This window comes from Moraxella sp. K127 (assembly GCF_015223095.1).
GTDB lineage: Bacteria > Pseudomonadota > Gammaproteobacteria > Pseudomonadales > Moraxellaceae > Moraxella.
Genome location: NZ_JADFBZ010000016.1, coordinates 1 through 49331 on the forward strand (window position 1 = coordinate 1; position 49331 = coordinate 49331).

The following is a 49331-nucleotide window of genomic DNA, read 5'->3' on the forward strand; positions in this document are numbered from 1 at the left end:
ATGCCACGCCCCACAGTCTTTTTTGGTGTGTATTTGATAAATGAGATGTTATTTACCAGACTTACCAAACTTTTTGCCAAATGTCTTATTGGTAAAATCAACCGCTTTATTTAGATAAGGACGAGCCTGCTCAAAATACGGCTTGGCTTGTTTGACATAATCAGCATAAGGTTCAGGCAAGCTCGCCCCTTGTTTGGCAACACCTGCAAACCACAGCACGAGCTTATAGTCACCCGAGATAACCACATCACCATCTTGGACGGCACTCATAAAACTTGCGATGTCGCCTTTGGTGAGTAGTCGCACGCCCGTCATGGAGTCTTTAAAATCAATGGTCAAATCGGCATGTCTGGCAGTCCCCAATGCCTGCCCAAAATGCCCATCAACAAAGCGGTAGTAGCGTGCCACGTCATCGCCACTTTTAAATTGAATGGCAAGTTCTTTGTCTTTGACTAGGTTGTGATAAGTTTCGTTATCGCCCTTGGATAGGGATGACAGTCGCAGTCCCAAGCCATATAGCAGGGCGTCCAAAGGGTCGGTTTTTACGTCAATGATGGGTAAAGTTGGCATGATGTTCTCAAAATAGCAAAAAATAATACTCTAACGCAAATCCGAGCGTTTATAAAGTGTTTTTTGGTAACTTGTCTTTGATGTATCGCTCGGGGTGTCGCTCGGGCTTATCGTTTATCAAAGCGATGACCCATGGCATACAGCACGCCTTCTAGTCCTGTGATATTGACTGATGCATCGGCTTTGACACGCACGATGGGTTTGGCTTTATAGGCGATGCCAATGTCGCTAATCGCCATCATGGGCAAATCATTTGCCCCATCGCCCACGCACACCACTTCTTCCATGTCTATCGCCATCTTATCAGCGACATGAGCGACAATGCGAGCTTTGGCTTTGCCATCAATGATGTATTTGTCCACTTTGCCGGTGAGCTTGCCATCGGCAGACAGTAGGGAGTTGGCGTGATATTCGTCCATGCCCAGACTCTGTGCCACATATTTGGCAAACGGGGTAAAGCCCCCCGATATCAGCACCGTGCGACAGCCTTTGCTTTTTAGGGCTTTGATGGTGGCAAATGCCCCGTCTGAGAAGCTGATGTGGTTTTTGATGATTTCATCAACAACCGAAACATCCACGCCTTCTAAGAGTGCCACACGTTTGGCAAAACTTTCATTAAAATCCACCTCGCCATGCATGGCAGACTCAGTGATCCTGTCCACTTTGTCCGCCACACCTGCCATGCGTGCCAGCTCAACGATGACTTCTTGGTGAATGAGCGTTGAGTCCATGTCAAAACAGACGAGCTTATGACGACGAAGCACTTGGGCGATGGACAGAATATGCACATCAATATAGCCTTTTTTGAGCTGTGCCATCTGCTCATCTGTCAGCTCGGACACTTGCCCTGTTTCATCCACTTGGAATTGGTAGTTGGGCTTGGGTTTTAAGGTTTTTCTTAGATAAGCGGTCAGCTGTTCGTCAATGATATGGGCGACCGCCTCACGCTTGTCGGCACTCATCTCTTTGTGGTCAGTTGGGATGAGCAGATAACGATACACTGCCACGTCCGAGAGATGCTCATGTGTGCCTATCAGGTGTGCGTTGGCGACTGCCGTCTCATCATCAAAAACCGCCACCGCTTGCCAACCCCTTTGCTCACTGCTCCATGCTTGCACCACCTCATCCATCTGCCGACCGCTGTCCGTCAGCTCATCAACTGCTGTCTTTGCCACGACCAAGATGATGGCAAACACAGGCAACTGTTTTAGAGCCTGAATACTGCCTGTTGTACCCTCAGGCAAAAGATGTGCCACACGGTCAATGGCATTTTGCCATGCCTTAGAATCTTTGGGAAGTGCATAAGTATTCATCGTTAGTACTCGTTATTGTTGATGTTGCGTTTTATTGTAACATTTTTAGCTAGGCAATGAAAAGTTAAAAATGGCATGAGTGTTAATTACTCAGATTTTATAACAATTTGGTCAATATTATGTAAAATTTTATCCAAATCATGCCGGCATGAGTTTAAGTGCTTAAAATTTCACAAAAAAAATGATAAAATCTACACCCTATTTGTCCACATGCCCAATGAACGATTCATCATGACCTATCCTGCCCCCCGTCACGGCTTATTTGCTGTTTTTATTTTGGTAAGTTTAACCCTAAATTTGCTGTTTTTTGTCATCAGTAACGAGCGACAGCAAAAAGAGCGTTATGAGCGTAGCATACAGGCGGAAGCGGTGGCGATTGCCGAAGAGTTGTCTGCACCGCTTAGCATTAACGACCGCATTAGCATGAGCGTGGTGGCAAATCGCTACATTCGGGGCGATGACGTGGCATTTGTGGGGGTGTATGATGTGAATGACAATCTGCTCGTGCCTGTGGGTAAAGAGACACAGGGGCATGCGGTCAAAGAAGTGGTGACAGGCAGTCAAAGCGTACTGGGCTATGTGACGGTACAGACGCATGAGATTAATCGAGCCAAGATTATCTCTGATAACTGGATGTATCTGGTGGGGGTGGCGTTTTTACATGCACTGCTATTGCTCATTTATGGCTATGTGGCACGCCCGACCGACGCCATTCGCATTGAGATTTCCCATGACGTGCGTAACCGCCTGCTTGCCAAGGGACTGCTGTATGATGTCAATCAAAAGAACCACGCCCACAGCAGTGGCGACCCCATCAGCACCCAAACAGGCTCATCTGGCACACCTCACGCCAAGCATGACACGCCCCCTGCCCAATCTGAGCCGTCACATCAAACGCAAAGCGAGCATACTTATGTCATCCAAGCCCGCTTTGACGACCCCAATGACCTGCTTGCCACGGTGGGCAATCAGACCAAAAACGTCTATTTTTCACTGTGTCATCAGCTACTGAGTAAGGCGACCACAGAACTGCTTGCCTTGCCAGTGTTTCATGGGGTCAGCGTAGAGAGTATTTCGCCCTTTGATGACCAAGGCTGTCGTATCGTGCTGTCAGGTAAGGATAAATATAGCAAATCCGCCCTAGCATCCATCCTGCTGGCACGGCTGGCACTCATGCTTAATCAAACCATCTATGACAAGCACCGTGAACTCAAACGCTTTGCCCTACCCATGCGTACTTATGTTAGCGACATCGCCCGTCAAGATGAAGTGGTGGGCGTGGGGATAAAACACCGTAAAACGCCATTGGTACTACTGCCAAACCGTGTCGTCACGGGTCTGTCGCCCCATGGTAATTTTCTAAAACTTGCCGATCCGATTAGTGTTGCCGAGCGTGAATGCCGTCATCTAAGACATGTGAGTATCTCTCATGCCGAGACATTGGAGCGAGTGCGAGACAAAGTATTGCTGTCTGGCTAATGGATAAAAATGGGGGATGGTAGGGCGTGCCTGCCTTTTGTATTTGCAATGAAAAATGCCTGTTTAAAAAAGCAGGGAAATCGCACGTTTTTCAAGGAAAAAGCGAAGTTTGATAGTCGTTCTATCAAACGAGCTTTTGACGATGAAAAACAATCCGACCACTTAATTTAAAAAATTGAGTTAAAATCTTGAAAATTTACCCGATTAAGTGGTCGGATAGCCATTTTTCATGCAAAAACGATTAGTTTTTTCTAAAATATTTCTATATTGTAAATAGTGCTATAAAGGTTCAGCACGCCCTAATATTTTTAAAAATTACTTGACAAAAGATGATTTTACCTTTATAAGGATTTTGAAATTGGGTCAGTTTGTTTTTGCTAAATTAGTTTAAAAATAAAAACAAATTTACTCATCTTGCCCATTATTTATTTACCCCAACCCATTTATCCAAAAGGAGTTATCATGAGCGGTCTTGATGATGATTTTGATGATGATAATTTTGAAGAAGATGCCGATGCCCAACTGGCAGACGACACCAAAGCCAAGCCCTTAGAAAAACGCCTTAAAATCGACGCCATGCTCGAAGAGCAACGCCTAAATAAACTCATGCGTGCCTTAGAAGATGACGATGATTTTGCCGAATTTGATGATTTGGACGATGATGATTTTGATGCCTAAACTTACCTTAGGCTAAGTTGTTGTTGTCATCTGTCTGTCATCTAATCATGTTACTTTTAGCCATGCTATTTTAATCCAAACCCCAAGAGTACACCCATGACCCGTGATGAATTAATAACGCTACTATACAGCGAAGAGACGAACCCTTATGGCTTTGACCCTGTTGCCACGCATGGGTTTTTGACCGCCAGTATTGTCGGCAAGCCGTTGCCAAATTGGCTGTCTGTCTATTTTGATGGGCATGAAAATGACGTGAGTGTTGATGTCAAAACCGCCCTGACGGCATGGCGAGATGAGATTTATCAAACCCTAAAAGACGAAGAGCCTGTTGAGCTACCCTTTGATGCCGATGACGACGAAGAAGACTTTGGCGAAGACTCAGATGTGGTGGCGTGGTGTATCGGCTTTATTGAGGCGATGTATGGCGACGAGTCTGTGGACTGGTTTGATGATGCCGACACCGAAAAAGATGTGGCGGAGCTGACCTTGCCGATGGTCATCTTATCAGGCATGGATGAAGAGAGTGAAGAACTTGGCATGATGAGAGGCGACATTGACATGATGGTACAGCTTGCCAACAGCCTAGAAGGCAATGTCACTGAGCTGTTTTTGTTGTTCCATACCAATGACTGATGGTTAGGGCGTGCCTGCCCTTTATAACACTATTTACAATATAGAAATATTTTAGAAAAAACTAATCGTTTTTGCATGAAAAATGGCTATCCGACCACTTAATCGGGTAAATTTTCAAGATTTTAACTCAATTTTTTAAATTAAGTGGTCGGATTGTTTTTCATCGTCAAAAGCTCGTTTGATAGAACGACTATCAAACTTCGCTTTTTCCTTGAAAAACGTGCGATTTCCCTGCTTTTTTAAACAGGCATTTTTCATTGCAAATACAAAAGGCAGGCACGCCCTAGCCATACCAATTTTTATCATTTTTGATAATTTTTATAAAAATTAGTCATAATTATGCCAAACTTTGTGACAAAATGATTAAAAATACGTTATAATGGAAGTGTAAAACCATTTTGCACTTCTTTTTTGTTAACAATAGGTAATCCCCAATGTTAAAACACATTCTTTTAGCGACCAGCGTACTGGCGTTGTCTGCCACAGCGTCTGCCAACTTAACTTTTAAAGCAGGTCTAGGTTATCTTGATCCAACCGCGGAAAAAGACATTGCCACAGGTCTTCCAAATGCTAAAGTAAGTAGCGAAATGGCAGTATTGCCTTCTTTTGACTATCGCTTTGCCAACAGCCCATTTTCAGCAGAGTTGCTATTAGCCAGCCCATTTGAGCACACTGTCAGCGTTGGTGCCAATGATGCCAACAGAAGTGATGTGGCTAAATTCAAGCACTTGCCACCAACTTTAACCTTTAAATACAATACTCCAGAAGTTAATGGCTTTGGTGCTAACATTGGTCTTGGTGCCACTGTACTTGTTCCTTATGAAGAAGAACTTCTTGGTAGCAATGCTAAACTAGAAGCAGACACTGTGGTCGCCCCTGCCGCTCAAATCGGTGTGACCTACTCTAAGCCATCATCACCATGGGGTCTGTTTGCTGACGTACGTTATGTAGACCTAAAAACTGATTTGGAAGTTGATGGTGCCAAAATCGGTGAGCTAGAAGTAAACCCTGTGGTCTATGCCCTAGGTGTTAGCCATAAATTCTAATCTGTATATCAGTTAGACATCAAATCCCTGACCGTTGGTTGGGGATTTTTGTTTATAAAAATCTTTACAAGTGTTTTTAAATGAGTTATGCTAGGTCATCAGTCTTAGGATTGATAATTTTAGGATTGATGATTTTTTTGTTTTCATTTGTAAGGACACACCATGCACGACCACATTCACGGCTATGAAGCCAGCCCCCACGCCTATCCTTTTCCACTCATCATCAAACAGCTGTTAAACCGAGCCAAAACCGTCTCGCTTGACCAAGAGATTTTTTATGCTGACAAAGCCCGATTTACTTATCGGGAGTTTTTGGGGCGGATACAGCGTTTTGCCAATGTTTTGACCGATTTGGGGCTAAAACGAGGCGATGTCGTGGCGGTCATGGACTGGGACAGTCATCGCTACCTAGAAGCGTATTTTGCCATTCCCATGCTTGGGCTAATTTTGCAAACGGTCAATATCCGCCTATCGCCAGAAAAAATCCTATACACCCTAAACCACGCCAAACCCAAGGCGTTACTGTTAAATTCTGAATTTATGCCGATGATTGGTAATCATGTCCATGACGTGCCAAGCGTTGAGAAAATCATTTGGCTTGACGACCACGCCACGCCTGCCCCTGATTTTGTGGTAGGTGAATACGAAGAGCTACTAAGCCGTGCTGATGACACATTTGAATTTGAAGATTTTGATGAGAACACCATTGCCACGACTTTTTATACGTCTGGCACGACAGGCGACCCCAAGGGCGTATTTTTTAGCCACCGCCAAATCGTCCTGCACGCCATGGCGGTGACAATGGGGGCAAGCCTAAACCCCGATGAAGTCGGACTGAGATACTCGGACGTGTATATGCCGATTACGCCGATGTTTCATGTCAATGGCTGGGGCATTCCCTATGTGGCGACCATGATTGGGTTAAAACAAATCTATCCGAGCCGTTATGTACCAAGCCTGTTGGTGGATTTGGCAATCAAACACAAGGTTAGCTTTACCCACTGCGTGCCGACCATTTTGCAAATGATGTTAAAAGAAGCAAGCGAGCGTGATATTGCCTTTGACGGCTTAAAGATGATTATCGGTGGCTCCCGTCTGACCGAAGGGCTTGCCAAATCCGCCCTAGTCCATGGCATACAGGTTTATACCGCCTATGGCATGAGTGAGACTTGCCCTGTGATTACGGTGGCAACTTTTGACAAAAAAGAGCCTTTAACGCCTGAGAACTCACTTGCCACTCGGGTGAGTACGGGCGTGCCTGTGCCACTGGTGGATTTGCAAATCTGGAATGAACACGGGCAAATCCTACCCCAAGACGGCAAAACGGCAGGCGAGGTGGTGGTGCGTACACCATGGCTGACCCAGAGTTATTTTAAAAACCAAGACGCAGGCGATGGGCTGTGGACGGGTGGCTATCTGCACACCCAAGACATTGCCCACATGGACGATAAAGGCGTGGTGCGAGTTACCGACCGCCTAAAAGATGTCATCAAATCAGGGGGCGAGTGGGTGTCGTCATTGGAGATTGAGACGATTTTGTCGTTGCACCCGTCTGTGGCAGACATTGCCGTCATCGGTGTGCCTGATGACAAATGGGGCGAGCGACCTTTGGCACTGGTGGTCAAAAAGCCAAATCATGACGACATTACGCCTGATGATATTTTGGCATTGGCACACCAAGCCTATGAACGTGAGATTATCCCCAAATACGGCATACCCAACGAGCTACGTTTTGTCGCCGACATTCCCAAAACCAGCGTGGGCAAGCACGACAAAAAGGTAATTCGTATGCTTGTGGCGGATGGTGAGTTGTAATTGACTGCCATAGGTTTATCGGGCTGACTTTGCACCCTAAAATTGGCGTTATCAAAGGACGTGCTCAGCACGTCCCTACGTCTACATGACATAAATTTGTGGTAATTTTAAAATTCTTTGACTGTATAACAAACGCAGGGCAGGCGGTTAAGACAACTGGCGATATCTGACCTGCTCTGCCCATAGCTTACGGCTGTTTAGGGGTTTGTAGTCAAGCAGGTAGTCTATCATCGCTCGATGTACTTGTCCGAGTAGTGCCAAGGCAGTGGGGCTTGGCTGATGATGGTCTGACTCACTGACCGCCCTAATCACCGCCCCTGATGTGCCAGTGCCATCGGTGCTGACAAAGCCCCGTGTGGGGATAAAGTCATAATATGCCTGCACGTCAATCGCCCGTCCTGTCTCATCTGCACCCCAGTCAATGCCCACGCCTAGCTCATCAAACAACGCTCTCTCAAACTGCCGTAGTGTTTGTTTCATCTTGTTCATATTGCTCATCTCATGAGCGGTGCTGTTGTCTGCTTTGTCATCGCCCATGTCATGATGGCTGATGGTTTGGAGTCGTGTCACGCTGTCATGATAGTGTTGCCATAGGGCAGGGCAGGGGTTTTCGGGGGCGATGAGTCGGCAGATGAGTTCATTAAGATAGAGCAGGGCGTATTGATTTTGCCCCAAAGGGCGTGGGGGCGATGTGGTCGTGATGTGAATTTGGGTGAAGTTTTTTAGGGCGTTTTGCCCACTGGCAAACAGCTCAATGACCGCAAAGGACGGCATACCACGCACGCCCACGCCATGCACCACGCCATGTTCGGCACTAAAAAACTGATAAATCGCCCGTTTTTCTTGGTAGGCTCGGGCGTGTAGCAGATAGCCGGTCAGTGGCTCGTTTTTCATGATGGGTCGCTTGATATAAAAATAAGTTAGCGATAACTCAGTGCTTCCGCCAAATGAGCCGTCCCCACGCTCTCTGCCCCTGCCAAATCAGCAATGGTACGAGCCACTCTTAGTACCCGATGATAGCTACGAGCAGACAGATTGAGCCGTGATTGGGCGGTCGCTAGGAGCTGTTTTTCTGCCGTGCCAAGCGGTATGTGCGTGTCAATCTCGCTCGGGGTCAGCTCGCTGTTGGCTTTGCCTTGACGGTCTAGGGCGATTTGACGGGCTTTGGCAACTCGCTCACGCACCACGGCGGACGGCTCACCCTGCGGAGCGTTTTGTAGGTCGTCTATCGGCATGGCAGGGACATGGATATGCAAGTCAATGCGGTCAAGCAAAGGGCCTGAGATTTTGTCTTGATAACGGCGGACTTGGTCGGGCGTACAGCGACAACGATTGGACGGGTCGCCATGATAGCCACACGGACACGGATTCATCGCTCCGATAAGCTGAAAATTGGCAGGGTAGGCGACTTGGGCGTTGGCTCGGCTGATGATGATTTCTTTGGACTCCAACGGCTGTCGCATGACTTCTAAGGTTTTGCGGTCAAATTCGGGCAATTCGTCCAAAAAAAGCACGCCCTTGTGGGCAAGGCTAATCTCCCCAGGTTTGGGACGTGAACCACCACCCGACAACGCCACCGCACTCATGGTATGATGACAAGAGCGAAACGGACGCACACCAAAGTCATAAGGCAGTCCTGCCACCGAATACACGCTTGCCACCTCCAACGCCTCATCATCGGTCAAGAGCGGTAAAATGCTCGGCAAACGGCTTGCCATTAAGGTTTTGCCCGAACCGGGCGAACCTTTAAACAGCATAGAATGCCCGCCTGTGGCACAAATCTCCAACGCTCTACGGGCGTGGTGCTGCCCTTTAACATCGGACAAATCGAGCGGATAAGTCGCCACCGTTTTGAGGGTTGATATGGCAGTTGGGGTGAGCCTATCGTCCGCATTACCGCCATTGATAGCGTTTAGATGACGGCAGACTTGGGCAAGACTCTCCGCCCCCAACACGCAAATATCCGCCACCTGTACCGCTTCGGACGCATTGGCACTTGGCAACATCAGCGTTCGCCCACCACTTTTTAGGGTGCGAGCCACCGACAGCGAGCCTGTTACCCCACGCAAATCGCCATTTAGAGCAAGCTCGCCCACAAATTCAAAATTATCCAACACCGTCTCATCAATCTGTCCGCTTGCCGTCAAAATCCCAATGGCAATGGGCAAATCAAGCCTAGCCCCGTCCTTGGGTAGGTCAGCAGGGGCAAGGTTAATCGTGATACGGCGATTGGGAAAGTCAAAGCCACTGTTGATAATCGCCGAGCGGACACGGTCTTTGCTTTCACGCACAGACGCTTCGGGCAAGCCGACCATGGTTAGAGCAGGCAAGCCTTGGGAGATGTGGACTTCCACCGTAACAGGCGGTGCGGTCAGACCGATGACAGAACGGGTGTGGATTTGGGCGAAGGACATGGGTTTATAATCTTAAATTTTAGGATTGGTAATGGTTGGTGTGGTTAATAGATAATGCTTGCAAATAAATTTGTAGGGAAAATTACAATTTACCTTTTATTAAAATTTATCAAATTTTAATCATTGGGCGAATTGCAATTCGCCCCTACAATCCCTAAAACATCAGTTAAACCACGGTTATTCATATTCATAAAGCTCAAAGGTCTCATCTCTTTTATCAAAAGGGATTAGCTCATCAATTAACGCATCAAATTCGTCATTATTTAATAAAACCCAATCACCATGATTGTTTTTGACAGGTTCTTTTTGATACACGTCATTTAAACGCTCAATTTGGACAGGTGTTAAATAAGGACTGTGCGTGCGTAATTGAGCCAGTAAATATTCTTTGATGTTTGGGCTATCCTGCCCCACCAAAGCCACTTCAAGCATTTTATATACCATAAATTCTTGCAGATTTTTTGCCACATATTCGCTTTCACAGTCATGGCAAATTCTGACAATCTGTGGCTCGCTGTGCTTGTCGTGTTCATAATAAAAGGCATAACAGTCGCCGTTGCCACACTGGGCAAACATCACCAAGCGGTTTTCGTACTCTGGTTTTAGATAATGCCCCTCATCATCATCTTGGCTTGGCAGATGGTCTTTGGTACAGGCAATCATCTCATCAGGCGAATACAGCTCATATTCATAAGACACGAGTAAAAAAGGCGGATTTTGCACAAGTTTTGGGAATACATCTTGATACCAATTTGGCACGCCAGTTTGCATATCCAGCATATCATCTTTGGCAAGCTGTTTGTATAAACTTGGCAAAGTAACTTCATAAGTCTTTTCTAAATAATCCATGTATTGTAGATAATTCATGATGTTTCCTTGTGGTTTAAGCCATGAATTAAACAATCGCCTTTTGATAAACATCGGACAATTCGGTTAAATTGACCGCATATTGCACGTTTTGATAAGTCTTACCAATCTCGCTTTGTAGTACGCTCATCACACGCCCAACCAAATCCGCCTTTATCTCATCACTGCGACCTGCCATAATCGCCAAATGTGCCACGACAAAATGCTCACCGTCATCAAATGCCAGTCCGATAAGACTGTCTGTCGCATGATACACACGGCTTTTGATGTCTTTGGACTTGGCAAATTGACCGCTTTCAAATAGGGCAGTATTTATTTTTAACAATAAGTCGGCTTCATCGGCGATTTTTAGGTTTTTGGATAATTCTAGGGTAAGATGGGGCATAAAACTTCCCTTTTAGGTTAATCAGGTTTGACACAAATCAGCACACGAATGCTGTCAGGCACGAGCGATAGATTTGCCAATGCCGTCAGGCCCTGCTCTTTCATCTCAATGAGCTGTGCAATTTCATCATCTCGCACGTTGGGATTGATGGCTTGTAAGCGTTGCAATCGTCCTATCTCTTTGTCCAGATGGTCGGCAAATTGGCTTTGGGCGGATGTACTGATGGCGGACAGCTCATCGGTTGCCTTGGTTTTGGCTAGGGCGGTGATGTTGCCGATGACTTCATGTCTTGCCTTGACGACTTGACGGGCTTTGGCTTTGTCCAGTCTGTCAATGATGGGCAGAAGTTTGTCGGGGGTTGCCACTTTGGTTAGGTCGTTGCCATTTTCGGCAAGTAGCACACGGATGATTTGCCCTGAGAGATAGGCAGATAGGTTTAGGTGCTTGGGGGCGATGGCTTCGACTCGAAAGTGGTTTTCGATGAGCATCAGACCCTGTGGCATGGCGGATGACTTTAACAGCACCACGCTGGTGTTGCCAAAGGTGCCTGACTTGATGGACTCCAACACGCCCGTCATGAGCGGATGTTCTAAGGTCATGTACGCCATGTCTTCACGGGTCAGGGCTTGGGTGCGGTCAAAGGTTAGGGTCATGCCGTCTTCGTCAATGGGTAGTCCTGAGATGTCCTGCACTTCGGTGCTGTCAATGGGATGAATGACCCACGAATCATCACGGCTAATGCTATAATCGACGTTGAGTGCGTCCAGATAGCGGTCGAGAAATACTGGCAGTATCTGCGTGTTGTCCAGCTCATGCATGGCTTGCACGATACGTCCTGCCACGCTAGGACGGCATGAGTTGTATTCTAACAGACGGTCTCGCCCTGCTTGTAGCTCGTCTTCGAGCTGTATACGCAGGGCGGTTGCGTCCGCCACCAGTTCGGCAAACTCATCGGGCGTGCCTTGTCCTTCTAGGAGCGGTTTTAGGTCGGCGATAAAATGCTCTTGCACCGTTTGGGCGGTTGGACTGATGTGGTTAAAGATGTTTAGGGCGTGGTCGTACCAATGATACAGGCGTTCTTGGGCGGTGCCAACGACAAAGGGGACGTGCAGGCGGATTTGGGCGATTTGTCCGATACGGTCAAGTCGTCCGATACGTTGCTCTAAGGTGTCAGGGTTGGCGGGCAGGTCAAACAGCACCAAATCTTGGGCGAATTGAAAATTACGCCCTTCTGAGCCAATCTCACTACACAGCAGTATCTGGGCTCCATGTGTGTCGGCAAAGTAGGCAGACGCTTGGTCACGCTCCAACAGGCTCATCTGCTCGGTAAAGACGGCAGTCTTAATGCCAGCGTGTAGACGTAGCACCGCTTCTAGGCTCTCAATGGTTGCCCCCGAGCGAGCGATGAGCAGGACTTTGTTGTGTTTTAAGTCGTTTTTTAACAGCTCAATAAGCCACGGCACTCGGGGGTCAGCTTCTAGCCACGAGCCGTCGGGAAAACTCTCTTCGCCCCACAGCTGTTCACGCAGTTTGCCATGAGTATAAGGGGTATTTTGCCACGCTGTCGGTAGGGGCAGTGGATAGGCGATACTGGTACGTCCATAAAAGCCCTGTACGCTGTCTCGGGTGTTTCTAAACAATACACGCCCTGTGCCGTGACGGTCTAGTAGCTCGTTAATGATGTGTTGGCGGAGCTTGTCATTGGTGTTAATATCAGTAATCTCACTGACATCAAAGCCGAGCAGTCCTGCCACTGCCGTGATTTGTTTGTCGGTCAAATCTTTACCGTCTATCAGCAAAGTTGCCACCATTGCCACGTCCGCAAAGGCATCTTGGGACGCGATAAAATCATCCAAATCATCAAAGCGGTGTGGGTCAAGCAGTCGCAGGCGGGCAAAATGGCTCTCCACGCCAAGCTGTTCTGGTGTGGCAGTCAGCAGTAACACCCCTGCGATGTGCTGAGCAAAATCCGCCACCAGCTCGTATTTGTCATTACCGCCTTGTTCGCTGCCCCAATGTAGATGATGGGCCTCATCCACCACAAGCAAATCAAAGCCCGACGCATACGCTTGTTCATATAAATCATGATGGTCAAGCAATAAATCAATGCTGGCGATGATGAGCTGTTCGGTGCCAAAGACGTTTTCATCAGGGTTATGCTCTTTGATGGACGCTGTCCGCACTAGGTCAAAAATGGCAAAATCTAAGTTAAATCGGCGTTTTAGCTCTATCATCCACTGATACTGCAAGCTGTCAGGGACAAGGATAAGCACTCGATTTGCCCGTCCTGTGATGAGCTGTTGATGAACGATAAGCCCTGCTTCTATCGTCTTGCCCAGTCCCACTTCATCCGCCAACAGCACCCGAGGGGCTAGGCGTTTGCCAACTTCGTGGGCGATGTAGAGCTGATGGTTGATGATGTCCACTCTTGCCCCGATGAGTCCACGCAAGGGGTGACGGGTGAGCATGGCGTTGAGTTTCAAGGCGTCTTGGCGGACTTCATAATGCTCATTATGCTCAATGCGTCCTGCCAACAGTCGCTCCAAGGGCTTGGCGAGCGTGATGTTTGCCGATAGGCGAGTTTCCATGAGACTTTTGCCACAGGTCAAGTGATAACGCATGACATCGGCTATCTCTTCACAGCTTGCCACCACGAACTCTTGCCCGTCTTGGTCAAAAATGGTGTCGCCACTGCCAAAGACCACCCGTGACAGTTGAGCGGACGCTTTGGCATATACTCGTTTTTCTTCGCTTTGGGGGAATAAGATGTGAACACAGCGGTCGTCCACTTCGATGACCACGCCCAACCCCAAATTACTTTCAGAGTCGGATAAATAACGCTGACCAATGGCAAATACGCTCATAAAAATTTAACGCTCGGTAAAGATGTGATGAATTTATGTTTATGGGGGCAATCCCTATTTTATAAAGGCAAATTGATTATTTTAAGGCAAATGGGTGGGATTTTGCAATAAAAATTTGTTGTGGGTGGTGGTAGGGCAAAACAGGGTGAATAATAGTTGTCCTATTTTAAGGCGTGGTTTGATGGGGTTAAGTGTGACAGGGTTAAAATAGGGCGTGTTGAACATTGATAACATTTTATTTAAATTCGGTAGAGTTTTAAAGCCTTGATTGATTTTTGCATGAAAAATGGCTAAATCTTGTTTTTCATCGTCAAAATCCTTGTTGATATTTCAATATCAACTGCGGACTTTTCCTTGAAAAACTTGCGATTTTTCTCATTTTTCATTGCAAATACCAATATTCAACACGCCCTAGAAAGATTTTATTTGGCAAGGCAAAATTAAAATAAAAACTACCTAGGACAAATCAAATGCCTTATCCAAATTTATCCAAATCAAACGCCAGTCCGTCAAAATCACTATATTTGCCATCATCTTTTACTGTCCGATTACGGCTTTTTAATCCCTTCAAGTAACCCCAAAAACCCCTTCACATACGCCACATCCCTACTGCTCTCACGCACCCCTGCATAAAGCTGACAATACACCCCCACCCCGAGCGGACGTGTTACCACCCAGCCTTTTTTCTCATATTCGCTCGCCACCCAGTCGGGCAGTGCTGACACACCCCGCTCGCTTGCCACCAGCTGAATGAGCATGGCGGTAAGCTCGGTCGTGCGAATATGTTTGGGGGTAACGCCATTTGGCTCTAAAAATTTGGCAATGACATCAAGGCGAGTCTGCTCCACAGGATAGGCGATGAGTGTCTCGTCCGCTAGGTCGGTAGGAGTTATCACGCTATGGCTTGCCAAGCGGTGCGTGGGCGACATCACAAGGCGACTTTCGTAGGTAAACAGTGGCTCATAATGGATGCCGTCTATCGGCAAATCGCTTGCCGTGATGAGTAGGTCAATGTCGCCGTCTAGGAGCATTTGGTGTGGTTCGGGTTCAAAGCCAGAGGCAAAATCCAACTCCACATCGCTATACTCGTTACGATAGACATTTAAAATCGGCATGAGCCAATCAAAACAGCTATGGCACTCGCTTGCCAGTCTTAGTTGCCCTGCTTGTCCGTGTGCCAAACGTCTTATGTCGGCTTTGGTGCGAGCGACTTGCGGCAGGACATTATCGGCAAGCTGCAAAACCAAGCGACCTGCTGGCGTAAAGGTTACAGGGCGAGTACGGCGATTGACCAGCGTAATGTCATAATAGCTTTCTAGCTCTTTTAACTGGTGAGAAATGGCGGATGCGGTCAAATTGAGCTCATCGGCAGTCATGGCAAGCGAACCGAGGCGGTCAAGGGCGGAGAGCATTTGCAAATGGCGGATTTCTAGCATGGCGGTTTTGGGTTAAAAATTTTTCAGTATTTTATCATAAAATCAAAAATTTTTCAGGTTAAAAAGGCTAGCAATGAGAATAAGTAGTGATTGATAATGGGGTGTGGTTTGTTGTACACCCAATGAATTCGATATTTGCCATAGGTTTTGGGGGTTGGCTTTGCGTGTCCATAAAAACATCCGCCCAATCATGTCAAAGCCCCATGACGGGGCTTTGATGATGGCATTTAATGATGGTGGTCGTGGCTGTGTCCATGAGAGCTGTGTTCATGACTGTGCTGATGTTCACCATGTCCATGATGATGTTCATGCCCTGCATGAGCGTCTTGGCTCATTTAATGGCTGTGTTCATGACTATGTGCATGACCATGCTCATGGCTATGTTCATGATTGTGATGGGCATGCCCGCCATGATGATGACCGTGCATGAGGTGCATGACGGTAGGCGAGAGCATGACAAACAGCCCTGAGATGAGCATGACAGCACCGCTAAATTTACGCAGGTTAAAGGTCTTGACCTTTTGTTGTAACCATGATAGCGTTGCCCCGGTCATGATAAGCATGGGCAGAGTACCCAGTCCAAAGACAAGCATGAACAGTACGCCCATGATGGGTTCATGTCCTGTCGCCGCCACACTCATCGCCATCACCAAAGCCCCATAGACCAGACCACAAGGCAGCAGTCCCCACAGCAGTCCTGCCCCAAGAGCCTTAGGCAGGCTGTCCATGGGCAGTACCTTTTGACGGATGGGAGCAAGGCGATTCCAAAGACCCAGTCCCACTTTTTCAAGGCGATTTAGAAATGGCACGCCAAGCATGAGCAGGGCGGCAAACACAATCGCCAGACCCAGCACGATGCGGGGCAGGGCGTTGCCCGTCATAAAGGGGGCAAGCACCGTCTCGCCAAAGATGGTTGCAATCAGCCCAAGAGCCATATAACTCATCAAACGTCCAGTGTGATAGGTTGCGATGAGCATGCCACGTTTTTGTGGGCTTAGGTTCTTCATGGAGATGCCAAAAGCAGTTACGATACCACCACACATCCCCATGCAGTGTGGTGATCCCAAAAAGCCCATGGCAAGGGCGGGCGCTAATAATACGATACTCATGCGTCATCCTTATTACGTTGGTTGTTTTGGGTTGCCTTGCTGGCGTGATTTAAGGCATCACGGCGAGCTTGACGGTCATCTAAGATGATTTGGTCGGGGGCATTGTCTAAATCTTCAAACTGGTTGGACTTGACCGCATAAGCAATCGCCCAAATCGCCACAACGAACAACATAAGACTTAGCGGAATGAGTAGGTAGATACTGGTCATGTCATCTGTTCCAAAAGCACAAGTTCTTTGCTAGTTTACCCAAATCAGGGTTTTTTATCTTTTCACTCATCTTTTATATTGGTCATTGATTGGGGCATGCCCATACTCATGGCATTTTTATAAAATGCGTTATGTGGTCATGTTATGTGCAACCAAATAATCATATCTTATTCATGACATTAGGTAAATTGTGTTTGCAAATAATCCACATTTTAACACATTTATCAGTTTTGACAGCAAATTTTTAAAAGCCCATAAAAAATTTATGGTTTTTGGATAAACATAACTTTTTTCTTAAAAGTTTCTTAAATTTCTTAAAAGTTTCTTAAAAGCCGACCGAGCCGATTTAATATTTGGTAGGTGATGCCAAACGTTTAGCATGGATAAATAGCATGGATAAATGGTCATATAAATAGCCATATGAACAGCCATATGAACAGCCATATGAACAGCCATACACTGATTTTTTACAAAATCACTTGCCACAGCTGTAAATTTTTGCGAAAATAAGCCAAATTAGCTTTTTGTTTTATATCTGATAAAGAGTCGCCATTTGTCACTACAATCCCTAAAAATACAGTCTTTACCAAGATTTTCCCTAAACTTTGCCGCCAATATCGTCGCTGCCTTGTGGATGTTGGTGGGGTCAGTACGTGCCTTTAATTGGGTTAAGCCCACGTTTGGGCAGTTTGTGCTATTTGCTTTATTGGCGTTGGCGGTCAATATTTTGTTGGCATGGCTGACAGCACATTTTGGCAGTGATTTTAACGAGCAAGGACTCATCAGTTATCTGATTTGGCCGACCATCATGCTCATTGCAGGGATTTTGCTTGCCAAGCGTACGCTCAACTATTCACTGCTGTTTGTGCCTGTGATTTTGTGGCTTGTGGCGGATACGCTACTGATTTTGGTACAAAGTGGCATGCAGTTTTTGAGCTTGCAAAACTGGCTACCAAACTGGATGTATCGCATTTTGCCCGATTTGTTCGTGGCACTGTTTGTATGGCAGACGGCGGCACTACTTCTGATTTTCGCCAAGCGTTTGCACTGGCAGTGGTGGGAGCGAGTCATCATGATGATAGGGGCGATTGCCCTGTTGGTTGTCTGGCAAAAAAACGTGGCAGACCAACCCATTTTTAAGGTAAAAAACCAAAACCCAACCATCAGTGAAATCGCCTTTTACGCCCAGCCGATGATTTTGGCAGACCATTTGGCAGGCATTGAAAAGTCGGAGACGGGCGAGACCGACTGGTACTTTATGGGTGTGGCAGGGTATAGCGAGTTAGATGTTTTTACCAATGAAATAGAGCAGGCAAAACAGCTGTTTGATGTGCGTTTTGGCACAAAGGGTAAATCGATTGCACTCATCAATAACCCAAGCACATGGCAGTCTGACCCCATCGCCACCAAGACCAGCATTCACGAGACACTCCAAACCATCGGCAAACAGATGAATGCCGATGAAGACGTGCTGTTTTTGACGTTAAGCTCACACGGAGCGGTGGATGAGAGTGGTCAGATTTTGGGGGATTTGGTGCTGGATAATCCGCCACTGGATTTGGATGACATTGACCCTGTGTGGCTAAAAGAGACACTTGACGCATCGGGCATTCGTTGGCGGGTGATTGTCATCTCATCGTGCTACTCGGGGGCATTTATTGAGAGTTTGGCATCACCGACCACGCTCATCATCACCGCATCGGCTGCCGATAGGGCATCTTTTGGGTGTAGTCATAACGCCGATTTGAGTTATTTTGGGCGGGCGTTTTTTGCCGAAGGCTTGCGTGGCGATAAAAACACTTTTGATAATGCCTACGCCTACGCCAAAAAGCGGGTGGGCGAGCTAGAAGCACTTATGGGCTTTACGCCATCGGAGCCGCAGATGTATGTCGGTAGTCTCATGAAAACGGCACTGCCCGAGTTGGAACAAACGCTTTTTGACAACAGTCAAGAGCCGACCATGCCAGCAGATGGCAAGCCTTAACAATAACAAGCCCTAACACACGCGATACATTAAGGAAAAACCATGAAAACCCCCCGACTTGGTGTGAATATTGACCACATCGCCACACTTCGTAACGCCCGTGGCGTGGATTATCCGTGTCCTGTCAAAGGGGCGGTGGTGTGTGAGCAGGCAGGAGCGGACGGCATTACCCTGCACCTGCGTGAAGACCGCCGTCATATCAAGGATGTCGATGTCTATGCCATGAAAGAGGCGATTGGCATTCCGATGAACCTAGAAATGGCGGTAACAGATGAGATGCTCGCCATTGCCCGTGATGTCCGTCCCCAGTGGGTGTGCCTTGTCCCCGAAAAACGCCAAGAGGTGACGACCGAAGGTGGGCTTGATGTTATCAATAATGATAAATTACCCAGCTTTATCAAAGACTTACAGAATGTCGGTATCAAAGTATCACTCTTTATTGACCCTGATACCGCCCAAATTGAAAGGGCGATAGAGCTTGGAGCAGATGCCATTGAGATTCATACAGGGGCGTATGCTGAACGCTGTCTTGAAAATGATAAAGAAAAAATCAGCCATGAGTTAGACCGTGTCAAAATGGCGGTGGCGTTTGCCTTATCCAAGCATCCGAGCTTTTTGGTGAATGCAGGGCATGGCTTGACGGTGGATAATGTTGCTCCCATTGCCCAAATTGACGGCGTTCATGAATTAAACATCGGGCATAGTATCATTGCCGATAGCGTGTTTGTGGGACTAGATAAAGCGGTGAAAAACATGAGACAAGCATTCTCTGATTAACCTTTATTACCATTTATCGGTAAAAAATCCCCATTTTATTGTAAAAGTTGGCACCTTTTATGTAATAAACTGTATTTTTCATCAAAAAAAGGTTGTCAAATTCTTATTTTACCGTTAAGCTATAACTATCTGTCAGAAAGCTGAATTATTTTTTGTAATTTGTATTGAAAAATATTTCCGCTTAATGTTAGAATAGACAGTGATAGTCTAAGTGTGTTTGACTTTATCAAAACCATCCTTTGGAGGAATTTATGAAACTTAATAAAATCGCTTTGGCATTGGTTGCCACTGCTGCTACCGTTGCATCTGCTGGCGTAACCGTAACCCCACTAGTTGGTTACCAATATCAAGACGAAGCTCACAAAAAGCAACGTGAGATTTTTAAAACTGGTCAGCAACTTAACGGTGCTAACACCAATGCACCTACCAACCCAACAAATGGCGGTGTTGCTCTTGAAAGCGACCTATATACTGGCGTAGCCCTAGGTGTGGAACTAACCCCATCTACTCAGTTCCAAGCAGAATATGGCGTAACTGACACTGATGCAAGAGCTTCAAAAGCTTCTGCTAATGCTCATCCTAGAAACGTATTTGATGCCAAAGAAGAAATCATCTCTGGTAACTTCCTAATTGGTACTGAGCAGTTTTCAGGCTACACCAACAATAAGTTCAAGCCTTATGTGCTTATCGGTGCAGGTCAAGCCAAATATAAAGTAGAAAGCCGTGAACAACTTCTTGATGGCACACCAGCTGGCACAGAAGTATCTGAATCAAAAGACACCATCGGTAACCTAGGTCTAGGTGCTCGCTACCTAATCAACGATGCCTTAGCTCTACGTGGCGAAGCTCGTGCCGTTCACAACTTTGACAACGCATGGTGGGAAGGTCAAGCCCTAGCAGGTCTTGAAGTAACCCTAGGTGGTCGTTTGGCACCTACCGTACCTGTAGCACCTATTCATGAGCCTGTGGTAACTACACCACCAGTGGTAACTACACCACCAGTGATTGTGATTGAAGCACCAGAAGTTGTTGATAGTGATGGCGACGGTGTGGCTGACCATCTAGATCTATGCCCAAATACCCCACGTAACGTTGTGGTAGATGCTAACGGCTGTCCAGTTGAGCGTGCAGTACAAGAAGACCTACGCATGGAACTTCGTGTATTCTTTGACCGTGACAAGTCAAACATCAAGCCACAGTTCCGTGAAGAAGTTGCCAAAGTTGCAGAAAAAATGCGTGAATTCCCGAACGCTACTGCTGCCATCGAAGGTCATGCTTCTAAAGACAGCAAGCGTTCAAGTGCTCGCTACAACCAACGCCTATCAGAAGCTCGTGCAAACGCTGTGAAGTCTATGCTGTCTAACGAGTTTGGTATCGCTCCTAACCGTGTTTCTGCGGTAGGTTATGGCTTTGACCGTCCTGCGGTGCCTAACGATACTGCTGAAAACAAAGCACTTAACCGTCGTGTTTATGCAGTTATCCAAGGTAACAAAGTAACTAACGTTGTAGAAACCAAATAATCTTCTGATTATTCAAAAACCATCCAAAGTGATTTGGGTGGTTTTTTGTTTGCTAATAAAATTGGCATTTTATATTATTATTGGTCAAATCCATGCTATAATAGACAGCTTTTGTGTAAGCTCTGAGCTTGCACCCATATTTTTTTATTCAAAATTTTGAGATTTTATGTCAAACAATATCCAACATCTACGCAATATTGCCATCATTGCCCACGTTGACCACGGTAAAACAACCTTGGTTGATAAACTTCTACAACAATCAGGTGCCTTGGGCGAGCGTGCGGGTGAGATTGAACGAGTCATGGACTCAAACGCCCTAGAAAGCGAGCGTGGTATCACCATTCTTGCCAAAAATACCGCCATCAAGTGGACGGACAAACGCACCGATACCGAATACCGCATTAACATCGTGGACACCCCCGGACACGCCGACTTTGGCGGTGAAGTGGAGCGTGTGCTGTCTATGGTGGACTGTGTGCTACTGTTGGTCGATAGCCAAGAAGGCCCGATGCCACAGACTCGCTTTGTGACCCAAAAGGCGTTTGCCCGTGGCTTAAAGCCGATTGTGATTATCAATAAAATCGACAAACCTGCCGCCCGTGCTGATTGGGTGATTGACCAAGTCTTTGATTTATTTGATAATCTTGGTGGTACAGACGAACAACTTGATTTTCCGATTGTCTATGCCTCGGGCATTAACGGCATTGCAGGACTATCGCCTGATGAGCTTGCCCCTGACATGACCCCCTTGTTTGAGACCATTGTGGACATCGTTGAGCCACCAAAAGTGGACGTGGACGGTGCATTCCAAATGCAAATTTCAAGCCTTGACTACAACAGCTTTGTTGGCGTGATTGGCGTGGGTCGCATTCAGCGTGGCTCGGTCAAGACCAATACCCCTGTGGTGATTGTGGATAAAGACGGCAACAAGCGTAACGGTCGTATCCTAAAAATCATGGGCTATCATGGACTTGAACGTGTGGACGTGGACTCTGCCCAAGCAGGCGACATCGTCTGCGTAACGGGCATTGACAACCTTAACATCTCAGACACCATTTGCGACCCCAAAGAAGTCGAAGCCTTGCCAGCGTTATCGGTGGATGAGCCGACCGTATCGATGACTTTTCAGGTCAATGACAGCCCATTTGCCGGCAAAGAGGGTAAATTTGTCACGTCTCGCAACATTCGTGAACGCCTAGACCGTGAACTGATTCATAATGTGGCACTGCGTGTTGAAGACACCGACAGTCCAGACCGCTTTAAGGTATCGGGTCGTGGCGAGCTACATCTGTCTGTTTTGATTGAAAACATGAGACGTGAGGGCTTTGAGCTGGGTGTATCTCGACCAGAAGTTATCATCAAAGAGATTGATGGTGTGATGTGTGAGCCTTATGAGAACGTGACTTTTGATGTCGAAGAACAGCATCAAGGGGCAGTCATGGAGCAGATGGGTAACCGCAAAGGCGAGCTGACCAACATGGAGGTGGACGGCAAAGGTCGTATCCGTATCGAGGCAACTGTGCCGTCTCGTGGACTTATCGGCTTTCGCTCGGAGTTTTTGACCATGACATCTGGCACGGGTATCATGACATCAAGTTTTAGCCATTATGGCGAGATGAAAGAGGGTGCGGTTGCCAAACGTCAAAATGGCGTACTCATTTCTATGGTAACAGGTACTTGCCTAGGCTATGCTCTGTTTAGCTTGCAAGAGCGTGGTCGACTGTTCGCCAAGCCACAGCTTGAAGTTTATGAAGGTATGATTGTCGGTATCAACTCTCGTGGCGATGACATGGTGGTCAACCCAACCAAAGCCAAACAGCTGACCAACATCCGTGCGTCAGGCTCGGACGATGCGATTATCCTGACCCCTGCCTTGGAGTATAGCTTGGAGCAGGCGTTAGAGTTTATCGAAGATGATGAGCTTGTCGAAGTCACGCCAAAATCCATCCGTATTCGCAAAAAGTATCTGACCGAAAATGACCGTAAGCGTTTTGGGCGTAAAAAGGATGCATGATAAGTAAAGCTAAAACCATAAGTTAAAAATTCTTAATTGAATTTAAAATTACTTATAGTATCTTAGCGAATCTTTGTGTTTTGGTAATGACCATTGACAAAACTACTTTATGATAATAAGATTATTTATCATAAAGTAGTTATTTTTTTAGGGCATATTGAACCCAATGTTTAAGTTTTTTTGATGGCTTTAACAAATCAGATAAATTAAATAAATCAGACGGGTCAATATCAAGCAAGACAAACAGTGCGTAAGCATATAGACACTGCCCATATAGAGATAAACCATGAGTATGCTTCAAGAGTTTAAAGAATTTGCCGTTAAAGGCAACGTGATGGATTTGGCAGTTGGTGTCATCATCGGCGGGGCGTTCGGCAAGATTACCACGTCATTGGTCGATGATGTGATTATGCCGGTCATCTCTGCGGCGATTGGCGACGTGGATTTTAGCAACATGCTTATCCCACTTGCCGAAGTGCCAGAGGGTACAGCGATGACTTACGCCGCCTTAAAAGAGGCGGGCGTGCCTGTATTGGCGTATGGTAATTTTATCACGATTTTGATTAATTTTATCATCCTAGCATTCATCGTATTCTTGCTTGTTAAAGGCATGAACAAAATGCGTAGACAAGCCGAAGCAGAACCAGAAGCTCCTGCCGAGCCATCAGAAGAGGTATTGCTACTGCGTGAGATTAGCCAAAAGCTAAGCAAATAATTAGCATGTATCATACCCAAAACCCATCATCTGATAGATGATGGGTTTGTTGTTTTGATGGGTTTAGACCACCTTTTCAAAGCGAACAATGCTCTCAACGTGTCCTGTATGACAAAACATATCCATAACCCCTGCATGAGTCGCCCGATAGCCCTGCTCGGCAAGGCGAATGCTGTCTCGGGCAAGCGTGGCAGGGTCGCATGAGACATAGACGATACGGCGGGCATCAAATCGCCCCAGATAATCCATAACTTCCCATGCTCCTGTGCGTGGCGGGTCAATGAGTAGAGCATCCACCTGCCCGACCCACGGCTTATCTGAGAAATCTTGGGTTAAATCTTGAACAGAAAAGTCGGTGTTGGTAAGCCCGTTGTCCCTAGCATTCATCGTAGCACGCATGACCATGTCGGTGCTACCTTCCACGCCGATGACCCTGCCTGTATCTCCCACACATTTGGCAAGAGCAAGCGAAAAGTTACCCAGCCCACAAAACAAATCCAGCACTCGCTCGCCTTGCTTTAAATCTAGAAGACGGCAGGCAAGCTCAACCATTTGCCGATTGACCGATAAATTGACCTGTGTAAAGTCGGTGGGGCTACTTTGTAAGGTTAAGCCAAACTCAGGCAAATGATAAAACAGTCCGCCTGTCGGGGGCGTGGCGTGGCTCATGGGCAGTATTGCCTTGTCCGTGCTATCAATGCGGTAAATGCTGTCATATCCTTTGGGCTGTAAATAAACTTGCCAATTAACGGGCTTGCCAAAATGGATAAGTTTGGCGGTGTCGGCTTTATTGATTGGCTTGGTATGGCGGACGATAAGAGCCACGCTTGGCAAGTCGCCCATTTCTTTGCTCGCATTCTCGCCCATAGCGATTTCTAAGTGGGTAATACTGTCTTTGATTTTTAGCGTTTTTAAAAGCTGTTTTAAGTCATCTAATCTATCGCCCACACGCCTATCCAAAATCGGACAAGTGCCAATGTCCGTCAAAAAATTACTCGCTCGCTCACGAAAACCCACAATGAGCCTACCTGTCTTGGGTAGGTAACGCACGCCCAAACGGGCTTTGGTGCGATAATGCGTTCTGTCGCCCACGATTGGCGACAGCCATGTGGCAGGGGCAATGCCTGATTTGGCAAGGTGGTTTTGTAGGACGGACTGTTTGTGTTTAATCTGCTCGTCCACGTCAAAATGCTGTAAGGTGCAACCGCCACATACCCCAAAATGCGGACACATGGGAGCGGTGCGGTGGGGGCTTGAGGTTAGCACGTCCAAGCAGTCGGCTTCGTCATAGCTTTTTTTGGATTTGGTAAGGGTTGCCGTTACCGTCTCGGTGGGTAGGGCGTGGCTAACAAAGACTTTTTTGCCCGATTTGTCGCCATGCGTGTCATCATAGGTTGCGATACCACGCCCGTCATGGGTTAGGGCGGTGATATGTAGGGTGATGGGTGTTTGGGTTTGCTTGGATTTGGATAACTGGTGGGTCATGAGTGCCTATTTTTTGGGTATCATAAATGGGCATTATATCATTATTGGCGGTGGGCATTGGTATTTTTGGTGTTTGGCATTATAATAAGTAGGGTCTATTGATATTTATACTTAACAAACTTAATATTTACCACAGGCTTTGTAGGGGCGTGCTTTCCACGCCCTTGATGATACCACACATCATAAATTTGCGGTAATTTTAACGTTCTTCATCTATATGTGAAAATTATGTGCGAGCTATGTAACATCAACTCCTTTATCATTCATGACAGCCTAGCTGATGAGCAAGACAATACCGAACTGTCTGCTGATGAAAAAGATAATAATGACAATCCCGACAACGAGCAGGCTTATCCTGTATCGGGCGGTGCGTTGTGATTTTTGCCAGTCATGAGCCGTTTTTGCAATCTCGTGCTCAGATGCTTATCATGCCCGTTAGTACGGACGGTAACATCGCCCACCCTGTCATCGCAAGGTGCAAAGGTTTGTATGCCGATAACTACGAGCATTATCAAAAAAAGGCAATCGGAGGCGAGTTGTCGCTTGGCGATGCGGTGGCGTTTCGTATCTCTAAGCAGACCACGGGGCTTGGTGTGCGGACGGGCGGGGTAGAATATGTCGGTAGCCTTGTCGTCCAAAAATTCCCCGAACAGCCCATCAGCGTGCGAATGCTCACACGCTGCCTAACCGCCCTAAAACCATACATTTGCGAACTCATGCGGTACAAAGGACTCAGACGTGTGGCGATACTGGGGTCGGCTCTGCTGATCAAGGACACCGCCCAAGAGAGCAGTGCGGTAGAATGGCTCACCGCCGAGCATGTCATGAACGTGTGCCAAGACGTGCTGGGGGACGTACCAAAACTGACTGTTGAGGTGCATTTTGGGCGAGATACACCGCTATCTTTTGCAAAAAATACTTGAAAATGATGATGGCTTCGGCTATAATGCACACCACTTGCGAACGTGGTGGAATTGGTAGACACGCTATCTTGAGGGGGTAGTGCTTCACGGCGTGAGGGTTCAAGTCCCTCCGTTCGCACCAAATAATCCTTTAAAAATCAAAGGCTTAGTCTGTATAATAGGATTAAGCCTTTTTTGTGTTTATGACAAGGTGATAAATACAAGGTGGCAAGATTTGGGGGTTGCTTTACTACCCCCGCTTTTTATTTTGCTATCTTTTCTCGATACTCATCAGATAGTCATTATAACGATATTGGTTTATCTGACCCGTCCCAATCAAATCAATGGCTCGGTCAATCATCTCTATCGGCACATTGAACCACTCGCTAGGCTTATAGTAGCGACCGTCTTTTGCCAGCAGTCTCATGTTGAGCTTTTGCTCGGCAAAAAAAGAATGTAAGATGAACTCAATCTTTTGGGCATTGGCGTTACTCATCTCGTATTCGGCGATGATTTCTACGTCGCTGTACAAAAAAGTCTCATCATCCAAGCAGTTTTTGATACGCTCATCACCTGTGCCTTTGGTAAAGCCGATTTTGTGCAAATGCAAATAACGCATGAACTCCGCCCTAGGCTGAGTCAGGCGAGCGACATAAATCACGCCCGTGCGAGCATCATCGTGGGTTCTGAACAAATCATCATCTGACAGCGGGAACTGCATGAGCCACTCATCATCAGTCATTAGCACATGATGACTGGTCTGTCTGTGCTTGGATAGGGCGGTTGCCAGCGAGCGTGCCAGCATGTTGGATTCGGTGCCGTTGGCAAAAACTAGGCGAATGCGGTCTTTAAAAAGACTGTTTTGGCGACCGCTGTCTTCATAGATGTCAGCGACGAAACAGAGCATGCCTTGCAACACGAACACGGCATTTTTTTTGACATAGTCTGTGGGACGGCTGTTTTGGATTTTGTATTTGCCCTGTTGGATGAGCTGTTCAATCTTAAAAAATATCGGGCGAAAGTTGTCAAAATCAGGACAAGGGTATCTGTCAGCGGTATCATCAGGGGTATTTAGTATCCTTTTTTTGGCACGAATGCTGTGGGTGTTGTCGCCGAGTATGTCCACGTTGCCAATGTCATCTAACAAGCCTAGCCTGTCTGATGAAAAGATGTCATCCAAAGACTGCACGGATGGGGTGGTCTGTTCATGATGTGCTGTCATATACTCTCTCATGCTCTCTCATGCTCTTTTATAATAAGCCAAAGCGGTCATGTGCCAGCAAAACATCTCTTTGCTCGGCGTTGTGTTGTATCGATGATAACGCTATCGCCAACAGCTCTTCGTCAAAATCATCACTGTCCATCATGGGTGGTCGCCCCTGTTTTTCATAAAACGCCATAATCTCACCAAAGCGGTGGGTGAGTATGTCATCTGCGGTATGGATGGTTTTTTGGGGTGCGATTTGGACGTCATCTAGCAGGGTGCTTGTCTCATTGGCGAACAAATCATCGAGATTGTGATATTTTCGGCTCTCATATAGGGCGTTGATGTTCATGCGTTATCCTTGGTGTTTTGTTGTTGGCGTAAACGCTCTGCTTTTTTGTTTCTGACCCATGCCAGCACCAGTCCCATGCGTGCTTCTCTGGGGTCGGTTGAGTTCGGGTCGGGTTCTCGCCCATGGGTTTTAAAAAACCGCTCTATCAAAGTCCAGCTTTGTACCGCTTCGGCTTCACTGATGTTGGATTTGGTGGCTTTGACCACGTTATTGATGGTTTTTAGGGTGTCGCTGTCTATGTTTTTTGACAGCACTTCATACGCCTTGGCAAAGGGGTTGACCGCATGAATCAAATCCACGGGGATTTTATCCACGTTGATGAATTTTTCGCCGATTTTGACAAAGCCATGCACGCTCTTTTTGGTGGTGGTCTGGGTGTGGGGGTCAAAAATCTTGGCATCATCAGGCAAATCTCTGTGGCGGACATGCTCGGCGATGACCGCCCTTTGTTCTGGGCTTAGATGCTCGGTGTTGATGTATCTGCCGTCTTGAAAGATGTACAGCTCTTCGTTCTCTATCACGGCATCAGGGCTGATGTCATCGCCATCAATCATACCGCCATGGCTGTTGATGTACACCTGAGCGAGTAGCCCCTGCATGACTTGGTCGGTCTCTTTGTCGTCCAAATCAGGATAGCGTGTGCGGATAATCTGTGGGATGATGGTGTCATTGATGATTTCTGAGTCCACCACGTTTCTGCCTTCGTCGCTGGACAGGTATTGGGCAGACACACGGGTGTCTTGGGCGATGGTGGCGATTAGGTCGGGCATGTCTTGTTGTAGGATTTTCTCGGCACGTTTTGATAGGCGACTGCCATCTTTGCCATCATCGATGATGATGGTGCCAGTGGGGAGTTTTTCGTTCTCTGTCAGCGTGCTTCTACGGCGAAAATTGACGTTAGGGGCAAGCACTTGTTCCATGAGTAGCGACAAGGAGATGGCTTTTAGCATGTCATTGACCCCAGAGACGACATCATCTTGGTTTGCATCAGGCTTGGCGATGACGTTGGTAAATTTGGCATGGGTTTTGTCCACACAGTCTCGGGTTGCTCGCCCGATGATTTGCACCACTTCGGTCATGGAGCCACGATAGCCGATGGTTAGGACGTGCTCGCAGTACACCCAGTCAAAGCCTTCTTTTGCCATGCCCAGTGCGATGATGATGTCCATGTCGTCTCGATGGCTGATTTGGGCGAGATACTGTTGGGTTTTTGGGCGGTGCTCATCATCTGTAACCAAATCCGCCAGTTTTAGGGTTCTGCCGTCAGCGGTGGCAACCAACCACACCCCTGTGTCTAGGTCTTGGGCGATGGGTTCGCCGATGATGTCCATGATTTTGCCCACGGTGTTGTATTTGTCCGTTTCGGCGGATTGGGAATTGACGTTGGGGATGTGTACGATGGTTTTTTTGGTGGTGTCAAAGCAGTCACTTAGGGCATCAAAAAACGACTGACCGTAGAATTTATAATCCAAGCTCAGCGATTTTAGATGGGTGTAGCCATTTAGCTGTTCATAGTAGCTATAAGTGACTTTCTCAAACCGCTCTTCGTCTTCTGGGGTCAAGATGGGAATGGCATCGCCCCGAAAATACGAGCCTGTCATGGCGACAACGTGAGCATCCGATACGCTCATTATCTCATCTAAGATAGCCCCCAATCGGCTGTTGTCCGATGCTGAGACGTGATGAAATTCATCAATGCCCAGTAGTACCTTGTCAAACAGCTTAGGGTTGTCCAGCTTGTCATAGCCAAAACGAAAGCTGTGATGGGTGCAGACCAAGACCTGTGCGGGGTTGTCATCTGCCATAAACTCCGCAAAAATCTGAGTCTTGGCGGTGTCGCTGGACAAAGTATTGAGACAAAGATTATAGCGATGTGCCACCTGCCAATCGGCAAAAAATCCCGATGATGTCAAATCAGTACTGGCAAAAGACCGCCCGATGCTCATCTCAGGCACGATGATGACTACTTTGTTGATGCCTTGATTTCTTAGTTTGTCCAGAGCGATGTACATCATGGCACGGGATTTGCCCGATGCTGGGGGCGATTTGATGAGCAGGTATTGGCAGTTGCGTTTGGCAAAGGCACGGGATTGCATTTGTCGCATGCCCATGTGGTTTTCGGCTTGGCTGTCGCCTGTTTGGGTGTAGGTTTTGGTAAGTAGGGAGATTTCGGTCATGGTGCATCCATTATCATGGCAAATACAAAGGCATGCAAAGGCACATCCTAGCACGCCTTAGATGGTTTTATTTTTTACGGGCTTTGTCTGTCTTTTTGGTGGCTTCTTGTTGGATGAGTTTTTCGTAGCGTGCCAACAAAAACGCCAGTCGCTCGGCAGTATCGGCAAAACCCTGTTCACGATACAGCTTATCCACCGCAACATCAAGCCTGTGATGTGCCTGTTTTAGGTTGTCGGGCATGGTCTCAGGGTTGTACAGCTCGGCAAGTGTCTTGCCTTGGTGCATGGCTCTGGCTCTTAGGATGTCTTTGGCAAGCTGTTCTATCGTTGCCTTATCATCATCGCTGACATCAGGAAATGCAAAGGTGTTATAGACAATCGTGCCTGAGTAGCGGTAGTCACTTTTTAGTCTGCCCGCCACCAATCTCATCCAGTCGTTATGTGCCTGTGATGTTAATATGCCAAAATCAAACATGGTGGCATTGGGAATGATTTGATTGGCGTTGGTGGAAATAATATCATGATTTAAAAAATCAATGGGAATATAAGGGCGACGTTCTGATGACACGCTTGGCACAAGAATGTATTTACCCGATGTGGGCTGACGGATTTCCCCAAATAAATGTGGCGTATCTGCCAATTCTCGGGTTTCTTTACGGGTGCTTTTTTGACGAATGGCTTGAACTGCTTGCACTCGCTCTAAGACAAAGGGCATTTTTGCAAGCTCATCATCATTAATGCCAGCAAGCCATAAGCAAAAACGTTGTTTGCCATTTAAAAATTCATCAGCACCCAGCAGTTTTTTTATCCATTTTTGGGCTTGCGGTTCTTTGGCAGTCAGTGCGTCTTTTTCATCAGCGGTTAATAATAGATGTCCCCCATCATTTGGCATACTGCCAAATTCCATCGGCGATTGGTTGGTAATTGGATTTGAGCGTTTTTCCACAATAATGTCCGACCCTTTGATTAGATAGGGGCTGATATTTTGTGCATGTTCGGTTACGCTGATGTCGGTTTTCTCGTTATAATGATAAAGAGCTTTGTCAATATTTAAAGGGTTGTTTTTGTTGGTTAGACCAATGATGACCACATGTACGGTGGCATTATCACGGGCGTTATTTCTCCAAATGAAACTTGGGTAAGCAAAACCGATGGTTAGACCCATGTCAAACAAGGGTTTAAACAGCAATGAAACTTGTTCGCCTTGTACGATAGAGTTGGTGGCAACCAATGCCATTTTCGCATGGCTATTTTGAATGTATTGTCCAGCTTTATAAAACCAACACGCCACATAATCTAAGGTGTTTGCTCCCTTTATTTTTTTAAAAACAAGTTCCATGTCTGCTTTTTGTTCTTCATTGCGTTTGGCTTTTCCGTTAAATGGGGGATTGCCCACGATATAAATCTCATCGGTGCCGTTATTGGGGCAGACTTTTTGCCAATCGGTGCGTAGGCTGTTGCCCTGAACGATATGCCCGCCTTGTTGTAATGGCAAGGTGTCACGACAATGCCCGAATTTTGACCGAAAAATCGCATTCATCTGATGGTCTGCCAGATACAGCGACAAATGGGCGATTTGTACTGGAAAATCATCATAATCAATGCCATAAAAATGACCAAGGGGTATCTGACTGTCATACCCAAGCCCCAACCCCAGCTCCAAGTGTTTGTCATCAAACTCAGGCTTGCCACCGATGAGTAACTGCAAGGCATGGATGGTGTCCATCTCCAAATGGCGTAGGGCTTTATAAGCGGTAATCAAAAAGTTGCCCGAACCACAGGCAGGGTCAAAGACTTTGATGCCACGCAGGCGGGTGAGAAAATGTTCTAGGCGTGCTTGTTTGTTGTTTTTGGATTTGTTGTCATCGCTTAGTGCCAGTAGTGTGTTCAGCTCTTGGCGTAGGGGTGCGATGAACAGGGGTTCTATCACTTTTTTGATGTTGCTCACGGACGTGTAGTGCTGTCCTAGCTGACTTCTCTGGGCAGGGTCAATGACCGCTTGGAACATGGAGCCAAAGATGTCAGGGTTAATCTGACTCCAATCCAAGCGAGCACACTCAATCAAGACACGCCGAGAGCGACTGGTAAAGATGGGAATGGCATAAAAATCCTTAAAAATCCCGCCATTGACATAAGGAAAACCGTGTAAATAGGATGGGTATTCGGTGCGTTCGGGGCTGTCTTCTGGCAGGTTTAGCACGCTAAATAGGTTTTCAAAAAATACCGCAAGGTCGCTACCGTCTGTCTGAGTGACGTTTTGTAAGGTGTGGGCAAAGCTGTCTTTGTCAAAAATGCCCGTATCATCGGCAAAAAAGCAAAATAACAGCCGTGTCAAAAATAAGTTTAGGGCATGAATGTCGTCTTTGTTCTGTTTAAAATCGTTGTGTTTTTTGAGCTGGTCAAACAGTCGCCCCATTTTCTCAGATGCTTTGACATCGGCAGGGTGTTCGCTGTATGTTTGGCTTTTTTCAATGCCAACCAAGGGCAAAAAGAACGTGAAGTCGGAGTTTATCTCATCAAACCGCTCGATGCTAAGCGTGTCATCTAGTTTGGTGTCATACGCCAAAATCTTGTCAAAGTCGGTCAAAAAGATGATGCGGATTTTTTGGCGTTTGATGGCGGGATTGGCTTTGATGGTGTCAAGTAGGGCGTACAGCTCGTCAAAGCTGGTCGCTTTGTCCACCTGCTCAAAGTATAAGTGGCTTTTTCGTGCCATGCCGTTTAGCCCACTGCCTGCGATGGGGTTGGTGCCATTTTTTAGGTTGGTGATGGTGCTTTTGGATGTGCCTGTTAGGGTCAGTAGCTCAAAAAAGAAGGTGTCGGGGTTTGGGTCTTTGCCCAGTTGTTCTAATTGTTCATAAAAGTGGGTTTGGTTAAATGACATGGCATGCTCCTAGTTGATGAGTGGATTATAAAACAAATATGAACAAAGAAAAAGGGCGATTTGTGATTTGTCCCATGACCTATAAAAAAATGGCTCAGTCCCATTTCCAACTTTATATGAGTGATTGATTTGTTCAGGGCGAATTGCAATTTTTCCCCACAACCCAAAAATAATTATGAAATAGGGCGTGTTGAACTTTGGTATTTGCAATGAAAAATGAGAAAAATCGCACGTTTTTCAAGGAAAAAACGCAGGTTGATAGTTATTCTATCAGACAAGTTTTTGACGATGAAAAACAAGATTTAGCCATTTTTCATGCAAAAATTGATAAAAGTGTTAAATTTTCATCTTGTTTTATAAAAATGTTATCAATGTTCAACACGCCCTAATCAAAAAGTTGCCATTTTAAGTTGAGATTGGCGATTTGCCATGCACCAAAAAATCCGCCCCATACAGAGCGGATTTTGTCAAGGTTGGCGATTAACCACCAAAGTCATCAAGCAAGATGTTTTCATCTTCGACGCCCAAGTCTTTGAGCATTTTGATGACGGCAGCGTTCATTACCGGTGGACCACACATGTAGAATTCACAATCTTCTGGGGTAGGGTGGTCTTTTAGGTAGTTTTCGTACAGGACGTTGTGAATAAAGCCTGTATAGCCTTCCCAGTTGTCTTCGGGCTGTGGGTCAGACAAAGCCACGTTCCAAGTGAAATTTGGGAACTCGGCAGCCAGACCGTCATAGTCTTCGACATAGAACATCTCACGCTTAGAGCGAGCACCATACCAAAAGCTGATTTTGCGGTCAGATTTTAGGCGTTTTAGCTGGTCAAAGATGTGCGAACGCATGGGTGCCATACCTGCACCACCCCCGATGAATACCATCTCGGCTTTGGTGTCTTTGGCAAAGAACTCGCCATAAGGACCTGATACGGTAATCTTATCCCCTGGTTTTAGACTAAACACATAGGACGACATTTTGCCCGGTGGGATGTTGTCAGGCCCCCGTGGTGGTGGGCTTGCGATACGAATGTTAAACTTGATGATGCCCTTTTCTTCGGGGTAGTTTGCCATAGAGTAGGCACGAATGACAGGCTCATCAACCTTGGATGTATAACGCCATAGGTTAAAGTTATCCCAGTCTTCGTGGTATTCTTTGGCGATGTCAAAGTCTTTGTAGTGGACTTCGTGCGGTGGGGCTTCTAGCTGTACATAGCCACCAGCACGAAACGGCACGACTTCGCCTTCGGGGATTTTTAGGGTCAGCTCTTTGATGAACGTTGCGACGTTGTCATTAGAGATGACTTCACATTCCCATTTTTTGACACCAAAGAATTCAGGGTCAATCTCGATTTTCATGTCTTGTTTGACGGCAACTTGACACGCCAAACGCATGCCTTCACGAATCTCGCCTTGGGTAAAATGACCTTCTTCGGTGGGTAGGATAGAGCCACCACCGTCTAGCACTTTACAGCGACACTGACCACATGTGCCACCGCCACCACAGGCTGATGACAGGAAAATGCCTTCGCCTGCCAATGTCTGCAAGAGTTTGCCCCCAGCGGCGGTGCTGACGCTGTTATCGGGGTCATCATTGATGTTGATGGTTACGTTGCCAGAGCTTACCAATCGTGAGCGTGCGATAAGGATAACTACCACAAGGCTCATGATGATGGCGGTAAACATGGCAACGCCACCAATAGCTGTACCAAACATACTTTCTCCTTATAAGCTCATACCGCCGAATGACATAAAGCCAAGCGACATTAGACCGACGGTAACAAACGTGATGCCAAGACCACGAAGCGGGCCGGGTACGTCTGAGTATTTGAGTTTTTCACGGATACCTGCCAATGCTGTAATCGCCAACGCCCAGCCAAAGCCAGAACCCACACCATAGACGATGGATTCGCCAAAGTTGTAGTCACGCTCTACCATGAACAGTACGCCACCTAGGATGGCACAGTTTACGGTGATGAGTGGCAAGAATACGCCTAGGGCGTTATATAGGGCAGGGACGAATTTGTCCAAAAACATCTCCAAGATTTGGACAGTTGCCGCAATCAGAGCGATGTAGCTAAGTAGCCCCAAGAAAGACAAATCGGTGTTTGGCATGCCTGCCCACGCCAATGCCCCGTCTTTTAGCAGGAATTGGTAGAGTAGGTTGTTTAGCGGGACACAGATGGTCATCACAACGATAACCGCAATGCCCAGCCCGATGGATGTTGAGACTTTTTTGGAAACGGCGATGAACGTACACATACCCAAGAAAAAGGCAAGTGCCATGTTTTCGATGAATACGGACGTGATGAATAAACTGATGTAATGTTCCATTAGTGTGATTCCCCCTTAGAATTTTGTGCGATGACAAACTCCGCAGGCTCTTGTTGCTCGGGCTTCCAAAAACGCACGATGGCGATGAACAGAGCGATGACAAAGAATGATGACGGGGGCAGTAGTAACAAGCCGTTCGGGATGTACCAACCACCATCAGTGGCTTTTTCTAGGATTTGGATATCAAACCAACTGCCGTTACCGATAATCTCACGGATACTTGCCACAAAAATCAATACCGCAGAGTAGCCCAGACCGTTACCGATACCATCGATAAAGCTCGGAATGGGTGGGTTGCTCATGGCGTAGGCTTCGGCACGACCCATGACGATACAGTTGGTGATGATGAGTCCGATGAACGCACCTAACGATTTGGCGGTGTCATAAGCGACGGCTTTTAGGACTTGATCCACCACGATAACCAGTGATGCAATCACCACCATCTGTACGATGATACGAATCGATGATGGGATTTTGTTACGAATGGTTGAGATAAAAAAGCTAGAAAACGCCGTAACCAAGGTCAAAGCAATACACATGACAAGGGCGTTTTTGACATTGGTCGTTACCGCCAATGCCGAACAAATGCCCAAGATTTGTAGTGCGATGGGGTTGTTATTAAAAATCGGCGTGGTTAAAATTTTCTGAGTATCCGCCATGATTATGCTCCTGTACCGTCAGCTTTGCCAGCTTTTAGGTTTTCCAAAAACGGCTGATAGCCATCTTTGCCCAGCCAAAACTGAACCATGTTATGCACGCCACGACCTGTTAGGGTTGCACCACTGATGCCGTCCACTTGCTCAGGTCTGGCAGTACCTGCCTTGGCAACACCCATGATGACATCGCCGTTGTCGTTGTGAACTTTTTTGTCCACCCATTGAGCACGCCATGGCTCTTCGGTGATGCGAGAACCCAGACCGGGGGTTTCTTTATGCTCGTAGAAGTTCACGCCTTTGATGGTGTTAAAGTCGCTGTCTAGGGTAAGCAGTCCATAGATTTGACCCCACAGACCCGCCCCATGAAACGGCAGGACAATCATGTCAATCTGACCGCTGGCATCTTTGGACAGATACACTTTGCCAAACTTAGGCTTGCCACCGATGGCAGCGATGTCATCTGCTAGGGGCGTGCTAAGGGCGGGGGTGCGAGCGGCTTTGGCGACATCATAGCTTGCGATGTCTGTGATGCCTGCTGCTGCCAGCTCATCGTCGGTGGCAAATGTGCCTGTGTCTAGATTGACCATTCGGACTTCAAAGTCGGCAAAACGCTCTGCCACCATGCTGTTGCTGTCGGTGGCGGGGTTGAATTTGCCTGTGGCGATGAGCACGTTTTTGTTAAAATCAAGCGTGCTGTTGGCGATTTGTTTGGGTTTTAGACCCACCGCAACGGCTGACACCATGACCGAACAGACAAGGCACAGCACCAAAGCGGTTACAAGGGTTGTAACATTACTATTTTTGGCTGACATGAGCTAGTCTCCGTGCTGTTTGACGTTTGATGTTGGCTTGTTTGACAAAGTAGTCAAATAGCGGTGCAAATAGGTTGGCAAACAAGATGGCAAGCATGATACCTTCTGGGAAGGCAGGGTTTATCACACGGATAACCACCGTCATGAAGCCGATAAGCAGACCATAGCACCAGCGACCTGTATTGGTGTGGGCGGCAGAGACAGGGTCAGTTGCCATAAAGACCGCACCGAACATAAAGCCACCGATGACCAAATGCCAATGTGGAGCTAGGCTCATCATTGGGTTGGTCTCAGAGCCAATCATGTTAAAGATAAAGGCAGTCACCACAAGACCGATGACAGCACCGGCAACCACACGCCAGCTGGCGATTCTGGTGTACATCAGTACCGCACCACCGATAAGGATGGCAAGGGTTGAGACTTCGCCGATAGAGCCTTGCATGTTGCCCAAAAAGGCTTGACCCCAAGAGATGGTCTGACCATAAGCGTCTGCAAAGGCATTAGACGGCACACCTGCGGCAGCTTGACCTAGTGGGGTAGCACCGCTATAACCGTCCACGTTATTTAGACCTTTGACAGCCGTCCACACCGCATCGCCTGAGATGTAGGCAGGGTAGGCAAAGTACAAGAACGCACGACCTGCCAAGGCGGGGTTGAGAAAGTTCTTGCCTGTACCGCCAAAGACTTCTTTTGCCACGACCACACCAAAGCTGATACCTAGGGCAACTTGCCACAGTGGAATATCAGGTGGTAGCGATAGAGCGAACAGCACAGACGTTACAAAGAAACCTTCGTTTACTTCGTGTCCACGCACCACGGCAAAGATAATCTCCCACAAGATACCGACCGCAAAGGTGACGATATAAATGGGCAAAAACTGCATGGCACCATAGACCATACATGCTAGGATGCTGTTCGGGTCATAGCCTACCATGCCTGTGATGACAGTACGCCAGCCTGTCGGGTCAATGCCAAAATGCTGTATGGCATTTAGGGCTTGAAAGCCGACATTGTACATCCCCCAAAACATGGCAGGGAAAGTACAGAGCCACACGGTAATCATCATGCGTTTTAGGTCGATACCGTCACGGACATGGGACGCACTGTATGTTTGTGAGCTTGGCTGACGAAAAAATGTGTCAAACATCTCAAAAACAGCATAATATTTTTCGTATTTGCCACCTTTGGTAAAGGACGGCTCCATACGGTCAAAGATATTGTGAATAAATTTCATCGTTTAGCCTTCCTGCTCAATACGGGTCAAGTTATCACGCAAAATATCGCCAAACTCATATTTACCGGGCGATACAAAGGTGCAAAGTGCCAAATCTTCTTCGTCAAGCTCCAACGCACCAAGCTCCACCGCTTCTACAATGTCGCCAACGATGAGTGAGCGAAGTAGCTGAGTGGGTAGGTAGTCTTGGGGCATGACGGTTTCAAATGAACCGATTGGCACCATGGCACGGGGTGAGCCGTTGGTTGTGGTGGTAAAGGCGTATTTTTTGCCTTTGACAAACTGAGAGATATAAATCGGTAACGTTGAAAAACGGTTCGCACCTAAGGTAAAAAAGTGCATGGCAGGGCGTTCACGACCTTCGACTAGCACCGAGACTTGATTGTGAAAACGACCCAGATACGCCACCGCACCGCTTGCCTTGCGACCTGACAGCACCGACCCTGAGATGATGCGGTTGTCATTGCCGTTAAGCTCGCCATTGGTCAAGGCGTTCAAATCCGCCCCACGATGAGTCTTGATAAGGCGTGGGTTTTTGACGACCGTGCCAGCTAGGCTGATGGTGCGTTCGGTGTGAATTTTACCTGTGGTAAAGAGCTTGCCGATGGCAATCACGTCTTGATAGCCAATCGTCCACACGGTTACGCCACGAGCCAAGGGGTGCAAAAAGTGAATGTGCGTGCCTGCGTTGCCAGCAGGGTGAACGCCGTCAAAACCGTGGTATTCAACACTGCCTGCGACATTGGTGGCTTTGGTTGGGGCGGTTTTGCCATGACAGACAAGCGTCTTTGGCGATAGGATAGAGATGACGACAAGACCGCTGTTAAAATCATCAATATTGGCATTGATGATATCGGCAGGGTCGGCACATAAGGGGTTGGTGTCGGTTGCGGTGACAAAAATCGCTGACGGCGTGCTGTCAAGCTCGGGGGTACGGCTAAACGGACGGGTGCGAAACGCTGTCCATTCGCCAGCGTCGTTAAGCTGGGCGACCACTTCTTCACGAGATAGCTTGGCAAGGCTGTCTTTGGCGTGGGCTTTAAAGCCAATCTCATCGCCTTGGGCGACTTCGATGACCAGGCTCTCAAACACACGTCGCTCGCCACGGTTGATGGCGATGACCTTGCCCGATGCAGGGGCGGTATATTTGACCCCCAGACGCTTTTTGTCTTCAAACACCACCTGTCCTTTGGCGACTATATCGCCTTCCTTGACGTGCATGGTCGGACGCATACCGATATAATCATAACCGATAAGGGCGACATGAGTAGGTGTGTGTTCGCTAATTTCTTTGGTTGGCTCGCCTGTGATAGGCAAGTCCAACCCCTTTTTTATGGTAATCATAAGCGGATACTCACTCTGAGTGAAATGACCATACCAGACTCCTGTTGGTACACACGAGAGCTTTAACGCTGACCTTAAACTCCTTAACAACACGTTAATGCTTTGTAGTTACAGTGGCGACTGGCTACCTGTTTTGATGAACGTTTAGGGCGTGTTAATTAAAATTTAGATGAATAAGACTTGACAAATCACTGTCTATGACTGGCAACATCATCATGTTTAACACGTCCTAACAATCGTTCTCTTGCCCAAATTAGGCATGAAAATCCTATCTATTATACGCTAAACTTTGATAAATTTACAGAAATTTTTGAGAAATATTAAGGGAATATTAAGGGAATATTAAGGGTAAATGGTTGATTGTCATGATTATGTCAAAAAGATATGAGACAAGATGGGGTGTGATTTTGCAAATGATAATTGTTTATAAAAATATCACCCAAAACGGAAAAACGTCCCATTGATGACAAATGCCACGCTCCACACGCAGATAAGTAGCACGTGAAATCCCATGACTTTTAATGTATTGGCGGTATGCATGCCATTTTCTAGCTTTTTAACCACCCGAAAACGGGCGTGCAAGGCGGTGAGTATCGTCAAGATGAGCCATGTTAATTTACCATGCACAAGGGCGGTCAGCATGCCCATGTTTTGCCCCCAAAGTGATGGGGGTAGTAGGGTTGTTAGCATATAAAAGCCTGTTATCACTTGCACGGCAAGGGCGGTCATGCCCAAGGGTTCATAGCTTTTTTCAAAGGCTAAAAATCCTGCCACGTCATTTTGGCGGATAAAATTGGGCATTAGGCGGATAAGCAGGTATAAATGCCCACCCACCCAAATGCTGGCTCCAAATAAATGTAAAATCAAGGCAATTTTATACATGGTTTTTTCCAACTTGGTTATATGGGTGTGATAAATGATTGGGTTTTTATAAAGTGTTTTTATTTTAAATTTATTTTAAAAACTATTTTCTCCGCCCTGCTCTAAATACAAAAGGGTCATCATAAAAGGCGGGGTCGGCATTATCCCAAAAATACGGCACGCCCAATATCGGCAAGGGATTTAATTGGCGTGGGGTAACATCATCTTTTAAAAAGTTATTTAAATGTTCTGATAATTGATTATCCAACATGGCTAATTGCTCGTTGAGTGATTTTTTAAAAAATGATGAATGAACTTTGATAATCACGGTATGGCTACATAAGGATTTGTAGGGGCTGATGAGTTGCTCCAATAACGCATGACCGAATATAAAGACTTTGGCTTTTTTATTGTTGTCATGATGATAGTCCGCCCAATATTCACGGTTATCCACCAAGCACGTTTGCCAATCAAAACCCACCAAGGCTTGCCCAATGGTAGTGCCAATCTCATCATCGGCGACAACAAGTATCGCCCCATTTTCATCAAATACGGTAATGGTATCTCGCACACGGTTACGTCCGTTGGCGGTGTGGTTGTCGCCCATGTGGGCGAGATGTTTGGCGTTCAATAGCGATTTGGTATGGGGAAAAACCGACCACACGCACGCCCCAAACCAGTCGTGTAGATTATCACGGGTTGGGATTTTGTGGTGTTGCCCGATGTGGGTTTCGTATGCTGTGCCGTGTTCTAGGTCGTTTTGGTGGGTAAAGGCGAGTGGGTAGTTTTGGTAATTTTTTAGGGTAATATCATTGTCGGCAAAATAACCATTTAACCACTCAAAAAGTGGCAGAGCAGGGCGGTCGGCAAATGCCTGATGAATGGACGCATAAGGGGCGAGCCAAGGGGCGGTCGGGTCAATGGTGGCAAAGTCGTGCAAAAAATTGTGTAACAAGTCGGACATGATGACATCAACAGGCGGTAAAATCATCGTGAGCATAGCATATTTTGTAAACTTTGGGTAGTCGGCTTTTGGGGGTAGGGCGTCATAAAAAACTTGCATATTTTCGCACTTGCGTTTAATATGGCGATTATTTATAAAGATGAGAGTATATGATGACCCTATCGCAAACATTTGCCCCTAAATTATCGCAAACATTTGCCCCTAAATTCATGGCGTTGGCACTGATTGGCACATTGGCATTGTCAGGCTGTTCGGTGTTTCGTGTGTATACCATTGACCTACCCCAAGGCACGCCCATCACGTCCGCTCAGGCATCGCAGGTGCAAGTGGGCATGACCGCCGACCAAGTGACTTATCTGCTGGGTAGCCCTGCCATGAAAGACACGCTAAACCCTGACCGCTTTGACTATCTGTATGACTACACCGCAGGCACAGACGGCAAGCGTGCCGACAAAAAAGACATCAAAAACGCCAGTCATTACCTGTCTATCTTTTTTGAAAATGGGCGTGTGGTGCGTATCGCAGGGCGTGAATCACTGCCAAGAAGAAATCAGTAATTAATTATTGTACCATCAGATAAAAATCAGGCAAAGCAGGGTGTTTTGCCTGATTTTTGGTGTGGTTTTTAAAATATCGTCATTCAACAATGCTATAACGGACGATAGCCGAGCTTTTTTAGGCGGACTTTGGATTTGGTTTTGCGTCTGGACATCGGGTCATAGGATAAAGGGCGATAAATCTCCACCCTATCGCCATCTGACAGCACTGTGTCTAGGCGTTTTTTTTGGCTGTATATGCCGACATACCACGCCTTGTGGCTAGGGTCGGCAGTCATGTGCGTGTCGCACCACGCCCCAAAGTCGATAAAATTCGGCAGGCTAAGCCAGCCTGCATGAACTAGGGCTTGGTATAGGGTTGTTCCGTGGGGCAGGATAAGTTCTTGATAGTAGTGCCTGTCCGCGTCTGCATACGCCAAAGCGATGTTTATTGTAGCCATTGCCCGACCCAGCCGATGAGTGCGATGATGATGGCAAGTGGCACGCCAATACGCACCAGCACTCGCCAGATGTTATAACGCCCTTCACTTTTAAAGTTAAAAGTTTTGCGTAAGTGGCTGATTTTCATCACAAAGCCAGAGAACACCGCCAAGATAACGACCGTCAAGAGACTGATGACGACCAGTGCCATTAGGGCGATGTTGGCAGGCAGGGCGGATAACAGCATGGCAAGCACGATACCAGCAGATACGCCCTTGATAAGTCCAAAGCGGATTTTGAGCTGACTGATGGCATAGTACACCAAGAAACTGGCGATGAACAGCATGCCCACACTCGTCACGGCAAAGGATGTTGGCGTGACAAAGGCACTGCCGACCATCAGAGCAAACGCCCCAAGCACAAGCTGAGTAAGCCAGATGGGTAATATCAATCCTGATAAGGGCTTTTTGTTGTTCTTATCCATGACTTGTCGGGTCATGTCCACGCCCAAGAACCAGTACAGACCTGTACCCACGCCCACCGAGAGTAATGCCAAAGAGACCGCCCTTGCCCACTCGCCAAGCGATACAGACGTGATGGTTGGCACACTCACACCGCTAGCTAGACCGCCATCAAAGAGTGAGATAAGCCCGCCGATAGTGACAATGATGACCCCGACCCCGAGCAGGCGAGTTTTGAGCAGGCTTAGGATGAGTGCTACTATCATCGCCCCTGCACTAAGCCCAACGCTTGGCACGCTAAGGTTGAGCTGGGGTAGATGCTGATGAAGTCCTGCTCCAATGCGTGCGGTCATGGTCGCACCAATGAGTAGTGAGACCAACACCGACAGCCCTGCAAAAGCTCGCCATGTCATCTTGGCATCGGCTTCACGGGTAAGCTTTTGCATGCCAAGCCACACGCCATCGCCACTGCGAGCAGATAGGGCAAGCTCGGCAAATAAGACAGGTAGACCCACCACAAGCATGGCAATCACCCACAACAGCCAAAAATCTAGCTCATGAGCCATGCTCGGGGCAATCTGATGGGCAAATAAGAGTGGTAAGGCACATGCCACAAAAAACACGGTATAACGAGATAACATAGCAAGCTCTGGTTGGGCGGTTAGGGATGGATAAGGGTAAGCAAAAACCAAATAGGGGCAAAATCAAGCAACGACAAAACCCCAATCAAGGGGTTTTATTACACACAAGTCTAAATCTGACAAATCAGTGAACGGCACTGATAAATTCAGATAGCATTTTGATGTCTTTATCAGACAGTTTGGCTGCCACGATTTGCATCATGCCTTTTTCGTCTTTTTTGGCAGAGTCGTTGGTACGAACCTGTTCTGCCATGAGACCTTCATCTTCACGACCTGCGGCACGGAACAGTTTTAGTTGAGTTGAGATATAGGTAGCATGCTGACCGCCAATGCGTGGGAACGCCGCCCAGTCATTGCCTGCCCCTTTGGGGTCATGGCACCCTGCACAAGGGATGATACCACGACTCTTGTCGCCACCTAGGTAGAGCTTTTGGGCGGTGGCGTTCGTGGCTTTGTTGCCATAGCCCGGTAGCCACGGGGCTTGACTGGCATAGTAGCCTGCTACGTTAGCAAGATCTTGTTGGGTAAGTCCTGCAAGTTGTGCCTGCATGATGCCATTTTTTCTGGCACCTGTTTTAAAATCGACCAGTTGTTTGTATAGGTATTTGATGTTTTGACCGCCCAAATTTGGCTGAGCTGGGGCAACCGAGACACCATTGGCACCGTGACAAGCGGCGCAGTTGGCATCTACAATGGCTTTACCTGCTTCGATGTCAAAGGCGGGAACAGTTGGAGCGGCAGTAGCGGTCAAGGCGACAAAACCAAAACCTGTGGCGAGCAACGTTTTGGCTAGCATGGCTTTGGCTGACAAATTCATGGCTTTCATAACAATTTCCTACTAACTTCGGGGCAATCCCCGTGTCTTGGGTTTTGTATCTTTTTATTTGGCTTTTAAAAGTCAAATGGGTAAATCTTGCTTATTATAGCAAGACTTCGCTAAATTTTCCTACAAAAATTGTGGTTTTGGCAACATTTTTTTGCAAAAAGATGAGATTTTAACAAAAAATTATCAAATCAAGCCATCATTATGAACTCATGATTGACAAAAGCCATAAAAATGGGGCATGTACCCAAAAGATGATGTTGCTGTTTGGGTAAACATGCCCCAGTTTTTTATTTTGCCATGTAGTCAATCAATGCCCGAAACTCATCATCGCTACATGTTTGGCACAAGCCCTTGGCGGGCATTTGAGGCATGCCTTTTTTGGTGTTTTTGACTAAGGTTTCCATGCCTTTTTGGGCTTTTAGCCTATCCCATGTGGCTTTGTCGCCTTTTTTGGGGGCGTTTAAGGCACCGCTATCGTGGCAGGTGGCACAGGTTTTCTGGTAAGTCGTGGCGACATCGGCATGGCTTACGCCTGTGGCGACTAGAGCAAGACTGGCAATGGCGATTTGTAATAATTTTGGCATAATGACTCCCACTAAGGGTAATTTGGGATAAATGTGAGAATGACTGTTTTCTCTTATGCTTTTATTATGCAAGTTTTTTGCCAAGTTGCAAGGGATATTTGGTAACTATGCCGAATGCGACTTATTTAGCCTTTGGGTTTTTATCGCTATTTTATGGCTTTCATGATACACTATTTTATCATTTTAGCAGTTATATTTACATCATGACCACCACCGACTACCAAAAAATCATTCGCCAAACCACCTTTTCGCTCTCCGCCCCTACGCTCAAACTTTGTCCGCCTGATACAGGCTTTGAAGTGGCGTTTGCAGGGCGGTCTAACGCAGGCAAATCGTCCGCCATTAACACCATCACTCACCAAAAACAGCTCGCCCGCTCGTCCAAAACCCCAGGGCGGACGCAGATGATTAACTTTTTTAATGTCGGCTCAGAACATAGTCGTATCGTGGATTTGCCCGGCTATGGCTATGCCCAAGTGCCAGAAGCGATGAAAATCAAATGGCAAAAAGAGCTTGAAAATTACCTTGTTCATCGTGAAAGTTTGACGGGGCTAATTTTGCTCACCGACATTCGCCACCCGTTGAAGTATTTTGATGAGCAAATGCTCCATTGGGCAAAGGACGGCGACTTGCCCGTTCATGTGTTACTCACCAAAGCGGATAAATTAAAACGTGGGGCTCAAAAAACCGCCCTTTTGCAAACCAAAAAACAACTGCAAGCCTTAGACTTGCCATTTTCCATTCAGCTGTTTTCGGCATTAAATAAAGAAGGGCTTGATGAATTGGCGGACGTATTGGGCAATTGGCTACATTTGGGCGAAACCTTAAATTTAGAAAATGCGGATTTTGATAATGAAAATTTGGCAAATGATAAATTGGATAATGCAGAATTAAATAATGATAATTAAAAATTTGTGAATTATTGTAGGGGAAAATCACATTCGCTCAAATAAAATTAACAACCATGATTTAAATTAAAAAGGCAAAAAATGACAGGCATTTTATATATCGTTGCCACCCCCATTGGCAATCTAAACGACATGACGGCAAGGGCGATTGACACCCTAAAATCCGTGGACGTGATAGCCTGCGAAGACACTCGCACCAGTGGCAAATTATTAAGTTTTTTTAATATATCCACGCCCACCACCGCCTATCATGAGCATAATGCCGACACGCAGACGGCACGGCTGATAGAGCGATTACAAGGCGGTCAATCGGTTGCCTTGATTTCGGACGCTGGTACACCGCTCATCTCCGACCCTGGTTATCGACTGGTGAAGGCGTGCCATGATGAGAGCATCACCGTTGTGCCGATTGTCGGGGCGTGTGCGGTCATTGGGGCGTTGTCTGTGGCGGGTTTGCCGTCTGATAAATTTAGCTTTGTGGGGTTTTTGCCCGCCAAACAACATGGACGCATAGAGAGCTTAAAGGCATATCAAGACCGTACTGAAACGCTGATTTTTTATGAAGCACCGCACCGAATTACAGATTGCCTATCCGACATGGCGGACGTGTTTGGCGGTGAGCGAGAAGCCACGCTGTGCCGTGAGATTAGCAAAACCTTTGAGACGATAAAAAAATTACCGCTGGCTGATTTATTAGAATTTGTAAAAAATGACTCCAACCAACAACGTGGCGAGATTGTGCTGGTTGTGGCAGGCAATACCCAAAAAGAACAAAAGGCGGATTATGATGAATGGCTACTTGCCATTGCCAAAGAATTACCACCAAAAAAAGCAAGTGCAATCGTGGCGGATGTATTGGGTATTAAAAAAAGTATGGTTTATGACAGACTACTCATATTAACACAAAAATAATTAAGACAAAATAAAACCCAATAAAAGTGATGTTTATTGGGTTTTAAATTAAGGCAATGCCATCACCGCACAATTACACAAATCATCACTATCAAATGCTGTCATTTGTCCTTGTGTGAGATTGGGCACAGGAAATAAACGCACCGTCAAAGGTTTATTGAGACGATATGCCATTGTGCCTGTATCACGCATGATATGTACGATTTTATCAAATGGCGTATTACCTTCAATTGGCACAGTATCAAGTCCAATACCACAAACACTACTAAATGTCAGCAATCCATGAATATCAAAATCACCCCTTTGTGTGCCAATCGCCAATCCTGTGTCCTCAGTAACAGCAAGCATAAGTCCGCTAAATCCCACCTGTGTAACCGCAATACTTTTAAATACTTTAGTTAATAATGCTGAAATCTCAACCGTACCAGATGCCCCAAAAAATGGCACGCCCAATAATTCATAAAGTTTTGTCATTGATGAGCAATTTTTTGATGGGGCAGCAGAAGTGTCAATGCCAATAAAACGATAATTATCTGTTAATGTGGTGTTATTGACAATGTCGTTGATTGGTAAAATATGCTGACTTAGGGCTTGGTGCATGGTTTGATATGCCAATTGCATAAAATCAGCGTGGCTTAATTGTGATTTTTCGTGTTGAATGTCATTTAAGGCAGAAACCAATAAATCAGGCGTTTCAAGTCCCACTACTAACACATTGCCTAATTCGTTACGATGATAACTGGCAGGAAAATAAGGAATGAAAGAATTGCAATTAAAATTGACGGTAAAATTAAAATTACCTTGTCCATTTGGGGTAATGTTGGCGATGTGATTAATGGCGTGAACGCTGTTCATGATTTTTTCATTGTCCAAAAACCCATGCTCATCAACATCAATATTCACACAAGCATTGCATAAATCGCCATAATCTTTAATCAGCTCTGGTAATAAAGCGATTTCTTTGGCGGTTTTAGCCTCACCAATGGCAAATCTTAGGCGTAAAGGATTGTCTTGATTGAGTTTATTTAAAATACTTGTCAAATCAGACAAATCTTGTTTGGCAAAATCAAAATTATCCGTATTGATGTATTCACCAAATGGGTTTGTAACCAAACGAAGGGATTGTACAATATAGCCATGCTCCATTAATTGATGGGCGACTTTTTGGCAATTGAGTTTGGCGACATTTAAAATATTTTCCCAATCATTTTTATCATCAGACAAACAAATAAAAGCGGTAACCGTACGAACTTTACATAAACTTTTATCATAGGTTTTTGACAGCATACCCATCATTTTCTCCTATAATGATATGATAAATTTTGGGGGTTTTTGATTATACAATATGAATATTTGTTTTGCAAGTTGCCAAATCATGATTAATTTTATCGAAAATCTAACCCAAATTTGCTAAAATATACCATTTAACAGGAGATACTCATGACTCTAAAAGTAACCCTAACCGACACCATCAAAACCGCCATGAAAGCCAAAAACATGGAGCAGGTTAAAGTGTTGCGGAACGTACAGGCTGTCATCAAACAAGTAGAGATTGATGGACAAACCGAGCTTGATGACAAAGATGTATTGGCGATTTTACAAAAACAAATCAAACAACGCCAAGAGTCTTTGGGTATTTATACCGCCAATGGGCGTGATGATTTGGCACAAAAAGAGCAGTTTGAGATTGACGTGATTTCCGCCTTTTTGCCCGAGCAGTTGTCCGATGACAAGCTCATTGCTATCATCAATGAGACCATCAGCGAGCTTGGTGCGTCTGGCATGAAAGACATGGGGCGTGTGATGAACACCGTCAAAGACAAGACCGCAGGGCAAGCCGACCCTGCTGTCATCTCAGGACTTGTCAAAAAGGCATTGACCGCATGAGTACGAACGCCCAACATAATTTTGCTTTTGCCTCTGACAACTATTCAGGCGTACATCCTGCCATCATGGACGCACTTATTAGTGCCAATAACGGACATGACAAGGCATACGGTTACGATAGCCACAGCCAAGCTCTGGCGGAGCATATCAAACAAACCTTTGGCGAGCAGGCAGTTGGCTATCCTGTTTTTAACGGCACAGGGGCGAATGTTTTGGGATTGTCGGCGATATTACCACGATTTGGTGCGGTTATCTGCACCAATCACGCCCACATCAACAATGATGAAAGTATCGCTCCGCAGTATGTTGCAGGGATTAAGCTGTTGGTGATTGATAGTGATGATGGCAAGCTAGATCCCCAAAAAATCCGCCACTTTATTCGCCCATCCGAGCACCACCCACAGGCTCGTGCGGTCTATATTAGTCAAACCACTGAGCTTGGTACTTGTTATAGTCTTGATGAGCTTGCCAATATCCGCCAAGCTTGTGATGAGTTTGGGCTGTATCTCTACATTGACGGGGCAAGGCTGTCCAATGCCGCTGCCCACTTGGGTTGTCGTTTGGTGGACATTGCCCAGTTTGCTGATGTACTCTCGCTTGGTGGTACCAAAAATGGCATGATGATGGGCGAATGTTTGGTGTTTTTAAATCCCAAACTGGACAAGGATATTTTGCACTTACGCAAATCTAGCATGCAACTGGCATCAAAAATGCGGTTCATCTCAGCTCAATTTGTGGCGTGGTTTGAACAAGAACTGTGGCTGTCGCTTGCCAAACATAGTAACGACATGGCAAGCTATTTATACAGCCAAATCAAAGACTTAGACGGAGTTGTCATCACCCAAAAAGTCCAGAGCAATGCTGTGTTTGTCATATTGCCGCCCGATGTGGTTACAAAACTACACGATGACTTTCATTTTTATGATTGGAATGATGAAACGGGGGAGATACGCCTGATGATGAGTTTTGACACCACCAAAGAGCAAGTGGATGAGCTTGTGGAAAGAATTAAGGCGTATTTATAAGGTTAATTTATCTATCAAAAAGCATTGCTATATTGGCAATGCTTTTTTATCACCTTTAATAAATCATACTCTTTTA

The 49331-nt window shown here is 46.5% G+C and carries 49 protein-coding genes and 1 tRNA gene; 21 read left to right on the forward strand and 29 right to left on the reverse strand.

The genetic code is table 11. The features are described 5' to 3' along the window. Nucleotides 1-48: 48 nt before the first annotated feature. Nucleotides 49-570 (reverse strand): hypothetical protein, encoded by a 522-nt coding sequence (locus IM753_RS04920; RefSeq protein ID WP_062500574.1) that lies wholly within the window; start codon nucleotides 568-570, stop codon nucleotides 49-51. A gap of 107 nt (nucleotides 571-677) precedes the next feature. Beyond that, complete coding sequence (serB, locus tag IM753_RS04925) at nucleotides 678-1883, reverse strand: phosphoserine phosphatase SerB (RefSeq protein ID WP_194108791.1); 1206 nt, start codon at nucleotides 1881-1883, stop codon at nucleotides 678-680. 231 nt (nucleotides 1884-2114) lie between these two features. On the opposite strand from serB, the gene IM753_RS04930 reads away from it, so the two are divergent. The 4 genes from IM753_RS04930 (at nucleotide 2115) to IM753_RS04940 (ending at nucleotide 4673) form a co-directional block, all read left to right on the forward strand. Then, a complete protein-coding gene (locus IM753_RS04930; RefSeq protein ID WP_194108792.1) occupies nucleotides 2115-3362 on the forward strand; it encodes a hypothetical protein in 1248 nt (415 codons plus the stop codon). Nucleotides 3363-3410: 48 nt separating this feature from the next. Continuing rightward, entirely contained in the window at nucleotides 3411-3533 is a 123-nt protein-coding gene (locus IM753_RS13280; RefSeq protein ID WP_255518643.1) for a hypothetical protein, read from the forward strand. 291 nt (nucleotides 3534-3824) lie between these two features. Continuing rightward, entirely contained in the window at nucleotides 3825-4040 is a 216-nt protein-coding gene (locus IM753_RS04935; RefSeq protein ID WP_029102430.1) for a PA3496 family putative envelope integrity protein, read from the forward strand. 96 nt (nucleotides 4041-4136) lie between these two features. After that, a complete protein-coding gene (locus IM753_RS04940; protein WP_194108793.1) occupies nucleotides 4137-4673 on the forward strand; it encodes a YecA family protein in 537 nt (178 codons plus the stop codon). Between the two features lie 135 nt (nucleotides 4674-4808). Here IM753_RS04940 and IM753_RS13285 read toward each other — a convergent pair whose 3' ends face one another. Then, a complete protein-coding gene (locus tag IM753_RS13285; RefSeq protein ID WP_255518643.1) occupies nucleotides 4809-4931 on the reverse strand; it encodes a hypothetical protein in 123 nt (40 codons plus the stop codon). Between the two features lie 176 nt (nucleotides 4932-5107). Here IM753_RS13285 and IM753_RS04945 point away from each other — a divergent pair, with 176 nt between their 5' ends. Both IM753_RS04945 and IM753_RS04950 read left to right on the forward strand, forming a co-directional pair. Beyond that, nucleotides 5108-5719 carry an OmpW family protein gene (locus tag IM753_RS04945; protein ID WP_065256613.1) on the forward strand — a complete coding sequence of 204 codons (612 nt, stop codon included), beginning with the start codon at nucleotides 5108-5110 and terminating at the stop codon, nucleotides 5717-5719. A 162-nt stretch (nucleotides 5720-5881) separates the two neighbouring features. Then, entirely contained in the window at nucleotides 5882-7534 is a 1653-nt protein-coding gene (locus IM753_RS04950; protein WP_194108794.1) for a fatty acid--CoA ligase, read from the forward strand. A gap of 147 nt (nucleotides 7535-7681) precedes the next feature. On the opposite strand, the gene IM753_RS04955 is transcribed toward IM753_RS04950, so the two are convergent. The 6 genes from IM753_RS04955 to IM753_RS04980 form a co-directional block, all read right to left on the reverse strand. Next, a complete protein-coding gene (locus IM753_RS04955) occupies nucleotides 7682-8428 on the reverse strand; it encodes a DNA repair protein RecO (RefSeq protein ID WP_062498580.1) in 747 nt (248 codons plus the stop codon). Nucleotides 8429-8454: 26 nt separating this feature from the next. Then, entirely contained in the window at nucleotides 8455-9948 is a 1494-nt protein-coding gene (locus tag IM753_RS04960; RefSeq protein ID WP_194108795.1) for a YifB family Mg chelatase-like AAA ATPase, read from the reverse strand. Between the two features lie 177 nt (nucleotides 9949-10125). Further along, nucleotides 10126-10815 carry an SMI1/KNR4 family protein gene (locus IM753_RS04965; protein ID WP_194108796.1) on the reverse strand — a complete coding sequence of 230 codons (690 nt, stop codon included), beginning with the start codon at nucleotides 10813-10815 and terminating at the stop codon, nucleotides 10126-10128. 28 nt (nucleotides 10816-10843) lie between these two features. After that, complete coding sequence (locus tag IM753_RS04970) at nucleotides 10844-11200, reverse strand: 5-carboxymethyl-2-hydroxymuconate Delta-isomerase (RefSeq protein WP_065256609.1); 357 nt, start codon at nucleotides 11198-11200, stop codon at nucleotides 10844-10846. Nucleotides 11201-11217: 17 nt separating this feature from the next. Then, nucleotides 11218-14064 (reverse strand): RNA polymerase-associated protein RapA, encoded by a 2847-nt coding sequence (gene rapA, locus IM753_RS04975; RefSeq protein WP_194108797.1) that lies wholly within the window; start codon nucleotides 14062-14064, stop codon nucleotides 11218-11220. 548 nt (nucleotides 14065-14612) lie between these two features. Beyond that, nucleotides 14613-15500 (reverse strand): LysR family transcriptional regulator, encoded by an 888-nt coding sequence (locus tag IM753_RS04980; RefSeq protein WP_194108798.1) that lies wholly within the window; start codon nucleotides 15498-15500, stop codon nucleotides 14613-14615. A gap of 190 nt (nucleotides 15501-15690) precedes the next feature. Here IM753_RS04980 and IM753_RS04985 point away from each other — a divergent pair, with 190 nt between their 5' ends. Then, the gene (locus IM753_RS04985; RefSeq protein WP_156065189.1) at nucleotides 15691-15930 is read left to right on the forward strand and encodes a hypothetical protein; all 240 of its coding nucleotides are present in this window, start codon (nucleotides 15691-15693) and stop codon (nucleotides 15928-15930) included. Here IM753_RS04985 and IM753_RS04990 read toward each other — a convergent pair. Beyond that, entirely contained in the window at nucleotides 15836-16609 is a 774-nt protein-coding gene (locus IM753_RS04990) for a sulfite exporter TauE/SafE family protein (RefSeq protein WP_156065186.1), read from the reverse strand. The two genes, IM753_RS04985 and IM753_RS04990, sit on opposite strands and share 95 nt — an antisense overlap. Continuing rightward, nucleotides 16606-16818: a cbb3-type cytochrome oxidase assembly protein CcoS gene (gene ccoS / locus IM753_RS04995; protein ID WP_062498601.1), complete on the reverse strand. Its 213-nt coding sequence runs from the start codon at nucleotides 16816-16818 to the stop codon at nucleotides 16606-16608. The genes IM753_RS04990 and ccoS overlap by 4 nt, the downstream gene beginning before the upstream one ends. A 553-nt stretch (nucleotides 16819-17371) precedes the next feature. On the opposite strand from ccoS, the gene IM753_RS05000 reads away from it, so the two are divergent. From IM753_RS05000 to mscL, 5 genes are all read left to right on the forward strand, one after another. After that, a complete protein-coding gene (locus tag IM753_RS05000) occupies nucleotides 17372-18802 on the forward strand; it encodes a C13 family peptidase (protein WP_115248000.1) in 1431 nt (476 codons plus the stop codon). Between the two features lie 42 nt (nucleotides 18803-18844). Further along, nucleotides 18845-19579 (forward strand): pyridoxine 5'-phosphate synthase, encoded by a 735-nt coding sequence (locus tag IM753_RS05005; RefSeq protein WP_062498603.1) that lies wholly within the window; start codon nucleotides 18845-18847, stop codon nucleotides 19577-19579. A gap of 251 nt (nucleotides 19580-19830) precedes the next feature. Beyond that, the gene (locus IM753_RS05010) at nucleotides 19831-21099 is read left to right on the forward strand and encodes an OmpA family protein (protein ID WP_194108799.1); all 1269 of its coding nucleotides are present in this window, start codon (nucleotides 19831-19833) and stop codon (nucleotides 21097-21099) included. Between the two features lie 166 nt (nucleotides 21100-21265). After that, nucleotides 21266-23113 carry a translational GTPase TypA gene (gene typA / locus IM753_RS05015; RefSeq protein ID WP_062498605.1) on the forward strand — a complete coding sequence of 616 codons (1848 nt, stop codon included), beginning with the start codon at nucleotides 21266-21268 and terminating at the stop codon, nucleotides 23111-23113. Between the two features lie 286 nt (nucleotides 23114-23399). Next, nucleotides 23400-23828, forward strand: a complete 429-nt coding sequence (gene mscL / locus IM753_RS05020) for a large conductance mechanosensitive channel protein MscL (protein WP_194108800.1) — start codon at nucleotides 23400-23402, stop codon at nucleotides 23826-23828. A 63-nt stretch (nucleotides 23829-23891) separates the two neighbouring features. Here mscL and rlmD read toward each other — a convergent pair whose 3' ends face one another. After that, nucleotides 23892-25313 (reverse strand): 23S rRNA (uracil(1939)-C(5))-methyltransferase RlmD, encoded by a 1422-nt coding sequence (gene rlmD, locus IM753_RS05025; RefSeq protein WP_194108801.1) that lies wholly within the window; start codon nucleotides 25311-25313, stop codon nucleotides 23892-23894. Between the two features lie 228 nt (nucleotides 25314-25541). On the opposite strand from rlmD, the gene IM753_RS05030 reads away from it, so the two are divergent. The 3 genes from IM753_RS05030 (at nucleotide 25542) to IM753_RS05040 (ending at nucleotide 26357) form a co-directional block, all read left to right on the forward strand. Further along, complete coding sequence (locus IM753_RS05030) at nucleotides 25542-25691, forward strand: hypothetical protein (protein WP_156471052.1); 150 nt, start codon at nucleotides 25542-25544, stop codon at nucleotides 25689-25691. Further along, the gene (locus IM753_RS05035) at nucleotides 25688-26236 is read left to right on the forward strand and encodes a hypothetical protein (protein WP_194108802.1); all 549 of its coding nucleotides are present in this window, start codon (nucleotides 25688-25690) and stop codon (nucleotides 26234-26236) included. Before IM753_RS05030 ends, IM753_RS05035 begins: the two co-directional genes overlap by 4 nt. 36 nt (nucleotides 26237-26272) lie before the next feature. Continuing rightward, nucleotides 26273-26357 (forward strand) — tRNA-Leu (locus IM753_RS05040). Between the two features lie 129 nt (nucleotides 26358-26486). On the opposite strand, the gene IM753_RS05045 is transcribed toward IM753_RS05040, so the two are convergent. The 4 genes from IM753_RS05045 to IM753_RS05060 all read right to left on the reverse strand — a co-directional run bounded on the left by IM753_RS05045 (nucleotide 26487) and on the right by IM753_RS05060 (nucleotide 32832). After that, nucleotides 26487-27449, reverse strand: coding sequence for a GIY-YIG nuclease family protein (locus IM753_RS05045; protein WP_083108113.1), 963 nt, complete (start codon nucleotides 27447-27449; stop codon nucleotides 26487-26489). 16 nt (nucleotides 27450-27465) lie between these two features. Then, nucleotides 27466-27771 (reverse strand): hypothetical protein, encoded by a 306-nt coding sequence (locus IM753_RS05050; RefSeq protein ID WP_065256601.1) that lies wholly within the window; start codon nucleotides 27769-27771, stop codon nucleotides 27466-27468. Continuing rightward, complete coding sequence (locus IM753_RS05055; RefSeq protein ID WP_194092527.1) at nucleotides 27768-29948, reverse strand: DEAD/DEAH box helicase; 2181 nt, start codon at nucleotides 29946-29948, stop codon at nucleotides 27768-27770. The genes IM753_RS05050 and IM753_RS05055 overlap by 4 nt, the downstream gene beginning before the upstream one ends. A 67-nt stretch (nucleotides 29949-30015) precedes the next feature. After that, nucleotides 30016-32832 carry a DNA methyltransferase gene (locus IM753_RS05060; protein ID WP_194108803.1) on the reverse strand — a complete coding sequence of 939 codons (2817 nt, stop codon included), beginning with the start codon at nucleotides 32830-32832 and terminating at the stop codon, nucleotides 30016-30018. A gap of 209 nt (nucleotides 32833-33041) precedes the next feature. Here IM753_RS05060 and IM753_RS05065 point away from each other — a divergent pair, with 209 nt between their 5' ends. Beyond that, a complete protein-coding gene (locus IM753_RS05065; protein ID WP_194108804.1) occupies nucleotides 33042-33221 on the forward strand; it encodes a hypothetical protein in 180 nt (59 codons plus the stop codon). 91 nt (nucleotides 33222-33312) lie between these two features. Here the strand turns inward: IM753_RS05065 and nqrF are convergent, their stop codons facing one another. From nqrF to IM753_RS05105, 8 genes are all read right to left on the reverse strand, one after another. Then, nucleotides 33313-34545 (reverse strand): NADH:ubiquinone reductase (Na(+)-transporting) subunit F, encoded by a 1233-nt coding sequence (nqrF, locus tag IM753_RS05070; protein WP_194108805.1) that lies wholly within the window; start codon nucleotides 34543-34545, stop codon nucleotides 33313-33315. A 9-nt stretch (nucleotides 34546-34554) separates the two neighbouring features. Further along, a complete protein-coding gene (nqrE, locus tag IM753_RS05075) occupies nucleotides 34555-35163 on the reverse strand; it encodes an NADH:ubiquinone reductase (Na(+)-transporting) subunit E (RefSeq protein ID WP_065256597.1) in 609 nt (202 codons plus the stop codon). Further along, nucleotides 35163-35822 carry an NADH:ubiquinone reductase (Na(+)-transporting) subunit D gene (locus tag IM753_RS05080; RefSeq protein WP_065256596.1) on the reverse strand — a complete coding sequence of 220 codons (660 nt, stop codon included), beginning with the start codon at nucleotides 35820-35822 and terminating at the stop codon, nucleotides 35163-35165. The genes nqrE and IM753_RS05080 overlap by 1 nt, the downstream gene beginning before the upstream one ends. Nucleotides 35823-35824: 2 nt before the next feature. Continuing rightward, nucleotides 35825-36631 (reverse strand): Na(+)-translocating NADH-quinone reductase subunit C, encoded by an 807-nt coding sequence (locus IM753_RS05085; RefSeq protein WP_194108806.1) that lies wholly within the window; start codon nucleotides 36629-36631, stop codon nucleotides 35825-35827. Continuing rightward, complete coding sequence (locus tag IM753_RS05090) at nucleotides 36615-37865, reverse strand: NADH:ubiquinone reductase (Na(+)-transporting) subunit B (RefSeq protein WP_065256594.1); 1251 nt, start codon at nucleotides 37863-37865, stop codon at nucleotides 36615-36617. The genes IM753_RS05085 and IM753_RS05090 overlap by 17 nt, the downstream gene beginning before the upstream one ends. A gap of 3 nt (nucleotides 37866-37868) precedes the next feature. After that, entirely contained in the window at nucleotides 37869-39209 is a 1341-nt protein-coding gene (locus IM753_RS05095) for a Na(+)-translocating NADH-quinone reductase subunit A (RefSeq protein ID WP_194108807.1), read from the reverse strand. 435 nt (nucleotides 39210-39644) lie between these two features. Further along, nucleotides 39645-40091, reverse strand: a complete 447-nt coding sequence (locus IM753_RS05100) for a copper resistance protein CopD (RefSeq protein WP_194108808.1) — start codon at nucleotides 40089-40091, stop codon at nucleotides 39645-39647. Between the two features lie 82 nt (nucleotides 40092-40173). Beyond that, nucleotides 40174-41133, reverse strand: coding sequence for a DUF3025 domain-containing protein (locus tag IM753_RS05105; RefSeq protein WP_227713077.1), 960 nt, complete (start codon nucleotides 41131-41133; stop codon nucleotides 40174-40176). A 110-nt stretch (nucleotides 41134-41243) separates the two neighbouring features. Here IM753_RS05105 and IM753_RS05110 point away from each other — a divergent pair, with 110 nt between their 5' ends. Next, nucleotides 41244-41591, forward strand: a complete 348-nt coding sequence (locus IM753_RS05110) for an outer membrane protein assembly factor BamE (RefSeq protein ID WP_194108816.1) — start codon at nucleotides 41244-41246, stop codon at nucleotides 41589-41591. Nucleotides 41592-41683: 92 nt separating this feature from the next. Here IM753_RS05110 and IM753_RS05115 read toward each other — a convergent pair whose 3' ends face one another. From IM753_RS05115 to IM753_RS05130, 4 genes are all read right to left on the reverse strand, one after another. Next, the gene (locus IM753_RS05115) at nucleotides 41684-42031 is read right to left on the reverse strand and encodes an RnfH family protein (protein WP_194108809.1); all 348 of its coding nucleotides are present in this window, start codon (nucleotides 42029-42031) and stop codon (nucleotides 41684-41686) included. Continuing rightward, the gene (locus tag IM753_RS05120) at nucleotides 42019-43113 is read right to left on the reverse strand and encodes a hypothetical protein (RefSeq protein WP_194108810.1); all 1095 of its coding nucleotides are present in this window, start codon (nucleotides 43111-43113) and stop codon (nucleotides 42019-42021) included. Before IM753_RS05120 ends, IM753_RS05115 begins: the two co-directional genes overlap by 13 nt. A 124-nt stretch (nucleotides 43114-43237) precedes the next feature. Then, nucleotides 43238-43930: a cytochrome c gene (locus IM753_RS05125; protein WP_194108817.1), complete on the reverse strand. Its 693-nt coding sequence runs from the start codon at nucleotides 43928-43930 to the stop codon at nucleotides 43238-43240. Nucleotides 43931-44226: 296 nt separating this feature from the next. Then, the gene (locus tag IM753_RS05130) at nucleotides 44227-44523 is read right to left on the reverse strand and encodes a cytochrome c5 family protein (protein WP_194108811.1); all 297 of its coding nucleotides are present in this window, start codon (nucleotides 44521-44523) and stop codon (nucleotides 44227-44229) included. A 203-nt stretch (nucleotides 44524-44726) separates the two neighbouring features. On the opposite strand from IM753_RS05130, the gene yihA reads away from it, so the two are divergent. After that, nucleotides 44727-45431, forward strand: a complete 705-nt coding sequence (gene yihA, locus IM753_RS05135; protein WP_194108812.1) for a ribosome biogenesis GTP-binding protein YihA/YsxC — start codon at nucleotides 44727-44729, stop codon at nucleotides 45429-45431. Between the two features lie 81 nt (nucleotides 45432-45512). Further along, nucleotides 45513-46343 (forward strand): 16S rRNA (cytidine(1402)-2'-O)-methyltransferase, encoded by an 831-nt coding sequence (gene rsmI / locus IM753_RS05140; RefSeq protein ID WP_194108813.1) that lies wholly within the window; start codon nucleotides 45513-45515, stop codon nucleotides 46341-46343. Nucleotides 46344-46391: 48 nt separating this feature from the next. Here the strand turns inward: rsmI and IM753_RS05145 are convergent, their stop codons facing one another. After that, nucleotides 46392-47636, reverse strand: a complete 1245-nt coding sequence (locus tag IM753_RS05145; RefSeq protein WP_227713078.1) for a DUF711 family protein — start codon at nucleotides 47634-47636, stop codon at nucleotides 46392-46394. 147 nt (nucleotides 47637-47783) lie between these two features. On the opposite strand from IM753_RS05145, the gene IM753_RS05150 reads away from it, so the two are divergent. Both IM753_RS05150 and IM753_RS05155 read left to right on the forward strand, forming a co-directional pair. Then, complete coding sequence (locus IM753_RS05150; RefSeq protein ID WP_079323874.1) at nucleotides 47784-48230, forward strand: GatB/YqeY domain-containing protein; 447 nt, start codon at nucleotides 47784-47786, stop codon at nucleotides 48228-48230. Then, nucleotides 48227-49255, forward strand: coding sequence for a low specificity L-threonine aldolase (locus IM753_RS05155; RefSeq protein ID WP_194108814.1), 1029 nt, complete (start codon nucleotides 48227-48229; stop codon nucleotides 49253-49255). The genes IM753_RS05150 and IM753_RS05155 overlap by 4 nt, the downstream gene beginning before the upstream one ends. The last annotated feature ends 76 nt before the right edge of the window (nucleotides 49256-49331 follow it).

Excerpts from the sequence above, each read along its gene's own strand:
- IM753_RS04920 (WP_062500574.1), bottom strand. The coding sequence starts at position 570 with ATGCCAACTTTACCCATCATTGACGTAAAAACCGACCCTTTGGACGCC.
- serB (WP_194108791.1), bottom strand. The coding sequence starts at position 1,883 with ATGAATACTTATGCACTTCCCAAAGATTCTAAGGCATGGCAAAATGCC.
- IM753_RS04930 (WP_194108792.1), top strand. The coding sequence starts at position 2,115 with ATGACCTATCCTGCCCCCCGTCACGGCTTATTTGCTGTTTTTATTTTG.
- IM753_RS13280 (WP_255518643.1), top strand. The coding sequence starts at position 3,411 with ATGAAAAATGCCTGTTTAAAAAAGCAGGGAAATCGCACGTTTTTCAAG.
- IM753_RS04935 (WP_029102430.1), top strand. The coding sequence starts at position 3,825 with ATGAGCGGTCTTGATGATGATTTTGATGATGATAATTTTGAAGAAGAT.
- IM753_RS04940 (WP_194108793.1), top strand. The coding sequence starts at position 4,137 with ATGACCCGTGATGAATTAATAACGCTACTATACAGCGAAGAGACGAAC.
- IM753_RS13285 (WP_255518643.1), bottom strand. The coding sequence starts at position 4,931 with ATGAAAAATGCCTGTTTAAAAAAGCAGGGAAATCGCACGTTTTTCAAG.
- IM753_RS04945 (WP_065256613.1), top strand. The coding sequence starts at position 5,108 with ATGTTAAAACACATTCTTTTAGCGACCAGCGTACTGGCGTTGTCTGCC.
- IM753_RS04950 (WP_194108794.1), top strand. The coding sequence starts at position 5,882 with ATGCACGACCACATTCACGGCTATGAAGCCAGCCCCCACGCCTATCCT.
- IM753_RS04955 (WP_062498580.1), bottom strand. The coding sequence starts at position 8,428 with ATGAAAAACGAGCCACTGACCGGCTATCTGCTACACGCCCGAGCCTAC.
- IM753_RS04960 (WP_194108795.1), bottom strand. The coding sequence starts at position 9,948 with ATGTCCTTCGCCCAAATCCACACCCGTTCTGTCATCGGTCTGACCGCA.
- IM753_RS04965 (WP_194108796.1), bottom strand. The coding sequence starts at position 10,815 with ATGAATTATCTACAATACATGGATTATTTAGAAAAGACTTATGAAGTT.
- IM753_RS04970 (WP_065256609.1), bottom strand. The coding sequence starts at position 11,200 with ATGCCCCATCTTACCCTAGAATTATCCAAAAACCTAAAAATCGCCGAT.
- rapA (WP_194108797.1), bottom strand. The coding sequence starts at position 14,064 with ATGAGCGTATTTGCCATTGGTCAGCGTTATTTATCCGACTCTGAAAGT.
- IM753_RS04980 (WP_194108798.1), bottom strand. The coding sequence starts at position 15,500 with ATGCTAGAAATCCGCCATTTGCAAATGCTCTCCGCCCTTGACCGCCTC.
- IM753_RS04985 (WP_156065189.1), top strand. The coding sequence starts at position 15,691 with ATGTCAAAGCCCCATGACGGGGCTTTGATGATGGCATTTAATGATGGT.
- IM753_RS04990 (WP_156065186.1), bottom strand. The coding sequence starts at position 16,609 with ATGAGTATCGTATTATTAGCGCCCGCCCTTGCCATGGGCTTTTTGGGA.
- ccoS (WP_062498601.1), bottom strand. The coding sequence starts at position 16,818 with ATGACCAGTATCTACCTACTCATTCCGCTAAGTCTTATGTTGTTCGTT.
- IM753_RS05005 (WP_062498603.1), top strand. The coding sequence starts at position 18,845 with ATGAAAACCCCCCGACTTGGTGTGAATATTGACCACATCGCCACACTT.
- IM753_RS05010 (WP_194108799.1), top strand. The coding sequence starts at position 19,831 with ATGAAACTTAATAAAATCGCTTTGGCATTGGTTGCCACTGCTGCTACC.
- typA (WP_062498605.1), top strand. The coding sequence starts at position 21,266 with ATGTCAAACAATATCCAACATCTACGCAATATTGCCATCATTGCCCAC.
- mscL (WP_194108800.1), top strand. The coding sequence starts at position 23,400 with ATGAGTATGCTTCAAGAGTTTAAAGAATTTGCCGTTAAAGGCAACGTG.
- rlmD (WP_194108801.1), bottom strand. The coding sequence starts at position 25,313 with ATGACCCACCAGTTATCCAAATCCAAGCAAACCCAAACACCCATCACC.
- IM753_RS05030 (WP_156471052.1), top strand. The coding sequence starts at position 25,542 with ATGTGCGAGCTATGTAACATCAACTCCTTTATCATTCATGACAGCCTA.
- IM753_RS05045 (WP_083108113.1), bottom strand. The coding sequence starts at position 27,449 with ATGAGAGAGTATATGACAGCACATCATGAACAGACCACCCCATCCGTG.
- IM753_RS05050 (WP_065256601.1), bottom strand. The coding sequence starts at position 27,771 with ATGAACATCAACGCCCTATATGAGAGCCGAAAATATCACAATCTCGAT.
- IM753_RS05055 (WP_194092527.1), bottom strand. The coding sequence starts at position 29,948 with ATGACCGAAATCTCCCTACTTACCAAAACCTACACCCAAACAGGCGAC.
- IM753_RS05060 (WP_194108803.1), bottom strand. The coding sequence starts at position 32,832 with ATGTCATTTAACCAAACCCACTTTTATGAACAATTAGAACAACTGGGC.
- IM753_RS05065 (WP_194108804.1), top strand. The coding sequence starts at position 33,042 with ATGAAAAATGAGAAAAATCGCACGTTTTTCAAGGAAAAAACGCAGGTT.
- nqrF (WP_194108805.1), bottom strand. The coding sequence starts at position 34,545 with ATGTTTGGTACAGCTATTGGTGGCGTTGCCATGTTTACCGCCATCATC.
- nqrE (WP_065256597.1), bottom strand. The coding sequence starts at position 35,163 with ATGGAACATTACATCAGTTTATTCATCACGTCCGTATTCATCGAAAAC.
- IM753_RS05080 (WP_065256596.1), bottom strand. The coding sequence starts at position 35,822 with ATGGCGGATACTCAGAAAATTTTAACCACGCCGATTTTTAATAACAAC.
- IM753_RS05085 (WP_194108806.1), bottom strand. The coding sequence starts at position 36,631 with ATGTCAGCCAAAAATAGTAATGTTACAACCCTTGTAACCGCTTTGGTG.
- IM753_RS05090 (WP_065256594.1), bottom strand. The coding sequence starts at position 37,865 with ATGAAATTTATTCACAATATCTTTGACCGTATGGAGCCGTCCTTTACC.
- IM753_RS05095 (WP_194108807.1), bottom strand. The coding sequence starts at position 39,209 with ATGATTACCATAAAAAAGGGGTTGGACTTGCCTATCACAGGCGAGCCA.
- IM753_RS05100 (WP_194108808.1), bottom strand. The coding sequence starts at position 40,091 with ATGTATAAAATTGCCTTGATTTTACATTTATTTGGAGCCAGCATTTGG.
- IM753_RS05105 (WP_227713077.1), bottom strand. The coding sequence starts at position 41,133 with ATGCAAGTTTTTTATGACGCCCTACCCCCAAAAGCCGACTACCCAAAG.
- IM753_RS05110 (WP_194108816.1), top strand. The coding sequence starts at position 41,244 with ATGGCGTTGGCACTGATTGGCACATTGGCATTGTCAGGCTGTTCGGTG.
- IM753_RS05115 (WP_194108809.1), bottom strand. The coding sequence starts at position 42,031 with ATGGCTACAATAAACATCGCTTTGGCGTATGCAGACGCGGACAGGCAC.
- IM753_RS05120 (WP_194108810.1), bottom strand. The coding sequence starts at position 43,113 with ATGTTATCTCGTTATACCGTGTTTTTTGTGGCATGTGCCTTACCACTC.
- IM753_RS05125 (WP_194108817.1), bottom strand. The coding sequence starts at position 43,930 with ATGAATTTGTCAGCCAAAGCCATGCTAGCCAAAACGTTGCTCGCCACA.
- IM753_RS05130 (WP_194108811.1), bottom strand. The coding sequence starts at position 44,523 with ATGCCAAAATTATTACAAATCGCCATTGCCAGTCTTGCTCTAGTCGCC.
- yihA (WP_194108812.1), top strand. The coding sequence starts at position 44,727 with ATGACCACCACCGACTACCAAAAAATCATTCGCCAAACCACCTTTTCG.
- rsmI (WP_194108813.1), top strand. The coding sequence starts at position 45,513 with ATGACAGGCATTTTATATATCGTTGCCACCCCCATTGGCAATCTAAAC.
- IM753_RS05145 (WP_227713078.1), bottom strand. The coding sequence starts at position 47,636 with ATGGGTATGCTGTCAAAAACCTATGATAAAAGTTTATGTAAAGTTCGT.
- IM753_RS05150 (WP_079323874.1), top strand. The coding sequence starts at position 47,784 with ATGACTCTAAAAGTAACCCTAACCGACACCATCAAAACCGCCATGAAA.
- IM753_RS05155 (WP_194108814.1), top strand. The coding sequence starts at position 48,227 with ATGAGTACGAACGCCCAACATAATTTTGCTTTTGCCTCTGACAACTAT.